Genomic DNA, 47236 nt, shown 5'->3' with positions numbered 1-47236 from the left:
CTAAAGGCGACACTCCAGACACTAGCGCTATGATCCTTTAATTGATTTTTTTCGCGAAAGCCCTGACGTGGATATGGATTATTCTGTCTTTGAGGATTGTTGAGGTTAAACGCTTTGTTATTGTAAACACCTTGCATTAGTGCAGCATTTGCTGGCAGAGAAATCTCTGCATCTGTAATATTTTCCTCCTGGACTGTCTGCCAAGCGGTAACCGCTGTAGCTAACCCTTGTAAAGGTTGTTTAGCCAATAAAAAAGCTTTAGATCCATTGGCCTGAGCCAATATTGTTTGCTCCTGAGCAATTAGAGTTTGTGCTTGTGCCAAGGTTTTCTGCGTATTAGCTTCTTCTTCCCTGGCTTCCGCTAGTGTTCGTTGTTCCGCCTCCGCTAATTGTGCTGCTTCTGCAGCCTGCCTTTGTTGTGCTTCTGCATTTCTGGCTATTTCTGCCCGTTGTGTCGCTTCCTGCGCTTCTGCCCGTCGTTGTTCTGCAATGACAGTTTGTTCTTGTGCTCGCTTAGCCTGCTTCTCTGCTTCCCGTGCTTGTTTGTCAGCTTCTATAGCTTGGTCTTGAGCTAATTGTTCATTATCAAGAGCTACTTTGGCATTATCTTCTGCACGTTTTTTCTCGTCATCGGCTCTAGCTTTTTGTGCTTTAACGTCTTCAAGGGCGGCTTTTTCACTCTTAAGTGCTCGATCAGTCTTCTTCTGTGCGGATACTGCCCATGTCCCAAACGTTAACGCCACTATCGTCACCGCAGCCAAAGTACCAATTAGCGCCCGCGCCCTTTGTAATCGCTTGACCCAATTCACCGGCAAGTGTTCCTTCACCCACCCCTCATCAAACACCTGCCGATAGATCCCATTACTCACATGCAACGACCCTTTCGTCTCATCCCGCCGCACCACCCCCGCCAGCTTCAAATGAGACTTAATCAGCGACTGTTCCTCATCCAGCACCAGCTCCCGCTCTCGCCAAATCTCCCCATACGTCGTCAACACCTCATACACCGACCCATTCCCATCCGGCGTTCGCTGGGTCAACATATCCCGCACAAACAACAGATTATTATCATTCCGCACCCCACCGCGAAAAAACAAATCCTCCACCAGCCGCTCCACCGCCGCCGCACTCCACTGGGTACGGCCACTCTCCACCACCCCCTGACACAGCCGCTGCGTCAAATACGGATGTCCCCCCGTCCATTGCAACACCCACCGCAAAATCTCTTCCGCCCCTTCCCCTTCGACTCCGCTCAGGGCAAGCCCTTTTCCCCCTATTCCCTCTGGGAAGGCTTCGCCAACGGCACCGCTCAGGGCAGGCCTTAACCCTTCCACAAACCCCTGCGCTTCTTCCCAACTAAAATCTGTTAGGTTTACCCTGCGCCCCACATTAAATGGCGTCCGCTGCGGATCGCGAATCAAATCCCCCGGTGATGCCACCCCAATCAACACCACCGACAGCCGCCCCAGCTGTTCCTTCTGCGCCCGCGCCGTATAAAAATACCGAATTGCAATAAAAAAGTCGTCCGTAAAGCCTAAGCTCAGCGTCGTATCAATCTCATCCACAAACAACACAATCCGTCCTTCCACTTCGCTCAGCAAAATCTCTTCAAAAAATCGCGTTAGCCGCTGGGTCACCCCCAGGTGATTATGCTCTTCCCACCAGTCAAAAATATCCGTATCGAGCATTAGGCTCTCGTCAATCTCGGTGAGTATCCCCAAATACCACTGCTCCGGTGTCACCGTCGTCCCAATCTTTGTCAGGTCAATAATCACCGACGTAATCTCTTCCTCCTCCAACCGTTCCGCCGTCTGCACCATCAGGCTCGACTTACCCATCTGCCGGGAGGTGAGCACATAGGCAAACTGTCCCTCACGGCAAAGCTGCAACAGCTCATCATCAGCCTTGCGGGAGAGGTAGATGCCGCCTCCGGCCTGGACAGTGCCACCAGTGGTATAAATCGAACCTGCCATGGTCAAAGCTCCTCACACACCTGATCTTGTATCCAGAACTGCAATTACTTACTCGCCGAAAAGAGAAAACCTAATCCCCTCCTGGGAGGGGCCACGGGGTGGGTTTCCCCTAGCGAATGACTTCGTAACATAGCCAACCTTTCGGAGGTCCCCTAAATCCCCCAATGCTGGGGGACTTTGAGTTTTCATCCTCCCACAAGCCTTGTGAAGAATTCCTTTCTGAAGCCCCCAGAATTGAGGGCTTGGGGGCCTGAACAATGTTTGCCCCATTGCAAATGTTGCCAACTGGTGAATTCCCCAACAGTATCTGAGTAAGGAAAGGTTGCGAATACGCTGCTGTATTTCTTTCATCAACTCAAATGCTCCCCAAAATAATCCGCATATAACTGACATCTCGGAAACACACTCTGCCCATCCCGCGACACTAGCCCTGCCCCATGCAACCGAAAATACATCACCTCGTCATCGCAGGTCTGTTCTCGCAAAATCCTTAAAAATGCTTTCACCAGTTCCTTATTGCCATACATGCGAAACAAATGATACTTAAGATGATCGCCAAAGGGACCATTCTCTTCCCGTGCTTTGGCAAATAATTCCTGGGCCATCATGCGACCACTGGCTATCAAATATAACGCCTTGCGCACCAGGTAGGGGTGCCCATTCACCAGTTTCATTAGCCGCTGTTCTTCTACCGCACTTAGGGGCGCACCGTGGCTGGCATTGAGCTGATGCACCTGTTGGGCATCAAAATCCTGCAGCCGTAGATTCTCTCCCACATTAAACGGCGACTGGTTTAGGTCTGCAATTAGCTGATAGGGCTCCGTGGAGGTTACGAATGTGAGATCAAGCTGCTTCCAGATTTTTCCGGCGGCACTGGGTCTGGCCCGCTGGTTATGCCAGCTGCGCAACATGCTAAAAAAGTCATTGCGAAATGGCGTATCAAAGATGCGCTCCACTTCGTCCATGGCTAGCACCAGGGGCTGGTCCAGATTTTTGAGGATATGCCTACCCACGTAGCGGGTACACCGCTGCGGATTGCCCAGGTTCTTTTTCCAGTAGGTTTCCACTTCGTCGTTCATATCTAGCTCATCGGTGAGCCAAAAGCAAAACTGTTGGTAAAACTCATCCGCATCTTGCAAGGCGGCCCGGTCAAATAGTTGAAAATCTAGAAAGGCAATTTGTTTGCCCGCTTCCACCGAAGCTTCCATAATTCTGTTTAGCAATGAGCTTTTGCCCATTTGCCGAGGGCCTTTGATGGTCATGGTCACCCCCTGCTGCTGGATCACATTTAGGGCAATCTGGTCGCAGTGCCGCTCGATGTAAAAATCCGAGGCGGTGTCCATGGTGCCTTCGGGCAGTTCCAGGTTGGCAGTTTTCACCGGCTGGGCCACCGGCAGCGGCTGGGGAATATCGGGTTTGGGCGGAATTTTTATAATCTCTGCCTTGCGCCGCTCATCAATGGATAGCAACCCACCGGCAATGGCCTGCTCCAGTTCTGCGATCAGCCCTGGTGTATCCGCCTCGCTATCCCACAGCGCCCAGTTAATTGGGTTTAGATATACGCTCAAGGGATGCTGAAACGGTTCGCGATACCCCAACCGCACGGGCAAAATTCTGGGTTTGCCGCCGTTGTCCTCAGCGATTTTATGGGCTAGCTCAAGTTCCTGCAGCACCATTTCGCTATGCACCGACTGGGCCGATAGTAAAACGATCAGCGCATCGGCCTGGCGAATTTCTTTTTCGATTTGTTCCACCCAGCGGGTGCCCACCAGCATTTGCTGGTCGATAAATACCGAGCTGTTTTGCTGGAGCGCTGCATGTAGCTGCAAGGCAATCCCTTCATCGGTGGCCACATTGCGCTTGTAGCTGATAAATACCCGCTTTTTTTGAATGTTGGCTGGGGTTGGGGCCTTTTCCAATGGTGGGCATTGCCCACCCTCCGGGGTTTGCCCCTTCACCTTTACCCCTTCCCCCTTCATCCGTAAAACCGGCGTCTCTTCCTCCGGTATCCCCTCCGCCCCAATGCCCACTAACCCAAACTCAAAGGCATCGCCATAGCTGCGGCCATAGCCCAATCCGTCATAAAACCCCTCGGCAAATTTAATCGATGCCTGGTCGCCAATGGCATCATTCATGCCGATCACATGGTCCACATGCTCCAAAATGGCATCGGCCTGGGCTACGGAATGGCAGGCATTGAGCAAGACGCATTCTACGCCGCCACAGAGGCGAAATAGCCGGGTCAGCGTCGCGGTGCTAATGAGCTTGGCCACACCGTTTTTATCTTCAAAGGCCAGCCCCCGTGACCCTACACCATGGCCTGAGAAGTGAACTATGTGGGGTTTGTGCTGCAAAAGGTGCCGATGTAGATCGCCTGTGCGTACGGCGGGTTCAATAATTAGCTCAAAGTTGGCACGGCCCTCCGAAAGCTTTAGGGCTTCCTTAATCTGACGAATTTCTTCATCCAGACGCAGCTCAGTTGTATCTTTTGGATTGACTGCCAAGATTAGAATTTTTCGGGGACCCATAGGTGAGCTGCAATCACGTATGGACATACTACACAGGCAATTTAATAAATATCGAGTTGTATCAACAAATCATTATTTTTTCCAGTTGGGGTATGGGGCGCGAAATCCGTCCATAATTGAGGTGGGTCCTAATCGCTAGGGCAGCTACGCCGCTTGCTGATCTGATCCTGGCCAGTTACAAGGCCAGCCCCTACAGGGTTTTCCCCTTTTTTCCCCTTTCCTAATTTGCAAAATGCTTGAACTTCACTGCCACACCACATTTTCCGATGGCACCCTTACCCCACAGCAACTAGTCGAGCGGGCGGTGGCAAAAGGTGTCAAGGCGCTGGCCATTACTGACCATGACACGATTTTTGGTTGGCAAGAAGCACGCACAGCCGCCCAACCCCACGGGTTAGAGATTGTGCCGGGCATTGAACTGAGCACCACCTACAATGATCGCTCCATGCACATTCTTGGGTTTTATCCCAATCCTGAAAAACTGCAAACTCCCCTAAATGCGCGCATTGAAGGACGTCATCGGCGGGCCAGGAAAATGGTGGATAGGCTGGCTGAATTGGGCTTTCCCATCGATCTGCCCCCCATGCCTGGCAGCATGGCCCCCGGTCGGCCCCACATTGCCAATGCGCTGGTGGCTGCAGGCCATGTCACATCTGCCCAAGAAGCATTTCAGCGGTTTATTGGCGACCATGGCCCAGCCTATGTGCCCTACGAAAAATTTACTGCTGCGGAGGGGATTGCGCTGCTGCGAAGCTGTGGTGCCGTACCCGTATGGGCCCACCCCTACTTATTCCGAGGCGGCATTGTGGACGAAGTTTTACCTGAGCTGGTGAAGGCGGGGCTGATGGGGGTGGAGGTCTACCACCCTCAGCACAGCTTTAGCGAGGAAGCAGTGCTAGCAGATTTGTGTAAGCAGTATGACCTGTTGATGACCGGTGGCAGTGACTACCACGGTCCCCAGAAGAAACCGAAGCCGGGCAGCGTGGACCTGAATAGTTTGAAACTGCCCTTGGAGTTGTTGGATGTGGTGAAGCAGGCGGCGACGGGGCTGGCAGGGTAAGGGAGGGGCTACAGGAGTGCCTATTTTGAATCGGGCATCCTGAAATTGGCTTTGGTACAAGCAGGCTTTCCCCTTGTTTTTAATTAAACTGTTGCCGTTTCTGCTGCCATCCTGGGATTCCAGCGGGAGCGCGTTTCTTCGATGTGCATATTTTCGCTATTCTTTTTTAGATGGCGAGGGCTGCTTTCGAAGGCGATGGATGAGGGTAGATTGTCTTCTCCATATTCAGCCCGAATAAATGCATTCACTTCCTCGTAGGAAGGTGAAAATGCTGTGTCGGTTGCATCTTCTCTTGAGAGATGCTTTTTCAGGGTGGTGGAGAACATGGCAGTGCCATCGTCAAAGAAACGCTCGGTGGTCTCGCCGTATTGTTTGTAAGGATAAAAGGAGACGGATTCGGGTGCTTGGACAGCTGCCCAGGAAATATAGGCCCAATACTCGCTAAATGTGCCAAAATCATTGGCGGAACGCATCATCAATGATAGCCAGCTTTGGTCGGACTTGTAATATTGCTTGACCTGGGCGGCGAAGGATTGGAGATATTCTTGCTTAAACCACATGTGGTGGGGAACAAAGGTGCCCACTGCATCAGTCAAGGGGGTGACCCCTAAAACAGATTCAATCCAGGTGCCCCATTTATTGACGATGGCTGGATTGCCATAGGCGTTGTGTTGCAGCAGGGCAAAAACATGTTCAGTATTGTTACCTTGCCCACGGATGGCTGGCCAGGTAGCTGCGGGCAGTAGGTCGCTATCCCACACTAAATACCATTCGCTGAGGTCAGGAATACCTTCGAAGGCTCCTAGCTTGAGGAGCTGCTGATAGAACCAACCAGGGTTGTAGAGAGATTTTCCTAGGTTGAGTTCTTCGCAAATTGCTGTTTTTGTGAGCCCAGTGTTGGCTTGGAAGAAGATTTCTTCGTTATGGATGTGTAGGGGGGCTGTTTGCCAATTTTTGGAGACATTTTGCAATGGCTCTACTTCATTTGGCAGGGTGATGATATGGATGGCACGGGGGCTATAGTGAGTTGTTAGTCCTTCTAAAACGGCTCGGGTGTTCCAGCGAGTGCGGAATAGGGGGATAACAATGTCAAATGTTTCTGGTGCCATGGTGGGTGTCTCAAAGCGTGGGGACGATTAGGACTGAAAATGATGCGTAGGGGCACTGCATGCAGTGCCCCTACACGGCTATCAGGAGAGTGTTCTAAACAGGGGAGAGAACCTCTGGGGTTTCGGTGGCGTGGGTTTTGACGGTTTCCATCAGGCTGTGGCCCACAGTGGATGGATCTTCTAGGCCGACATCGCTGCACAGTGGATCAATACCCAGACCTTGCCGTGGGTAGTCTTGGCAAATTTGGCGGTAGGTGTTGATGGCTTCGTTCAGTTCTTCCTGGGACATGGTGTTGAGGTAACCGCACTTACCAATGGCTCCCTTGGGTAGGGGCGCTGCCAAGTTGCCGCCACGTTTCTCAACGATTTTCTCTTGGGAGGCCCAGACGGTTTCCTTGTTCAGCAGAACATCGTTCCAGAGGCTGAGGCCGAAGGAGCTGATGAGCTTCAGAATGCGATGGAATTCCTCGGCTGTGATCCAATTGTCGCGGTAGCTGACGTAGGCGCCAAAGCCCATCCCGATGGCGACGGCGTGACCGTGGAGCAAACCTGCTTCGATTTCGAAGCCAGGAGACCAGGTATGGCCGTAGGCATGGGGACGACATTGGTGCGTTTCGTAGAGGTTGTCGTATTCTGCCTCTACATAGCTCCTAAGGGCGGCACCCAGAATTTTTTGGGAAAGAACGCTAATTTTGGCATTGGGCTCACAGTTGAGAGTGCCAAAACGGGTTTCGATCAGTTCTGGGCCAGCCTGTTCTAGATACTCAAACAGCTCCAAGTTTTTGACGGTTGCCATTTTGATGATTTCGGCAATGCCGTGCCGTAGCCAGCCTTGGCGCAGGGTCTTGAAGAAAGAGCGGTCGGTGAGGGATAGAACAGGGGCGTGGTAAGCGCCAAAGAGATTTTTGTAGCCAAAGCCATCGCAGCAGGTGCGGGGAGATGGACCGGCGTCAATACCGGCCACAATAGACGTGGAAAGCATGACGTAGGGCGTATTGCGGTGGTAGAGCGCGCAGGCAAGACCGCCCGTGTCGGTGAGCACACCCCCGCCGATAATGAGTACGGGCTCATTCCGGCAGACGCCAATCATTTTGAAGTCTCCCAACATCCGTTCTACGGTGTGGATGCCTTTGTCGACTTCCATGGCACGGTAAATTAACTTTTCTAGATGAATACCGTGGTGGTTGAAGTACTGTTCGATTTGTTCGCCGTAGTAGCTTTCGACATTTTGGTCGACTAGGCAAACACAGCGTCCGTGGGCAATGTACATATCCCGCAGAACTGTTTCTTCGGGGTCTAAGCAGTTCTCGACAACACGAATCGATGTGAAGGTACGTGAGGTCATCACGGCTTCGATGATTTGGTCGTCGCCGGTGCTGACTACGTGGGCTTCACTCTCGCGGTAGCTTGAGGTGGGATAGATGGCGTGGGGATTTTCGTCGACAAGGTTCGCTGCCAAGTCTTGGTAGAACTTGCTGTCGGCGCTACGAAGCAGACGCTCTAGCAGTTTGTTTCCGCCCACGTTGGACTGGTGAACTCGGGTTGCAAACTGAGTCCACTCGGTGCCGGCGTCTGGACTGAAGGCGGAAATCACCTCAGCCAGTAAGCCAAAGAAACGACCAATGGAGAAATTGAGACAACTGCGCAAACTACGACAGGCGGATAAACCTGCGATCGCATCTGCTGCTGCAAATTCTTTCCCTAATTCTTCAGAGAAAGCGGGACTGTTCACGAATGCCAGAATCAAGTCTCTGAAAAATGCTCTGCAGCAAACTGCTTCGAGCGAATCATCCAGATTTGTATAGGTTAAGGGTTCACTGTCGTATGCCGAAATGAACGCCTTAACAGCCGAAGTTGTGTTGTTTGCCATTGTTGTTCCGAGAAAAATAGCAACCGCAATATAATAATCTTTACACTAGCAGACAAAATCACAAAAACCGTAACAAAATCACCGAAGAAAAAAAGTTTGTGATTTACCTTGCAGTAGGTAACGTAGGCTACACCGGAAGGGATTGTCCGTGGGTTATGAAGACATGGAGAACAGAATTTTATTTTCTTGTAGAATAAGCGAAAAGCTTTTGTAGTCTATGTCCTGCCTTTGTGTCTTAGGTATATAACCACATCGTTGTGTAGTTAGTCTGTTAGCTAAAAGACGTTTTGGAGAGTCTTCTCAAAATGGCGGCTGTACTTTATGCTGATATGCTTTGGCGTTGCTTCAGGTGACGTTCTAAAGGCCGTAGACTCAAATTTAGTGGTTTGGTGCTGTATGCGCCCTATCTCCCCTTGATTCAGTAAAATGCAACGTTGTCGGTTTGTGGTTTGAAAAGTTGGTGGGGTGAAGCATGAAAGGGTTGGGCGTTACTCGGTTTTTACCTGTGGATCAGGCTGGATGTTTTGTTGAGCATGTCTTAGGTGCAGAACCTCCCAAGGGGCGCGATTTGCAGGTTCACATTAAGGCGGTTTCAGTCAACCCCATCGACTGTAAAATGCGAGCATCCGTGGCAGGGGAACTGTCAGTGCCGAAAATTCTTGGGTGGGATGCATCTGGCGTAGTAACGGCGGTGGGGCCAGATGTTACCTTGTTTCGGCCTGGGGATGAGGTGTATTACGCCGGTAGTATTTCCCGGCCGGGGTGTAACAGTGAATATCACTTGGTGGATGAGCGCATTGTTGGGCGTAAGCCCGGGGGCTTGAGCCATGGGGAAGCGGCGGCGCTGCCATTGACCACAATTACCGCTTGGGAGTCTTTGTTCGAACGGTTGTTGATTCCCTTAGATCCGCAACACAATGCTGGGACCTCTATTTTGATTATTGGCGCGGCTGGCGGCGTGGGTTCCATGGCCATTCAGTTGGCAAAATATGCTGGGCTAACGGTGGTGGCGACAGCCTCTCGGGATGTTTCTAAGCGGTGGTGTTTGCAGTTGGGGGCTGATTTTTGCCTCGATCATCAGCGGCATTTGGTGGCGGAGCTGGATCGGGTTGACCTGGCGGGGGTGAACTATATTCTCTGTCTCAATGATGTGAATTATTACTGGCAGGCAATGGCGGATATAATTCAGCCCCAGGGACGAATTTGTGCGGTTGTTTCGGCGAAAGAACCCCTTGATCTGACTGTTTTAAAGAATAAGAGTGTTGGCTTTGCCTGGGAGTTTATGTTCACCAAGGCCATGTATGAAACGGACGACATGGTTTCCCAGCATGAATTGCTGAATCGGGTGGCTGATTTGGTGGAGCGAGGGATTATAAAAACAACCATGACCGAACAGGGTGGACCCCTGACGGCGGCTAATTTGGCGCGCGCGCACCAACGGGTGGAGTCGGGGCAAATGGTTGGTAAATATGTGCTGTCGGGGTTTGGTGCTTAGCTGGATAAAAATAGACCGCTTTCGGTGCAAATGCCGCTCAGGGGTTTATCCCAGCTATTCTTAGGGATTTTGGGCAGGCGGGCAAATTCAAACACAATGCCAATGGTGGTTTTGCCTTGCCAGCAGGGTTGGGCCAGCATGCGATCGTAGAATCCGCCGCCATAGCCCAGGCGATAGCCGCGCACATCGCAGCCCACGGCGGGCACTAAGATTAAATCGACTTTGTGGGGGTCCACCTGGGGCGATGTGGCATCGGGTTCGGTGATGCCGTAGGTGCCCGATTTGAGCGGCCAACTACAGCTGGGAAACCAGCGATGCCAAATTAGGTCTTTGTCTTGGCATCGGGGTAGCCCCCAGGAACGTTGTTTTGCCAGCAGGGTGCCTAGGTCGGGTTCGTTGCGAAAGCTGCAGTAGGCTAAAACAGTGCGGGCCGATTGAAACCGCGACCACTGGTTGATGTGAGTGCAGATGCGATCGCATTTTTGTTGCCACACCTGGGGCGGCATCGCCTGCCGTGCCTTCAGCAAAGAGCGACGCATCTTCGCCTTTTGGGTCTGAATTTTAGCGATGGAATTGGGGGTGTAGGTGTCCGACATTATGGGCGAATCCCGGCTGAAGTGCAGCCATGGTACATCAGAGGGCGAATTAGGAATTCGGAATTTAGAATTAGGAATTCCTAATTTTCGCGATAATTTGGGAATGCATCATTTTTCAGGGAGCCTGCACCATTACCACTGATTCCATTATTCAGCGTTTGTCCCAGGAGGTGATCAGCCTGATCGCGGCTGGAGAGGTGATTGACTCTCTGTCGGCGGTGGTGCGTGAACTATCGGAAAATGCCCTGGATGCGGGAGCGACGCGCATTACGATTCACCTGTGGCCCGAGATTTGGCGGGTGCGGGTGACGGACAATGGCGCAGGTATCGTGCGAGAAGATTTAGAACAGGCCGCCACCGCCCATAGCACCAGCAAAATTCGTACCTGTGATGATCTGAGTCAGATTCACAGTCTTGGGTTTAGGGGGGAAGCGCTCCATAGTTTGGCCCAGCTATCGGAGTTGGAAATTCGTAGCCGAGGGGCGGACGGTGGCGGCTGGCGGGTGGTTTACGACGCCGAAGGGATGATCCTAGAAATCGAAGAAGTTGCGATCGCTCCGGGCACGGTGGTAACGGCCAACAATCTGTTTGCCCGCTTGCCCAACCGCCGTCAGGTATTGCCATCCGTTCCCCAGCAGCTACGGCAGGTGCAACAAACGGTGCAGCAGTTGGCCCTGTGCCATCCCCAGGTTACCTGGCAGGTAGCCCAGGGAGAAAAAGATTGGTTTACCCTATGGCCGGGGAGCAGTGCAAAATCTGTTTTACCCCAGCTGCTGCGGGATGTGGCCGTCCACGATTTAGAACAAATTAGTCTCGATGCTGATGAGCTAGGCTGCCATGGCCAGTTAGACCTATTAGTGGGTCTGCCGGATCGGTGCCATCGGCGGCGGCCCGATTGGGTGCGGGTGGCCATTAATGGCCGTACGGTGACCGCGCCAATTTTGGTGCAATCGTTAATTTATAACTTTCGCCGCACCCTGCCCCGCGATCGCTACCCGGTGTGTTTTTTACATTTGCAAGTGCCCGCCGTCCAGGTAGATTGGAACCGCAATCCGGCCAAGTCCGAGATTTATTTACAGGATACGGACGCATGGTGCGATCGGATCGCCATTGCCGTGGAAAAAGCACTGCGCTTATCTAACCTGGCTGACGATGCCTATACCCAGCGTACAAAACAACTCTTCAAAACCGCCGAAGCCCCTGAAAAATATGGCGTCCACCGCCAAGACTTACCCAGCCAGTTAAAGGCCGTGGCCCAGGTGCAAGACACCTATATTGTGGCCGAGCATCCTGGCGGGGTGTGTCTGGTGGAGCAGCACATTGCCCACGAGCGGGTGCTTTACGAACGCATTCAAGCAGCCTGGCAGACCGTACCCATCGAACCGGCCATCATTTTAAGCCAGCTCACCAGTCGCCAGGTAGAACAGCTACGGCGCCTGAGTTTAGATATAGATTTATTTGGAGAGAATCTGTGGGCGGTGCGTACGGTGCCGGTGCCCTTAGCAAACCGAGAAGATTGTGCCGAGGCCCTACTGGAGCTAAGCCTGGGGGGGGATGTGGAAAGTGCCATGGTGGCCACCGCCTGTCGCACCGCGATTCGCAATGGCACACCGTTGGAGTTGGCGGCCATGCAAGAACTCTTGGAAGATTGGCAGCGGACCAAGAATCCAAGAACCTGTCCCCATGGTCGGCCGATTTGTTTGACCTTAGAGGAGTCTAGTTTGTCGCGGTATTTTCGGCGGCATTGGGTGATTGGGAAGAGTCATGGGTTGAGGAGTTAGGGGTGGTCTTGTGTTTGCCCGAGGATAACGTGGGTGATTTATCGATATTTATTTTGTTTTTAGATAAGTGGTTCTAGTCGTTGGTCTATGAGTAAGGGATTGCTCAGGGATTTCCTCCCTTTTTGGAAATATCAACGCTATCCCAATCAAGCGTATTGGGTTTCCCCTCCTGATCTGGGGAACTCGACTTCCCCAGGCCCCTCGCACGAGAGGTGGGTGGGGGAATGGCTAGGAGTGGTTGCACTGGGGTGTGGTTGGGTGGATTACGCTGTTCCGCGTTCGCTCCACACCGTAAAAGGGATAGGTTTTCTAATCTTTTTGGCAGTTTGTTGGGTAACTGCGAATCTAAAAATAATCGAAATATTTTTCTGTGGGTCTCGATAACTTTAAGCCTCGATCCCTTAGATCACCCTGTTTAGAATTTTGCGCGACCGAGCGCAAAATTCTAAACCGCTTTACCGACGACCCCTCAACCCAATTTGCCACATTCCCAAACCCTCTAGTCCGCCGGGTCTTAGGGCGGCGGTTTCCGCCCTAACCATGGGGGTTTGGGGAACTCGGAGGGACCCCAAGCAACCGGTTTTGCTCCCTTTCCGATCCGAGAAAACCCAATTCCCCTTGCAAATACCCCCAAACCTTCCCAATTAATTCAGGATCATTGCTATCAAACCACTCAATCGCCCTTTCCTTCCTAAACCAAGTCCTTAGGCGTCTGCATGAAAATAATCTACCTCTTTGAGACATGTTTGAGGTGTGCTGTCCCCCTTACGTTGGCGAAGCCTGCCCTTCGGGCTTAGGGGGACTTACAGGGGGTTATCGACAGTTAGCGCTATCGGTCCAGACCCCTCCGCCTACGGCACCTCCCCTTAAGAAGGGGAGGAGGTCCTACGACATATTCTGTGATGGGGATTTTATTTATGTGCATTCCCCTTAGATCACCCTTTTTAGAATTGTGCGCGACCGAGCGCACAATTCTAAACCGCTTTACCGACGACCCCTCAACCCAATTTGCCACATTCCCAAACCCTCTAGTCCGCCGGGTCTTAGGGCGGCGGTTTCCGCCCTAACCATGGGGGTTTGGGGAACTCGGAGGGACCCCAAGCAACCGGTTTTGCTCCCTCTCCGATCCGAGAAAACCCAATTCCCCTTGCAAATACCCCCAAACCTTCCCAATTAATTCAGGATCATTGCTATCAAACCACTCAATCGCCCTTTCTTTCCTAAACCAAGTCCTTTGCCGCTTCGCAAACTGCTGCGTATGCCTCACCGTCAACATAATCGCCTCAGCTAACGTAATATCCCCAGCCAAATACTGCTTAATCTCCGCATAGCCCAATGTATTTAGTAGCGACAAATCCCCACCGTAACGATTGATCAACCTTTCCACCTCATCCACAAACCCAGCGTCTATCATTTGGTGGGTGCGTCGCTCAATCCGCTGGCGCAGGTCTTCACCGCAGTCTAATCCTATGTAAACCATGGAATAGTTCGGTGGATTTTCCCCCTGCTGGTCTGAAATGGGTTGACCAGTGGCGTAATAAACCTCTAATGCGCGCAGGGTGCGAACAGCATCATTGGGATGGATGCGTTGGGTAGCAGCGGGATCGACCTGTTGTAAAAATGCATAACATTGCGGTTGGCCTAAGGTCCCTAACTGCTGACGCAGGGTTTCCTGGGGAGCAACTTTAGGAATGATTAGCCCCTTTGCGATCGCATTGACGTACAACCCAGTGCCACCGACCAAAAAGGGCATTTGCCCTTGGCCTCGATGAATGTCACAGATCAACCGTTGAGCCTCCCCCTGGTAATCTGCCACCGTCAGAGTTGCTGTCGGTTTACATATATCAATTAAATAATGGGGCACTAAATCTTGGTCCGCTTTGCTCGGTTTAGCGGTGCCAATATCAAATTCTTTATATACTTGCCGCGAATCGGCTCCCAAAATTACCCCGTTTAGTCGTTGAGCCAGCTGTAAAGCTAAGCCAGATTTACCCGATGCCGTGGGGCCAACGACTATAATCAGAGATGGTACATAGGAACTATTTTGGAAACTCTCTATAGCCAACGAAAAACGCCTAAATATTCTGTGTGTAAAATTTTTTGATCCATCCCTAATAAATATGGCTTCTAAAATCCATTCAGAATCCGTTTTAACCCCTTTGTGCTAGAATCCGAGGGCACAATTTCATTTCTAACGCTACTGCGGCTTTGCGACCGTCTTAGGAGATAGGAAAGCATGACAACCAACTATGGTGCTGATCAGATTCAGGTGCTTGAGGGCCTGGAGCCTGTGCGCAAGCGACCGGGGATGTATATCGGTACCACCGGGCCGCGGGGTTTGCACCATTTAGTTTACGAGGTTGTTGACAACTCCGTTGACGAAGCTCTAGCAGGCTATTGTAAGACGATTACCATCGATTTGAATCGAGATGGTTCGGTTACGGTCACCGATGATGGCCGGGGAATTCCCACTGATGTGCATTCTCGCACCGGTAAGTCGGCCCTAGAAACGGTGATGACCGTCCTCCACGCCGGGGGTAAGTTTGGCGGCGGCGGCTACAAGGTATCCGGGGGGCTCCACGGTGTGGGTGTGTCCGTGGTCAATGCCCTATCTGAATGGGTAGAAGTGACCGTCTGGCGGAATAAGAAAGAACATGTGCAGCGCTATGAGCGCGGCGAAGCCCAGGGGGAACTGAAAATAGAAAGCGGAGCGGGCGATCGCACCGGTACTTCTGTCACCTTTCAGCCCGACAACACCATCTTTACTGAAACCGTTGAGTTTGACTACAACACCCTGGCGGGGCGTTTGCGGGAACTGGCCTATTTGAATGCGGGCGTCGATATTACCTTCACCGACCATCGTCTAGAGCTGCTTAAGACCGATGCGCCCAAGATCAACCGCTACTACTATGAAGGCGGTATTCGGGAATACGTTGAATATATTAATAAAGAGAAGCAGCATATCCATCCGGACATTATTTATGTCACCGGTGAGAAAAATGGGGTGCAGGTGGAAGCGGCCCTGCAATGGTCCGTGGATGCCTACTCGGATAACCTGATGGGCTTTGCCAACAACATTCGCACCGTGGATGGCGGCACCCACCTGGAGGGTTTAAAGGCGGTGCTCACCCGCACCATGAATAACTTTGCCCGTAAGCGCAACAAGCGGAAGGACAACGAGTCTAACCTGGCGGGGGAAAATATTCGGGAAGGTCTGACGGCGGTGATTTCGGTGAAGGTGCCGGAGCCTGAATTTGAGGGCCAGACTAAAACCAAGCTGGGGAATACCGAGGTGCGCGGCATTGTGGATTCGCTGATTGGTGAAACCCTGAGCGAGTATCTCGACTTCAACCCCAGTGTGGTGGACTCGATTTTAGAGAAGGCCATCCAATCCTTTAATGCGGCGGAAGCGGCCCGCCGGGCCCGCGATCTGGTGCGACGTAAGTCGGTGCTAGAGTCGTCTACACTGCCGGGTAAGCTGGCGGACTGTAGCTCCCGTGACCCGGCAGAATCGGAAATCTTTATCGTAGAGGGGGATTCTGCGGGGGGTAGTGCCAAGCAAGGTCGCGATCGCAGATTCCAAGCGATTTTGCCCCTGCGAGGCAAGATTCTCAACATTGAGAAAACCGACGATGCCAAGATTTATAAAAACAACGAGGTCCAGTCGTTAATTACGGCCCTGGGTTTAGGCATCAAGGGCGAAGAATTTGACTCAGCCCAGCTGCGCTACCATCGCATTTGTCTGATGACAGACGCGGACGTAGACGGTGCCCACATTCGTACCCTGTTGCTCACATTCTTCTACCGCTACCAGCGATCGCTGATCGATCAAGGCTTTGTGTATATCGCCTGCCCGCCGCTGTACAAACTAGAGCGCGGTAAAAATCACACCTATTGCTATAGCGAGCAGGAACTACAGCGAGGTATCCGCGCCCTGCCCGACAATGCCAAGTACAATGTGCAGCGATTTAAGGGTTTGGGTGAGATGATGCCCCAGCAGCTATGGGATACCACCATGAACCCAGAGACCCGCACCCTGAAAAAGGTCGAAATTGAAGACGCTGCCGAGGCAGAGCGCATATTTACCGTGCTCATGGGTGACCGAGTCGCCCCCCGCCGTGAGTTTATTGAAACCTACGGTCCGAAGCTGAATATGGCAGATTTGGATATTTAGATCAGCTCTAGGTGCCGCTGGCGTTTGTTTCTCTCCATGAGAAACATCGTCGCAAAATATCGTTATGCTAACTATAGGCCCGCTGTTGAAACGATGTCCGTTTCGGCTACGGGCCATATATTTGTACGCAGTGTTAAGGGGCTAATGAGACGACTTTCCTGGATTATTCTGGTGTGTGTGATGCTAGCTGGGGTAACGATTTTTGCCCCTGCTCCGGTGCAAGCGGCTACCTTGAATTTGGCACCAACTGTGGCCCAGACTAACGGCGGTGTATTTCAGAAGCCGGATGATGAGTCACTGCAGGCTACGCTGACCGAACAGCAGTATGCCGTAACCCAGCAAAATGCCACCGAACCGCCCTTTAAAAATGCCTACTGGAATAATAAAAAGCCAGGTATCTATGTGGATGTGGTGTCGGGGGAGCCGCTGTTCTCATCCTTAGACAAGTTTGCCTCCGGTACTGGCTGGCCCTCTTTTTTCCAGCCAATTGAACCGGCGAACATCGTTGAGGTGCAAGACCGTTCGTTCTTTATGGTGCGCACCGAAGTACGCAGCCGTCAGGGGGATTCCCATCTCGGCCATGTGTTTTCAGACGGCCCAGCGCCAACGGGTCTACGCTACTGCATTAATTCGGCGGCGCTACGCTTTATCCCCCTGGCCGATTTAGAAGCGGCGGGCTATGGCCAGTACCTGGCCAGTTTTGATGCGGCTGATTCGTAACCTATCGCCGCCGCCAGGTTTTCACTACTCCAAACTATCCGTTGAAAGTTTCTGTGCCCTAGCCCATGGTTGCCACTGTATTTATTATTGGACTACCAAACATTCAGGGTCCACTTTGCTAAGCATATCTTGGAAGGCCGGGGTGTACTGGCCATTTTCGTCCACAATGCGGCGTAGAACGTATTCGCCTACCCTGGGTACGCCCCCCAGCCAAACATTTTTACGGTCCCACAGTTCTCCATTTTCCGTGCCCTCGTGTTGGCACATGGTGGCATCCACAATCCATCGCGGTACGGGGATGCCAAAGGCGATGGGGATAATTTGCGCATTTTTAAGGGTAGCATCTTCAAACTGGATACTATATCGGAACCCGGCCAGTTGAGCGCCACGCAGCAGGACTAGGCCAAAGAGGTTGCGGTGAAAGGTCCACTGGGCGGGGGCCGTGACCGGCAATGTCAACCGATTCTGTTGTTCATCCCAGTCCAGGTTGTACATGGTGATGCAATCATCGGGCAGGGGGTTGCCATCCATAAAAAATACACCTTTCAACACATGGGGGAGATCGGTGGATTGTTTGGGCTTCATCCAGGTGGCAATGTTTTCAAACTTTTGAGCGACTACGGTCCCGATCATGGTGTTCTCCTTAATTGTGGTTGGGTCAATGCTATCTAGATTGTTGTTGAGTGAATTTTGATGGCCAGGGCACGCTGTGCCCCTATTACTTCTACTACTCCTACTACAGCCATGGTTAAACCTGTTTCGCAAATCCTTGCAGTTCTAGCTCATTGGGGGTAACTGCTGTTACTTTTTCAAAATCCCATTTCACTTCGGTAATTTGTCGCCATTGATATCGGGTAAAGAGATACATGCAAAATACCTTGATGAGTTCAATGGAAAGCGCCTGACCTGGGCAAACGCGCTCATGGTCGTGGCCATTCCAGGACAGTAAATCTGAAAAGTCTCGGTCAACTGAAAAATCGTCGGGATTGATATATCGTTGACTATCTCGGTTGGCGGTAAAGATTGACCCTAGTAGACGTGTTCCCTTTTGAAATGGGCATTTGGTTTCGCCGACGGTGACGTCGCCGGAGCGGGTGGCTAGCTGACTGACGAAACGTACTGGAGGGTATAGGCGGGCGGTTTCTAAAACAACCTTATGCAGTAAAGTGGCCTGGCGTAGATTGTCGCCGCTGGGTGGTTTGGAACCGTCCCACACGGTATTAATCTCTTGGATGACATCATGGCGGAGGGCGTCATTGAGACATAAAACCCCGATGACGGATCCCATGAGGGCACTGGTGCCAGCGGTGCCGGCAATATGGATCATGTCAAATAGCCCGTTGGCGATTTCAGCGGTGGTTAACCCATTCTGTTTCCCGGTTTCTGCATAGGCTGCCCACGTAGGTGCGGCTTGATATTGTTGTACGAGGCTTTTGCGATGCTTGAGAATAGGGCCGGTCTTAAATCTGAGCAGATATTTACTTAGGAATGTGGGGAGGGTGGCGAGGGGCAACCCCTTGATGTACCCACGGGAGCCAGTCACTTCTTCTTCTGAGACATTGAGCCGAAAGACGAGATGGTGCAAAATCTTCACCATAAACCGGGGCAGGTCGTTGCCAATGTGCAAAGTGCCTAGGCGGGTGTGGTCCGTGAGAAAGTCATCTACATAGTTGCCCAGGGCTTCCGCATGGTGCCAGGGGTCGGGCAGTGCCTGATGAAAGATTTTGCGGATGCCTGTGTGGGGTTGGCCATTGGTCCCTAAACTTAGGGGATTTCCCAACATGTAGCTATCCGAAAGAATGCGAATGATGCCGAGGTCGTTCCCCCGAAGTTGAGGTTCCACCTGCATCAGGTCTTTTACCTGATCATGGTCGGTGTGCATGATGGCATGGTCAACGGCAAAGAATGTGTTGCCAATGTGCTCTTTGCGAATGTATAGAAAGTCTCGCCATGCTTTGAGCATGGTAATGCCTTCGCTGTAGTAGGGCTTGAGGCGTAGCAGCCTACCCATTTTGCTATCGTAGCCCACCTTGGCCAAGCGTTTGGAGAGCTTCACCTGACTGTTATGTGACTTGAGTAGCTTGTGTTTTAGTTCAGTGATATCCATTGTTTGTGGGAAGAGAGGGGGCAGGGGGCAAAAAATCAGGGGCGCAGGGATTAAATATTGATACTCTGGGGAATGTTTTTGGGTAATAGATAATCGTAGGGGGGGCGGTTGCGATTGCGTTCGTGGATGGTATCTGTGATCTCGTCTAAACGGTTGCGAAAACGGCCCAGGGGAGCCTGCACATCAGGATTGGTGAAATACCCTGGGCCATATTCGCCCAGTTGGGTGAAATGGGTAGAGCCTAGTAGATGGAGTAGTTTAAGCTGTTCCTGTGCCTGGCTCAGGGGGGGCAACAAACTGAAGTAGTCTTCTTTGGTGGTGTGTTCCCCCAGGTTGTGTAGGGGGGCGTAGCCAGCGGTGGGCATGGCTGGGGCGTAGCTCATGATGTCTTTTTGGGGAAAGTTCACTGCCGCGTGCTGGGCGCTGGCGGTAAAAATAATCAGGGTGATGGCGTCGATTAGGTAGTTCAGCGTTTGGATTTGGCCATTGGTTTCGCCAAACTCCACCACCCGCCCGCCGTCGTGGGAGACAAGCTCTTGGGCCCAGGCTTGCAGGCTACTATCTTGTTGTACGGCGGCATCATTGGGGTAGTAAACCTTGAGGTAGTCGCTCACCCAGGTGTGGATAGCGTCCCAAATGAGGAGGCCGTCGTCGCGGTAGGGGTAGTTGGGTAAGCAGTGGCTATCGTCAACGCCCCGTTGTTGTAGCTGTGTGGGCAGCATGGCGGAGTTAAAGCCATAGCTTTGTACGCCGAGAACGGCGAAGACCCGCGATGAATCGATGGTGCAGGAGAGAATTTTGTTGACGCCGCCCCTCGGTGCGATTAGCTTATCTTGGGCGGCATTGTTGATGGCCAGCATACCTTGGAAGTGGGGCCTGAGGAGCAGGCTGACAGGATGATTGTCGAGGAGTTGGCGGTGGGTTGCGATCGCAAATGGCCCAATAAACAAATGGGTGCGAGCCAAATGGGTAACCGCCTCATGGACATTGGCATCGGCTATCTGTACCAGCGTCTTGGCGCACAGCCAGGCATAGGAATTTGACGTAGGCGTAATCAGGTTATGGTCTTGTGGGTTTTGGCCAGCCTGGATGGCCACAGGCCGCAACCGCCGATCGCCGTTGATGGGTACCGCAAACAACGCAATGGGCGCATAGAGATACTTTTGCCTGCCGGGGAAAGAACCATCGATGGCGGTTGCTAAAATCCCATAGTCTGCAATGTACAGCCGTCCGTCGTTTAATGCTTGTGTGAATGAGTCCTGGTCGCCCATCACCCTCTGGTAATGGGCTTCAGTGATGGGAAAATTTGCCTGGGGGGTCGTTAACCGTTGAATCATCACCGGATTTGGGCCAGCCACCCGCATCGATGCAAACACCTCATCGGTTTCGTAGGTGTAGGCAAACTCCGGTAGATCAATGGTTTGAAACAGCGCCTGAAAGTCTTTTAGATCATCTCCCCTACCTTTCGGAGAATCCACCTTCAGCTTTTGTTGCACATTCGCCGCAAATTCTTGCAAAAATTCACCGCTAACACTTTTAATAATGTCCGTGATTAACTCTTCAAGTTCTTCTGCATTTGTCGATAGCCTGCCGAACAAGATTTTAGGAATAAACTTAGCCCCCTGCCACAGCACCTTCAGGCGAGATAAATGATTTCGTTCTGCTAGGGTTTCCTTAAACGTTTCGATCAGAAAAGCTTTAACATCATCAGCCGCGCCAGCTTTACCACGATCACCCCGATTAACGATGATGGTATTGACTAAAAGCTCAAAGCCCACCTTGGCGACCATCAGCCGCCAGGTAGGCGAAAACTCTTCCTCCTCTGCCAGGGTATCGACCATGGCAATGGGTGGAATATGGGTGTGGTTATATTGATATTCTTGACGCTTTAGTTGGAGGCTTTGATGTAGCTGTCCTGCAGTCATTGGGCTAGATCCATGGGTAGGCAGTGATGTAGGAATATGCAGCTCGCCCTAGAGAAGGCTGGCTAGCCTTTAACCACACAGGTCCTTGCGTAGATTCCGCATTGTGACCGGCACGGCTTTTTATCCACATGGCCTTCGGAATAGCCCCCAGTTTAGAGTGGGCGACCCATTGGATGGGCTGACGTCTAGATGAAAGGGCGCATTGCTATGCGCCCCTACGAAGGGTATTGTGCGGGTTAGCAATGCCCTTTGCCTTGGTGTATTCATCTTGCAATATCGGCTAAACGTCATGCTCTAGCCAAAGTATATTTATACAACCTCGATCGGCTACACAATATTGCAAGATTGCAATAAACGTGGGTGTGCTAGTTGACTAAGTGTTCTATGGTGACCTGCGATTTTAATGGCTGGCTGGCTACTGCGAGCTACTGCGGCCTTTAAAGTTTATTTTGCGGACAATTAAGCCCACCATTGGGGCGATCAGTAACCAAAACCCAGAGACGGGCATGACGATTACCCCCATTGCAACCAGGCTGGAGAGAATAGCGACACAGGGCAGTGGAATGTCTAACTCTAGTTGTTCTAGATAGTCTACAAAGTAGCCTATGAGCAGTAGCAAGAATCCTGAGTAAAGGAACCAGAATGCCGATGAGCGATTTGGGTTGCCGGTGAGGGCGATTGTGTTAAATACTCTGTCTTTAATGAGAAGGTTGAGAGCAGATCGATACAGGATACAACCAATGATGGAATGTGCGATCGCAATAAAAATCAGCGTTTTACCAATCCAAACTTTCACGAGAGCGCCAACTATGAAACCATTACAAGGATAAGGCCGAATGCTGATCGTTGCTTAGATAAGTCCGATACAATCACAATAGGAATAACGTTGGTTGGGCCATGGTTATGATTTCGACTCAGATTAGTGAGTTAGACCTAGATCATTTGGAGGGGCAGCTGACCCAACTCGTTGTCTTACCTAACATCAGCTGGCAAACCTATCGTGCCATGTTGGTGGATATGGGCGATCATCGGTCAACTCGCATTAGTTATAACCAAGGGACTTTAACGCTCAAAATGCCATCTAAGCTGCATGAGATTATTAATCGGTTGTTGGCACGTATTGTTACCACACTGACGGAAGAACTGGGGTTGGATGTGGTGAATGTAGGTTCCACGACGTTAGAGCGAGAAGACTTAGAGAAAGGGGCTGAACCAGATACTGGATTTTATATTCAGAATGCTGCGGAGTTAGAAGGGTTAGATCCTGATATCCCAGCTGATTTACCCCCAGATTTAGTGATTGAGGTAGATATTACCAGTCCTTCAACTCGGCGGTTAGAGATTTATAAAGCCCTGGGTATTGCTGAGGTTTGGCGCTATACGAAACGTAATGGCCTCGTGATTTATCAGTTGAAAAATGGAAACCATGTAGAATCAGATAACAGTTTTGCGTTTCCCTTAGTATCAGCGACGCGGCTAAATGAATTTTTGACACAACGACAGTCACAAAGTGAAAATCAGGTAATTCGTGCAGTGAGACTTTGGGCACAAACGATGGTCCAAGATTCTGTTTAATGGCCTTTACCCTGTAAGAATCAATAGTTTTTTCAGGTCAACGGTTAGAGCTGGAAATGCTAGGGGCTGAACTTTGTCGGAAGCTTTAAATATTTGTTCTGTCTGATAACAGTTGTCTTGAAGTTGGCGATAAATAATCACCTGGTTGTTTTGCAGATTAATAATCCAGTATTCGGGGATGCTTGCTTGAGCGTACAGCTCAGATTTATATTGGCGATCTTTTTGCAGTGTGGAGTCGGCGACTTCAATGATGAAATAAATGTCACTGGGACCAGGGGGACGATCTCTATATAAGGTGGCGTCGATTTTGACGATGGCAAAATCAGGTTCTGGTTCGGAGTGGGGCGGTAGGGTGACGGGTAGTTGCACACGCACCTTTGCTTTACTTGCGAAAGGGTTTTTAGATAATCGCCGCCTTCGTCGGTGGTGGCTGCATGGGGCGGTTGCAGGGGAACCCTTTCGATAATCTGTCCGTTGATCAGTTCTACTGGGGTCTCTGGTGTGATGATGCCAGAGGAAAGGATTTGGTGGTATTCGTCAACGGTCCAGCGTTTGGGGGATAGACCAGTGGGGGGAGTTGCGTGTATGGAAGTCTGTGTCATGGCTAAATCTTCCCCGGACCTATAGGTCAATCATAATCATTATGGACTTGGGTATGAGCTTTGTTTGACTTTGGTCATGAAGGGATTATGGAGAAAGATTCAATTTGCCTACAATCAGCGTGACTTAGACGGCTTACTCACGGAATATCCTATGGTTGGTCATTACCTAACTTCTCTAATAAAACCTTAGCCATTTCAATTTTAGCGTTCTGTAGAGACTCTGCTGCATTAACCGTTGAAGACCTGTCACTCTGAGGGGCTTCCGCAATGCTATCTAGCATTTGCATTGCCATTCCAACAAAGTTCATTCTTTCTAAAATTGCTGCATACTTGTCCGCTTGAGCGATACTTGATTTGTAAACAAACAAGAATGTTGCACCAATAAACTCTGTGATAATGCCAGATATGCCTCCGATAGCAGCGATAATCCAGTTTTCACTGGGATTTTGATAGCCTAGTGCAACACCATAAAGAATCAGCAAAAAACCAAAGCTCATCACGATGACACTAAGCCAGAATATCCAACGTATTTGACCGAGGTTTCGCCTAAAGTAATTCTCAAGTGTAATTTGAGCCATATCCCACACAGGTTTGGCTTTATTGGGTTCTTCTTTGTGTTTCTGTTGAGCTAAGATATATGCTTGTTCTTCTAATTTTGCTCCTGTTTGTTCTGTTTTGAAATATAGGAGAAGACCCAGAAGAATTAATGCGTAGGGTAAGATGAGAAAAATATCGGTAAAAAAGGTCCGAAAACTTGATTGGAAAATACCCAGGTTGATTCAATTTGACGCCGGATAACAATAAGTAAAGTACTTATGCTAATTATTAGTAACCCGAACAGTCTTCGTTGCCTAAATGTTCGAAGTGCGGATTTTTCTGTATGACTATCTTTGGTCATATTTTTGTTGTGATTAATTGCTTGAATTCAATCAAGAAAATCGTCTGAAGCTTTTATTCTTGATAGCTCAAAGGACTACTGTGGCTAGTGCGGTTGCACTCTAAGAAAAATAACCTATTGGGATAAGTTCATTCGTTTATGTAAAGTGGCCAGTAAGCCATGTTTGGGCCTTAGGGTAATTGATGGCAATGCCTCAACCGGTTGCTCAGACATCAGCCGTAGCTGATACTGCTGTGCCAGAGTCGCTAAAAGTAACGTCGCCTCCATTTGTGCAAAGCCCTTGCCAATACAGATCCGTGGCCCCTCACCAAAGGGAATATACACCCCCTTCGGGAGCTGCTTTTCCAAATTGTTTTCCCAGCGCTCCGGCTTAAAGGCTAAGGGTTGCTCAAAGTATTGCTCACTGCGCTGCATCACCCAAGGGCTAATCAACACAATACATTTTTCAGGAATCTCACACCCATCCAAAACATAATCCCGATCCGCAGAACGCGCAATCAGCACAACCGGTGGATAGAGCCGCATGGATTCTTTCAACACATTTTGCGTAAAGGTTAGATGGGCAATGTCGGCCATGGTGGGAGATCGCCCCTGCAACACCCTATCCAGTTCCTCGTGTAGTTTAGCCTCCGCGTCTGGGTTCTGCGCCAGCAACATCCACGTCCAGGCCAAGGCATTCGCCGTGGTCTCATGGCCTGCTAAGACCAGTGTGGCCAGCTCATCCCGCAGTTGCCGGTCGCTCATCTGGCTGCCATCCTCATCCTTCACCTGCAACAGCATAGACAGCAAATCGCCCGTATCTTCCTGGCTAGATCGCCGCTGCTGGATTAATTCATAAATAAACGCATCCATTTCCCGAAGGGCAGAAAAGTATCGACGTGTCAGGGGAAATGGAAAGTTGTTGGGTAGTAAAAAACCTTGCTTTTGCTGTTGGGAAAACCATTCCATACTGAGGTCCAGCGCATGGGAAATGGCTTGTGCCGCTTGCCCTTCGATGTCGATACCTAGGAGAGTTTGCATCACCACATCCAGGGTAAGGTGCATCATATCTTCATGCACATCGCGGGTAGCGCCATCCTGCCACTCGGTCAGCAGTTTTTCTGTTGCCTTTACCATCAGGTCGCTATAGGCAACAATGCGCTGTTGGTGAAAAATTGGCTGGGTTAACTGCCGCTGCCTGGCCCAAAAGTCTCCATCGCTGCCCAATAGCCCCCTACCCACCAGGGTGCGAATCGATTCCCAGCCGGGAGTCCCTTTGGTAAAGACCGTGCGTTCCCGTAGGACTTCCAGGATTAAACTAGGGTCGGCAATAAAACAGGCTTGGGAAAAGCCTAACCGTAGGGGGATAATGCCGTCATATTGTTGTTGGCAGTCGCACAGAAACTGTAGGGGGTCTTTGGAAAAGTAGCTGGAGTGCCCCAATAGAAAATTAGCTTTGGGCGACGGTAGCTGATTGAGCGGGCGAATGGTTTCTAGCATGGGTGGCCCCTAGCTGTGCACAGTGTTTGTAGCATAAGTAATGCTGGAATATTTGGAAAGCCCTGGTGTCCGTCGTGGGTCTTGATTGTCTGGCCTTGGTGCTGAGATGCAAGGCTGCTGCGACTGTGTGTGGGCTTTAGGCTTTGATAATATACTGTCCTCGAATGCGTGCCTGAATCTCGCCATTGCGAATCAGATCTTCCAGCATTGTATAAAGAACAAGATCCTCTGACGGGTCGATCTGTGCTTTGTGGCAGAGGATTTTAAGGGGAATTTCTTCGTATATTTCGAATGCGTCCTGGATGGCGACTTTTAGCATGGCTTTGACGTCGCTGGTGGTTTTTTCAATGGGGGAATAGTGTTCTTTCTTTGCTGTTTTGAGTAGGTGGCCAACAATATCGGCGCGATCTTCTGGCAGGCCTGCTGAGTCCATGACCACAACGCTGCCCTGCCCGTAGCTCACATTGACGGCGACGTGGTTCTGGGAAAAGAGTGTGGGCATGTTGATCAGGGGACTATGTTCGAGGCCTGCGTGGTGGCTAAATACAAAATTAGCCATGGGCTTTTTGTTGGGTAAGTTTACCTGGGCCGTGGTGCCCCGTTGATATGCGACTGGATAGGCTTCTGTGTAACGAAAGGATATCAGTTTCTTGGGGGTGACTTGTTTGAGGCTGAGCCCGAGACGTTGCAAACAGTTTTTGCTGCCTAGATGGGAGGGAAGATCTAAGCAAATTAAGATAACGGCTGTGCCGCCTTGGTCAAGGTGGCTGAGAAAATGTTCTAGCTGTTCGTCATCAAATGTTGGGTTTAGGGCGAATAGGGTATCGATGTCGCGGGTTGATTCTGGGGTGATGTTTTTGATTAAGTGAGAATGATAAGGAATATTCAGGTAGCTGAGCATACGGTCAATGACCTGATTGTCGAACCGCAATGAGCAAAATCCTAGGTTAAACGTGCGCTCTGAATTCATAATGGTTTCGGTATAGGGTCGGTCATATTTTGGGGCGGCACCCACTTGCTAGGCGCAGGTACCGCCAATGGGGTCAAGCCGCTTTTTCAAAAAAGAGTAAATGCTGTTGGGGCAGGCGATCATCGGTTTTGACCCAGGTTAAGCCCACGGCGGCCATTTCTTTTTTGACTTGTTTCTGGCTCATTTTGTGCAGCCGCTTGATCATAATGAGTGGATTCTCGGCTCGGTATTCTGCTAAGACGACACGACCACCGGGCTTTAGGGCGTCTACGACCCCGGTCATTACTTCCCAGGGGGCCTCAAATTCGTGGTAAGCATCGACCATCAGCGCTAGGTCTACGTTTGCGGTGGGCAAGTGGGGATTATCTTCTGTGGCCTGAATGGGCGTCACATTGGTGATGTTTTGTTCGGTTTTTTCTGCCGTTAATAGCTGGATCATTTCTGGTTGTAGATCCACCGCTAGCACCTGACCGTCGGGCACTTTGCGGGCCATGCGAAAACTCATGTAGCCGGTGCCTGCGCCGATGTCGGCTACGGTATCGGTGGGGTTGAGGCCAAGGGCATCTATGGCCATGTCGGGGCGTTCTTCGGCTTCGCGGCTGGGTCGCTCTAGCCAGTAGGCTCCTTGGTGGCCCATGACCTGGGAGATTTCGCGCCCCATGTAGACTTTGCCGATGCCGTCGCCGCTGGGCTGTTTGTAGCTGTAGTTGCCGTTGGTGGTGGCGACATCAGCCTGGCTGCAGCCGAGGGTGAAGACGAGGAGTAGGAGTGGGAGGAGACGGCGGAGTGGGTTGGGTCGCATGGATCGCAGCAAAAAAGCAAAAAAAAGGGGCCAAGCGCTAGCTTAGCTCCCTTATTTTAATTGCAGAGGAATTGACTAAAGGGTTTGGGGCTACTTCTTTTTCTTGGCCGCCGCTGCCGCTGCTCTTTTTTCTTCTAGGTTGAACAGTACCTGTAGCGTTTCCATGGCTTGCTTCCGGGATTCTGCATCTTCCTGGGCCCGTAGCTGGGTCATGGGGTCGTGGAGAATCTTGTTTACGATGCCGCGGGATAGGGCTTCTACGACACTGCGGTGCTTATCGGAGAAGTCTGCACCGAGACGAGATAGGGCTTTTTCTAGCTCCTGCTCGCGGATGGCTTCTACCTTAGTGCGTAGGCTGCTGATGGTGGCTACGGTGTCTAGGGACTTCCACCATTTGACGAACTGCTTGAGTTCTTGCTCTAGGATGCCTTCGGCTTCTTGGGCCATTTGGCGACGGCTTTCTTGGTTCTTGGCCACCACTTCCTTGAGGTCATCTACGGTGTAGGACTTCACACCGTCTAGCTCATCAACGTTTTTGTGCACGTTACGGGGCACGGAGATGTCGAACAGGCTAAGGGGACGACCGGCCAGGCAAGGCTCCACGTTGTCTTTGTGCAGTACGGGCTCTTCGGAGGAGGTGCAGGTGAAGACGATGTCGGCCTTGGTGACGGCGGCATCCATTTTTTCCATGGTGCCGGTTTTGATGTCTACGTGGCTATATTCTGCGGCTAGGTCGTCGGCTCGCTGGATGCTGCGGTTTAGTAACGTAATGTTAACGGCCCGCTTAGAAACGAGGTGCTTGACTAGCAGGCGACCCATTTTGCCGGCACCAATGATGGTGATGTGGCAGTTGGTAAAGTCGGCTACCTTCATCTGGGCTAGCTCGGCGGCGGCGGAACTGACGGAGACGGCACCGGTACCAATGCTGGTTTCGGTGCGTACCCGTTTACCGGTTTTAATGGCATCCTTAAAGAGGCGGCTAAGAATGCGGCCAACGCCTTTGTACTTTTGGCTTTTTGCCAGGGAGTGTTTTACCTGGGCCAAAATTTGGCCTTCGCCTAGGACCAGACTGTCTAGACCGGAGGAAACGCGTAGGAGGTGCATGATGGCATCTTGCTGCACCAGGATGAATAGGTGGGGACGCAGCTCTTCTACGGGGAGGTCGCTGTACTCAGCTAAAAACTGGGTGACTTCACGAATTCCGTTCTCGGTGTCGCTGATGACTACGTGGAGCTCGAGGCGGTTGCAGGTGCTGAGGATAGAGACTTCCTTGACGTGGGGATAGCTGGTAAGTCTTGCGATCGCACCCTCAATCTTTGGTGTGGGGATGCTGAGCTTTTCCCGAACCTCGACCGGTGCAGTCTTATGGCTAAGACCAATAACGGCAATATTCATTCTTCCTCCCAAAAAAATCCTTTCTTAAAAGCCCGACATGCCGGACGATCGCATTATTGATTGGCTTTAACAGTGATGGAGTCAGCATTCTAGCGATACCGCGCCAGTTGCCGCTCCCTATTGAAACTTAGAGAAAAACCTATCCCAACTCAAGGTTTCTCAACAAAAGTCCATCAAACGGTGCCAACCGTTACCAAATGACACATATACACAAGAACACCCTGGCCATTTGTCAACAGCCAGAGTGTTCTTTGCAGAAGATATTTCTGAATAATCCCCTCCTTGGAGGGGTGCCGAAGGCGGGGTGGGTTTCCCCTCCTTGGAGGGGTGCCGAAGGCGGGGTGGGTTAGCCGATACAGCCTCATAGGTGTCGAAACCCACCCCACTGCCCCTCCCAGGAGGGGACCTAGTTCGTTGCCTACCCCACTGCCCCTCCCAGGAGGGGACCCTTGAGTCTAAAGGTTACTTCAAGGAAACGTAGCTGGGGTTGCCTTTCATGTGGATAGTATCCACAAAGCGGGCAGTCTTGGACTGGTTGGAGATAACCAAAGACTGGGTCCGAGCGCCGCCCTTGAAGAAGCGAACGCCGTTCATAAGTAGGCCAGGAGTGATGCCACAGCCAGCGAATAGAACAGTTTCGCCACAGGCTAGCTCTTCAGCGGTGTAAACCTTGTCGGGATCGGTGATACCCATGGAGGTTAGACGCTCTAGGTTAGCTTCCTTGCTCTCACCGATAAGGCCAGTTTTTACGATGGCGGGATCGTAGATTAGCTGACCCTGGAAGTGACCGCCCAAGCAGCGCATGGCAGCAGCGGAAATGACACCCTCGGGTGCTGCACCAATACCCATGAGGGCGTGGGTGTTAGTCCCGGAGAAGCCACAGGAAATAGCAGCGGATACGTCACCGTCGCTGATTAGACGAACGCGGGCACCGGCATCACGGATTTCCTTGATCAGGTCGTTGTGGCGCTCACGCTTCATAACCACAACGACAAGCTCGTCGATGGCGCGGTCTAGGCAATCAGCCAAGATCTTTAGGTTCTCAGTGGCAGACTTGTTGATGTCTACCTTGCCTTTTGCCGCCGGGGGAGCAGCCAGCTTCTTCATGTAGAAGTCAGGTGCTTCAAAGAGGCCGCCTTTTTCGGAGATAGCCAATACAGCCATGGAACCGGGCTGACCATAGGCGCAAAGGTTAGTACCTTCACAGGGGTCAACGGCGATGTCGATTTCGATTAGCTCTTCGGGGTTGCAAACCTTTTCGGCATCGGGCTGGGTGCAAATACCCACTTCTTCACCGATGTAAAGCATGGGAGCGTCGTCGCGCTCACCTTCGCCGATGACGATTTTGCCGCGCATGTGAATCTTGTTCATGCGCTCACGCATGGCTTCTACAGCCACTTCGTCAGCAATGTCCTTCTCGCCCTTACCCATCCAGCGAGCAGATGCGATCGCAGCCTGCTCAACGACTTCAATAATTTCTAATCCGAGGGTACTTTCCACTGCGTATTTCCTCCAAACTGCCTGCTGTTACCAAGACGATGCCGCTGCTTTTCTGGAGATAGCTCTGGGGAGCACTGCCAAATCCCATGGCCGCTGCCCAGAATTATCTTCAAAAATTAGTAGCGGTATTAAGATTATTTGAGCGCCTTTGATAGCTTCAGAATATCAGACCAAGGGGGCAACTTTCTTGCTGTGTAAAATACGCGGTGCGGTGGATTCAGCGTAGATACACCCAATGGAAACGAGGTATTAGCCGCTCAGCGATCCCCCGGTAAGATGCCTAAAGCCTTGTGGCGCCAGAGCTTAGGAGTAAGCATTTGTACTTACCATGGGAGCAGTTCGGCGGGGGCATTTGCAGCTTTGGCCCAAGGTTCAGATAAAGATATAGATGGTATTGGTATGAATTATTGAGTTGGGGGGCATGCTGGAAAACTAGCTGACGATGATAGTCTATTGAAGCTGGCGGATCAGGCAGTACGTATATGGAATGGCACGTTACCGACGCACAGAGCTTACGCATTATCGATCAAGAGATTGGTCAGCATACGTTTGCTCCAGCCGAATATGAGATTGTGCGTCGCGTCATCTACGCTACCGCCGACTATGACTATAAGGATCTAATTCAATTTTCTGACCAGGCCCTGCCCTCTGGCGCGGCGGCGTTGGCCGCACGCACCACCATTGTGGTCGATGGCCCCATGGCCCAAGCAGGCATTACGCCTCGGCTCCAGGCCACCTTTGCCAATCCGGTGTATGGCGCCATGGATGCCATTACTCGACCGCAGCAAGAACAGTCGAAGGCGGCCTGGGGCATGGAAACCCTAGCCAGGCGCTACCCGGAAGCTATTTTTGTGATCGGTCACTCCCAGCCAGCCCTAGATAATTTAGTGGAGCTGATCGAAACCGATGTGATTCGCCCCGCCTTGGTGATTGCCACCCCCGCTGGCTTTTTGGAAGCGGAGGTGACCAAGTCTCGCCTGAAGGATAGCCTCATGCCCAGCATCTGCATCAGCGGCCGCAAGGGCAGCACCGTGGTGGCGGTGGCCATTGTTAATGGTCTGATTGATTTAGCCTGGAAGGCCTACGGTGGCAAACAGCGGGGCATGGCAGGCTAAAGGGGCGATCAAGGTAAAGCGGAATTGGAATCTGACTGCCAAATTCCGACTTCAACCCTAGCCGACCAACACTTCCATCCGTTCTGATAGGACGGCATAAAACGGATCGCTGCTGGCCATGCCCATCATTTGGAGCAATGGGTTCATGGCGGGGCCTTGGTTGGCGACGACGGTTGGCTGGCTAAAGCCCTTGACCGATTCGAAGTAGCGTTTTACCAGGGCAATGTGGCTGGCGTCGCTGCTGTCGCGCCAGGCTGCGATCGCTTTTTGGTAAAACATGCGATTGGAAAAGCTAACAATGGCGATGCCGCCGGGTTTGAGCACCCGATACATTTCGGCAAACACCTGTTCGGGATATTGCAGGTACTGTACCGACACGGTATTGAGCACCGCGTCAAAGGTGCGGTCCTCAAAGGGCAGGGTGTGGTTTTCGTTCAGGTTTTGTACAAAGTAGCTATCTAGCCTAGGATTTTTAGCCAGCTCCTCCGCGTTCAAGCCGTGGCCCTCCACCCGTGCAAACTCCATGTCTGGGGGCAGATGGGAGACCCAGCTACTCATCAAATCTAGGATGCAGCTATTGGGCTGCAGTTTTTCTTGATAGAGCTCAGTTAGCTGTTCAATGAAGCGCTCATCGACGTGGGTGACAAAGCGGGGGGCTGAGTAAAACAGAGAATCGTTAGCTTCGTCTAGTTTCTGACGCTGACTCGCGGCAAGCATAGGGATATGAAATAGAAGGTGGACGCCTATAGGATCTTAAAGCGAAAGCAGGCGTTCTGCCGTAGGGGGCCCTAAAGGGTTGCTAGTTTGTTGTGGTAACGATGGTGGTGTAGGCAACAGAACGATTGTGCTTGCCGCTGATGGCAGGGGAACCGATCGGAGGGTGATGCCATCTTCTCGTCGAGGCGCGTACAATGGCGCGATGTTCTGCATGGGCTCATGGGGCCTGTGGTTACGCTTAAAATCCTCAGCTAGTTGGCCAGAATGCTGCGTTACACTCTATGAGTTTTTGTAAAAACCCATTAAGGCCAAGGATCTGATGATTGCTGATGGGCATTGTGACCTAGCATTTTCCATGAGGATGGTGCGTTTGAGCATTGGCGTCTGCTGTCTTTACGTTGTTCCGGGGATTAGCAACCTCCCCATTTAATTTATGGATTCTATGGCGCTTCTGCTGTTTATTTTTGTCATTGGTCTGGCCACCTTGGTGATGGCCTCTGACTTTTTCACAGATGCTGCTGAAAAACTAGGCTTGGCCATGGGGTTGCCCCCCTTTATCGTGGGGGTGACCATTGTCTCCATGGGCACATCTCTGCCGGAGTTACTGTCGTCGCTGTTTGGCATTGCCCAAGGGGCGTCGGAGGTGGTGGCAAGCAACGTGATCGGCTCTAACATTGCCAATATTTGCCTGGTGGTGGGCACTGCCGCCATCATGAGCACCAAGCTCCTGCGGGTGATGTACAACCTGATCAGTGTGGATTTGCCCCTGTTTGTGGGGTCGGCATTTTTGTTTGCGCTGATGGGGACCTCCGACCAGCAGTTCTCCCGGGGCGAAGCGCTTATTTTGGTGCTGGGCTATGTCATTTATCTGCTGTATATCCTTAGGAGTAGTCAGGATGCGGAGCCCGAAGAGGGGGCGGCTTCTGGGGCGGCTTCTGGGGGGGCGTCTTCTTCAGGCGCTCCTGGGGATGGCCAAATCTGGCGGCATCTGTTGATTTTGGTGGTTAGCGGGCTCTTTATTTTTCTGGGGGCCAATTACACCATCGATTCCCTGATTAAGATTTCGGATCGGTTAAATGTGGGGCGTGACCTGATTGCCATTAGTGCGGTGGCCATTGGTACATCTTTGCCAGAACTGATGGTGACCATCAACGCAGCCCGGAAAAATAAGGCAGAAATTGCCGTGGGTAATGTTGTTGGTTCGAATATTTTCAATATTTTTGTGGTGATGGGCATCCCTGGTTTGATTCGCCCTTTGCCGGTGTCGGATTCGCTGTTGGCCCACAGTGTGCCCACACTGCTGGCGGCATCGCTATTGATGTTTTTTATTGTGCAAGATAACAAGATTACGATCTGGGAGGGGTGGTTGTTTTTGCTGCTCTATGCTTGGTTTATGGGGACAATTTTTGGGTTCTTGTAGGGTGGGCCTACCCACCGTCCGGCTGTGATTAAAGAGTAAGCAGGGATCTGCCATGGTGACGGTTCGTGAACAAACTGGTGAAAAGAAATCTGCCGCTGTCCATTGGCAGCCCTGGGTGCTGGCTGCGATCGCACTGTTTTTCAGTGTTGATATCGTCACCTACTTTGCGGCGGAGGGGCTGTGGTTCCAGTCGGTCGATTATCTAGAGGCATTTTGGCTGCGGTTGCGCACCCAAATGGGCCTGGGTGCGATCTCGTTTGTCGGCAGCTTTGTATTTGCCGGTTGGAATCTGTGGCTGGCGCGGCGTCTTGAATTCGAAGCCTATTGCATTGTGCCCAGTGATGAAAATCGCCGCCGGGGGATGGGGCTGCGGCGACTGTTGCCCCTAGCCTTGGGTCTGGCGCTGCTGCTGGCCATCTTAGTGTTTTACCATGGTCAGCTGGCCCTCACTCGATGGCATTCCATCGGGGTAGACCCGTTGCCGCCGTTGCCCCTGTGGCTGAATGTGGATACGGGCTGGCGGGTGGCCCAGCAGGTGGTGGTCACCCAGCCGTGGCAGGGGCTACTGTTGCTGGTGGCCATGGTGGGTTTTGTGGTGTATCCCCATGTGGGCAGTGCGCTCTCCAGCCTGCTGATCAGCCTAAGCTTTGGTTTGGTGCTTTCGTCCCAATGGTCACGGGTGTTGCCAGCCCTCAACCCCACCAGCTTTGGCCAAACCGACCCGGTGTTCAACCAAGACATCAGCTTTTTTATCTTTCGCCTGCCGGTGCTAGAGCTGATCGAGTTTTGGCTGTCTGGCCTGTTTTGGTTTACCCTGGCGGCGGTTTTCCTGGTGTATCTATTGGCGGGGCAAAGCCTCAGCCAGGGACGATTTCTCGGCTTTTCTGCCCCCCAGCAGCGGCACCTCTATATTTTGGCCGGGGTGTTGTTGCTCACCACCAGCCTGGGCCACTGGCTCAATGGCTATGAGCTACTGTACTCCCAGCAGGGTGTGACCTACGGCGCCAGCTACACCGATGTGAATGTTAGTTTGCCAGTGCAAATCGCCCTGAGTGTCATCACCGCAGTGCTAGCCCTGGTGGCCTTTGGCCGATCGCTCTTTGGCTTTAGTCGCCATCGCTCTCGCCAGCGATTGCCGTCCTTTATTATTCTCATTGTTATTTATCTCACCGTGGCCCTGCTGGGGGAAGGGGTGGCCCCTTGGGTGGTGCAGCGCCTAGTGGTGCAACCCAACGAATTTCAGCGCGAGCGGCCCTACATTGAACGAGCCATCGCCTTTACCCGAGATGCCTTTAATCTGACCGATATTCAAGAAGAGAGTTTTGATCCCCAAAGCACCCTCACCACTGCCAAGCTCAAAGAGAACGACTTGACGGTGCGCAATATTCGCATTTGGGATACCCGACCCCTGCTGGAGAGTAACCGCCAGCTGCAGCAGATTCGGCTTTACTACGAATTTGTCGATGCCGATGTGGATCGCTACACCCTGACCCAGGCGGATGGCACCACCGAACGACGCCAGGTGCTGATATCGGCGCGGGAACTCAACTATGAGCAGCTAGAGGATACCGCCAAGACCTGGGTAAATAAACACCTCAGCTACACCCACGGCTATGGCTTTACCATGAGCCCGGTGAATACGGCGGCGGTGGGGGGGCTGCCCGACTATTTTATTAAAGACATTGCCCACCAACCGAGCAATAAGGATGTGGCCCGCAGTATCCCTGTGGGGCGGCCCCGCATTTACTTTGGGGAACTGACCGATAACTATGTGATGACCGGTACTCGGGTGCCCGAGTTGGACTACCCCAGCGAGAACGACAATGTTTACACTTCCTATGGGGGAGACGGGGGCATAGGCATCGGTAGTCTGTGGCGGCGATTATTATTTTCGAAACATTTGACCGATTGGCAAATGCTATTTACGGGAGATTTTACCGCCGATACGAAATTGTTGTTCCGTCGGAATATCAAAGAGCGGGTAAAGGAGATTGCGCCCTTTCTACAGTTTGACAGTGACCCCTACCTGGTGGTGGCCGATGCCAATGCCCAGGCCGCATCCGATTCATCGAACCCGGTGGACCCAGAGGGCAGCTACCTATATTGGATGATCGACGCCTATACCACTAGCGATCGCTACCCCTATTCCGACCCCGGCGGTCAGAGCTTCAACTACATTCGCAACTCGGTCAAAGTTGTTGTGGATGCCTACCATGGGGCTGTGTCGTTCTATATCGCCGACCCCACCGATCCGATTATTCAAACCTGGGCCCAGCTGTTTCCCAAGATGTTGCAGCCCCTAGATGCCATGCCGCCCGCCCTAGTGGCCCACATTCGCTATCCCGAAGACTATTCCCTGGTGCAGTCGAACCAGCTGCTGGTCTATCACATGACCGATCCACGTATTTTTTATAATCGGGAAGATACCTGGCGGGCCCCCAATGAGATCTATGCCAACGAATCCCAAGTGGTGGAACCCTACTACTTGATTATGAAACTGCCGAAGGAAGACGAAGAAGAGTTTGTGCTGTTGCGGCCCTTTACCCCGGCCCAGCGCAATAACCTCATCGCCTGGCTAGCGGCGCGCTCGGACGGCAACCAATATGGTCGCATTTTGCTCTATCGATTTCCTAAGCAGCAGTTGGTATACGGTCCCGAGCAAATTGAAGCTCGCATTAACCAAGATCCAGAAATTTCCCAGCGGATTTCCCTGTGGAATACCCAAGGATCACGGGCCAACCAGGGCAATTTGTTGGTGATACCCATTGAGGATTCCTTGTTGTATGTGGAACCGTTGTATTTAGAAGCCGAACAAAATCGACTGCCAATTTTAGCGCGGGTAATTGTGGCGTATCAAAATCGCATTGCCATGGCAGAAACGTTGAATCAATCGCTGCAGGCGATTTTTAGCCCGCCAAGGTCGTCGGATAGGGATACGATTTTACGAGATTTGGAAGAGGATCTTTTGAACTAGGGGACAGAAATTCAATAAACTCCAATTTCTTGAATTGCAATTTTCCGTGGTTCTTAACTAATGGCCATAGGGAGTATGGAAATTGTTAATTTCTCTGTCCTAGGGGGCTGTCAAACCTTCGATCCCTACAGTCTAGATACCTGGGGTGCGACAAAATGTTCAAGAAATAGGACAAAAATGCGATCTCACAGGCCGATTCATTACAAAACATTACATGCAAGCCTAGGGGGAAATTCTTAGCCCGTACGGCATCAGGCTTTGGGGATCGTCGATTTACGCTGTTTCGGTTGCATCCTGGGGGCACCTACAGTAACCATATTCTTAGGACGTTTTTGCGGTTTGCCCGTTCCTTGGAAAAATCCTGATGAATTCACTGGTCATCCTAAATTTAGGCAAAGGTAACTGTTATGACGGGCTGCCCCACATTACGGCTCGTTTGGTGCGGCAGCATGAGGCTGCATCCCAGATGCAATATACCGGTAGCCTGCCCAGTGTGCCGGAGATTCCTAAGCTCTATAACCATTGGCAACAACTGTATAAAGCGCTGCATAAAGCCTTGAGAAAACGGCTCTCAACCAGGTCATCCATTGAATTTGATGACACAGTGCCCACCAATGTATCGGAGGAAGAGTTTCGCTATCTGGGGGAACAGTTGCAAAAGCATATCAACAAGTGGCTCAATTCTTCCGGGTTTCGCACCATTGACCAACAGCTGAGAACTCAGTTAGATCCTAAGGAAACCATTCGATTTATTATCGAAACAGAAGATCCGTTTCTGCAAAAATTACCCTGGCATCTGTGGTGTTTTTTCGAACATTATCAAAAGGCTGAAATTGCCATTAGTGCCAAAAATTATCAACAAGTCCCTGCGGTGCCCAACAGCCGAGTCAGTCGGCAAATGAGAATTTTGGTGGTACTGGGGCACAGTGATGGTATTGATGTGCAATTAGACCGGGGGCTACTGGAAGATTCTGCTGCGGAAACCTTGGTGCTGAATGAGCCGAGGCGGTCTGTATTGGAGAAGCACCTGCGAGATAAGGTGGGTTGGGATATCTTCTTTTTTGCCGGACACAGCACTAGCCAGGCCATCGACACCATGGGAGAAGTGCGGGATCAGCTTTCGTTAAATTCCTGTGAAAATCTGTCGATTTCAGAAGTGAAGTATGCCTTTAAAGATGCCATTGATAAAGGGTTAAAACTGGCAATTTTTAATTCCTGCGATGGTTTGGGGTTGGCCAGACAGCTGGTGGATTTGAATTTACCCCAGCTGATTGCGATGCGAGAGCCTGTCTTAGATCAGGTGGCCCATGCCTTTCTGAAACATTTTTTGCAAGATTTTGCCCGTGGTGGCCCCTTTTACGCATCGGTGCGCTATGCGCGCGAACGTCTTCAGGGTATGGAAACTGACTATCCAGGGGCTAGCTGGTTACCAATCATTTATCAAAATCCGACGGAGGGATCGTTTGTTTGGCGCACCTTACAGCCGCCGATACCCGTTGCTCCGCAACGGCGCATTAGCGATCGCAAAATAACAGCGGTGAACCTGCGTAATTTGCTGCTGCCAGTAATGTTGGCGATGGTGCTGATGGTCACTGGTTTGCGCAGTTTGGGGTGGCTACAGTCGGCGGAGCTAGGTTCCTACGACGCTCTAGTGAGATCGCGCCCCGTTGGGGCAGATATTAGCGAAATTGACGATCGGTTATTGGTGGTAGAAATTACCGCTGAAGATACGGACAAGTATACCTATCCCATCCACGACGACCGGCTGGCTGAGGCGTTGACTAAGCTGCGGCAGCATGATCCCGTGGCCATTGGCGTAGATTTGCATCGCTATCAGGCCAATGGGGAGGGGCGAGAGCAGCTGTTACAACAATTTGAAGAGTTCCCCGATTTAATTACGGTGTGTTCCTTTGGGTTTGGCGATCGCGAACTGTTGAGCCATCCGCCGGAGTTTTCCCTTGAGCAGGCCCAAAACCAGGTGGGCTTTAGCGATTTGGAAACCGATGCACTGTTTCAGCCGGGGAAGTCGGTGGTGCGGCGTCAGCTGTTATCATACGATGTCAACTTAGCCGAAGAGTCATCGGACTGTGTCACATCCTATAGTTTTGGCTTAAACTTGGCTCTGCGGTATTTGTTGACTCACGGGGTGCAGCCGTTGCGGGCCAACGGTAGTAATTGGTTGCTAGGAGACGTTGAATTTAAGCGGTTATCGGCCCAGACCGGGGCATATCAAGCCCTAGACGGCCAGATTAACCAGATGTTGTTGAACTATCGGTTTAGGCCGAAACCTGCTATCCGTGCCAGTTTAGAGGACGTGTTGGCCGAGAAAGTGGCCGACAACGAAATCCGTGACCGCATTGTCTTAATTGGGGTGGTGGATCCCTTTGGTGGAGATCTGCGCCATACCCCCTTTGGTGAACTGCCCGGGGTGTGGATCCATACCCATGCGGTCAGTAACATTCTGAGTGCTGTGTTGGACCAGCGTAGTTTGCTATGGGTGTTGCCCCAGTGGGGACGTTTCCAGTGGGGTGATCTGCTGTGGCTATGGTTGTGGGCCGGGGTGGGGGGTCTCTTGGTCTGGTGGGTAAAATCGCTACCGCTACTGGCTCTGAGTTTGCTTGTAGCATGCTGGGGTTTACGGCAGCTTTGTCTATTTATTTTGATTCAGGGAGGATGGGTGCCTTTGATTCCGGCGCTGCTAGCATTGGTAGGAACCGCTGTTATTTTATTAGCTCGCAAGCATGGTTTCCTTCCACTGGAATCACTATCTGAGCAGTTGAACATAAAACGTCATCGATAGAGAGGACAAAAGAAATGCGATCGCAAAACACACTAGCCTACATCAGTTTTTCGTTAGCAATTCTCCTGAGCCAGCTGGGCTTTACTGCCAGTGTCTCAGCGATTCCTAACCCCATCGACAACGGCGGTAGGCGTGACCGTAGGACAGCTCAGCTGCCGACCGCTCCGACCAATCCGCCGCCGACCAATGGTGAACGCACACCCGGCGGCGGTTTGGGCGAGGACGTCTGCCCGGTTACACCCCAGCCATTAACGGCCATTACCCCCGAGCCTGTCCATGGCAAAACTCTAGCGGCGCGCCCGACACTGTGGTTCTATATGCCATACACGATGGGAGATATAGAAAAGGGGGAATTTTCCATCCTTACCGCAGATGAGCTGGACCGGGTCTACAAGGCAGAATTTACCCTGCCCGACCAGCCTGGGTTGGTAAGTGTCACCATGCCAGAAGCTGCCATGGTGAGCCTGGATGCAGACCAACGCTATCGTTGGTATCTGAAGGTGAACTGTGTGGCTGAAAATACGACGAAGAACAATCTGAACATTAACGGTTGGATAGATCGGATGGCCTCTACGCCAGAGCTAGAACAGCAGGTGGCCGACAGCTCCCCGGAGATCTGGTACGACACCGTGCACCAACTGGCGGATTGCCTCAGCACAACCCAGTGTGAGACCAGGTCGCAAATCTGGGCCGAGCTGTTGGAGTCGGTGGATTTGACCCAGTTTACCCAGACACCCATGGTGGGGCCGTTGGTGTTGACGGATAGTTAGAGCCAGTTGCCCACCAGCACATAGGTGCCCCAGATGTGGGGCCTGGTTTCTCCTGTTGCGATTAACGCTAGCTGGGCATTGCGTAGGGCCTGGGCACGGGTAATGTTTGGTTTCTTTAGCTCTTTGTAAAATGAGATCATTAGCTCCGTGTTGGGCACGTCCTCGGCTTCCCATAGGGTGGAGACCGTGCTACGTGCCCCTGCCCGCACTGCGATGCCCGCTAGACCCAACACAGCACGACTGTCGCCGGTGGCGGTGTCGCATGCGCTGAGTACGAGCAGTTCGATGGGGGTGGCTGCCTGGCTGCTGCCCAACTGGATTAGGTCCCCCAGTTCGCTACCGCGAATCAGTTCCTGATGGCCGACGATAAAGGTTTCTTGGGGATCGGAGCTAAAGACGCCGTGGGTTTTGATGTGGATGCCCGAGAATCTTCCAGAACTCAGTTGCTCTTGGAGCGTCATGCCGCTAAAGGCTTGGTTGACCATGGGGGGCTGGGGGCCAAATAGGTCGCTAATGACGTCCAACTCGTCATTCAGTTTGACGATGGGGGCAAAGCTACGCCCTTCGATTTCTTGAGGGGTGCCCACACCGCCGGTAAACACCCTGAGGTTGTCGGATAATTTCTCGGGTTTGAATAGGTCGAGCTCTGGGGCAACTGCGATCGCATATTTCTCCACCAGATACTGCTGCCCATCGAACAACACCGCCATGGGAATATTGCGCAGGGGACCATCCAGCACAAACACCAGGGTTTCAATATTTTGCCGTTTTAGCTCCGCCTCGATGGGCTCCATCAATAGTTTATGCAGCCGTTTTGCCGCCTGTCGCACCTCCGGCGTCCGATCCGGCTGGTTCAGGTCCTCCCGCAGTTGCTCCACAAAGGCAGTCATTTCATTCTGATCAATGTCAGAGAACGTAAACATTTTCTCGCCTTGAATTTGCGAGATTAGGCCCAACCGATTTTCCAAAATAATGGGATGCAAAACGGCGGTATTATCAGCTACTTCAAATTCAGTAATGTTTGTCGTGGCCGTCAGGTCGCAGCGCAGAAAGTTTTCTAGCTCGCTGAGCTGTAGCCGATCGAGCTGCTGCACCGTCAAATCCAATGTGGCGTTATCCAGATTGGCCGCATCTTCGCTTAACAACAGCTCCACCATTTCCCGGTAGACTGGCTCCACATTGTCTCGAAACGAAAACTGCACCTCCGTATCGATAAACAACAGGTTACGACGAATTTCTTGAATCGTACTCACCGCATTCCGATAAGACTGGATCGCCGCTTCCCGCTGGTTTTGTTTGTTAAACAAACGACCCTGCTGCCACTCCCACCGGTAGCGACCGTCCGCATAGGCCATCGCTTCCGTGAGCCGCAGTGCCTTTTCAGTCCATGCCTGCGCCTTGGGATAGTCTTGTTCCAGTTCATAGAGTCGGCCCCGTTCGCCAATGCTATAGGATTCCGCAATCGGGTCTGCGATCGCTTGGGACTGTTGCAGCGCATGGTCAATAATTGGGCCAATGGCGTTAGAGCTAGGGAACTGGCCAAGCGCAATGGTTTGAGTAGTTCCGTTAGAGCCATTTACGCCAACGGAGACACCATTCAAAGCCCCCAATCTTGGGGGCTTGGGGGCCTCTTCTAAGGTGCCTGCCGGAGAATAATCTGTTGTTTTTACGCTAACAGGGACACGATTCAAAGCCCCCAGTATTGGGGGTTTGGGGGCCTCTTCCAAGGTGCCTGCCGGAGAATAATCTACTCTCCCTAAAGACTTCCCAAAAGTATCCTGATCAACAGACTCATATTGTTCTTCTGATGCCCCTTGGTCCGACTGTCGTGTCAGCGATCGTAAAGTTGCTAGCGTTGTCGAGGGCTCCCTAAATCCCCCAATACTAGGGGCCTTTGAGTGGAGGATTCCACCATTGCGCGAGTGTTCGAAGACCCCTCCGTTGGTTCCCCTTATCAAGGGGAACCGCTGTGTGGCAGACGCATGATCAGTAGATTGTTCGCGGTTTTTTTTCTCTGCCAACAGTTGCATCAAACTGTTGGCAAAATTTAGCTGAGCATAAATGTTTGTGCGGCTAGCCGATAACCCCTCTAATGTCGGCCACACAGCTGGCCAAAGTTCATTGGCCTCGCCCCATTGTTCCATATCGATTAGCAAACTGAGGCGATTGAAATTAGCCTGGAGCTGGGTGGCCGCATCGGCGCTGGTGGCTAATTCTTGATAGATTGCCAGGGCACTTTCTCGTAATTTTTGCGCCCCTTTGGTTTTGCCAATGGCCTGTTGTTTATTCCCTAGGGCTAGGTCGGTATTGGCCAGGTCTAGCCGCACCGGGCTAGCCATAGCGCCCAGCCGTTGTGCTTCAATAATGTCGAGACTTGCTTGTAGATTTTCTTTGGCCTGTGGGAGATTGCCAAACTGGCGTTGGGCATTGCCCAGTTGCCACAGTCCGGTGGCTTGCACCGCTGGCGCTAGGGTGGAATCTTGCAATAGGGGGACAATCTCTCGTTGCAAAATCTCTTTAGATTGCACGTGCTGGCCTAGGGTTTGCAGAGCTTTGGCCTGGTTGATCAAACTCAGTAGGATGCCACGGGTGTTGTTGGTCTGGCGATAGGCGGCAGTGGCTTCGCTCCAGGTGCTCAGGGCTGTGGCTATGTCGCCGGTAGCCCAGTGGAGACGACCTTGGGTATTCAGGGCTTTGGCCAGGGTTTCGGTATAGATGGGGGTGTCGCTGGGCGATTGGAGGAGCGCTAAGCTTTGAGCAATGGTGTTGGTGGCCTCGGTCCATTGGCTCAGGTGTTGGTGCGCCAGGGATAGGTTGCTGAGCAGCAGGGCCTGGGTGAGGGGATCGGGGGTGATTTGCAGGGCTTGGTTCCAGCTGGTGATGGCGTCGGTGTATTGGCCAGCCTGGTAGTGGCGGATGCCGGTTTGGAGTAGGGGGCTTGGGGCTTGGGAGATCAAAGCATCTGGCCCCCTAACCCCCAGCTCTGGGCGCTTTGAGGCTTGTTGCTGCCAATTGGCCAAGCTTTGTTCGGCCATGGGGCCATGGGTGGCGAAGGCGGGGCCGTTGATGGTGAGTAGAAAACCTAGAAGTGCTGAGAGCAGTAATTTTAGGTGACGGGGCGAAAACTGAGCCATATCAAGATGCCCCTCCGGTGAAGGTGTGCTGGCAGGCGCTGTGGTAAGTAGTCTCTGGGATGAGTTCTACTTGGCCCTGGGTGTTTTTGCGCCAGTTGGTGGCTTCGGTAAGGATGGTGTTGGTTGGCTGGGCGATGGTTTGGCCGGGGGGCAAGATGTCTTCTTGGATGCCGTTATTGCTGAGGAGATCGTAGGGGCTTGGTCGGGTGCCGCCGTTGCCGGAGGCGACGAATTCGCCGTTGATGTCGCCCCCGGCTTGGCAGCCTTGGCTGATTTTGGATTCGCCTGGGGTGGGGGCCAGTCGTAGGGTGCCTTCGTCGGGGTCTACTTGCAGGGTGGTGATGATGACTTCTCCGTTGATGCCGGTGCCGGAGGTGGCATTGATGTCGTTGATGTTGTTGCCCCTGGGGTCGGGCGTAGTGGTGGCGGCGATGTTGAATAGGGTGTTGGCTTGGATGGTGATAAAGCCACCGTTGCCTGCTTGGGCGCTGGCTAGGATGTCGTTGCCTTTAGAGCCGGGGGATAGGGCGATGATAAATGGGGAAGCGATATTGACGTTGCCGCCGTTGGCAGCGTTGGTGGCGGCGGCGGAGATTAGGCTGTCGTTGCGGAGGACTAGGGCGTTGCCGATGTCGAGGTTGATGTTGCCTTCTTCGCCTGCGGCGACGGCGGCGAGGATGTTGCCGTTGTTGAGGCTGATCAGGTCGCTGATGATGTTGAGGGTGCCACTGTTGCCGGTGCCGGTGCCGCTGACGGTGATTTCGGCTCCGTCTTGTACGGCAAGGCGTTCGTTGATTTGCAGGATGATATCACCGGCTGAGCTGGCACCAGTAGAGCTGGCAGATATACTGGCTTCGCTAGTGGTGTTTAGGCGATCTGCTGTGATATTTATGGTGCCGCCCGAACCGGTGGCAACTTCATTGGCGCTTGCAGAGATGCTAGAGGAATCTTGAAGAATAAGTTCTACTGCATTAATTGTTATATTGCTAGCATTCCTCTCTCCCAGTGTTTCACTAGTAATCACACTGTCACCGCCTAATGTCACTAAACCAGTGGCGTTAATGGCAATAATACCAATGGTTTGAGTATCTGTTGCCTCGCCGTCTGTAAGGGTGTCGAGCCTGGAACTATTATCTAAAGTCAGGGTATTGGTTTCAATATCGATTGTACCTACATCCCCTACATCTCCAAAGCCACCGAAAAAACCTTGCGCTGAGCTAAAAATATTACTCTCATCCAGCAAAACAGTTTCTGCCTGGACTTTTATATTGCCTGCATCGCCAGGCCCAAACGTTACAGTATTTAATGCACTAGTGGCATCCAGAGATAAAAAGTCTGTGATGATGGTAATACTACCTCCATCTCCAGCAGCACCAGTTACGCTGCTAATACTGCTATTTGACAATTGAAGGGAGCTATTGGCATTGATAAGTATATTGCCTGCATTGTCTTGGGTAAATGTGTCACTAGGAATACCTGAGCTATTGGTCAGTGAGACGTTATTACCATTAATGGTTACATTTCCGGCTCTACCTCCAAATATGCTTGATGTATTTAATGTGCCATTATCAATCAAGATGTCTGCTAATGCTGTATCTGGCTCATAGCTGAGGCTGAAATTATTCCTGTTAATTAGTAAATCGACAGTTCCTGTTCCCTGTATTCCTCCTAATTCGATTTGTCCACTGGGAGCTGTTAAAACTCCACCGGACAAGAAAAAATTTTCTGAGGCTTCTATCAAAACATCACCACCAAGTAATATCAGACTTTTTTCATCTTGCACGCTTAATCCCACTGGGAAAAAAAACAGAGGATCTAAGCCAGCAGATTGACTGATAATTGGTTGAGTTGTTGTCTGGCTGAATATAAAAGCAGATGGATCAACGGTTAGAGTGGCAAGATTGTTATCAGGGTTTTGAGTATCGAAGATACCTTGATTGCCAAACTGAATTGCATCTGCTGTCGTTACCATAAACGAACCACTGATGTCTAAGCTACTGTTGGGGCCAAAAAAAATCCCATTTGGGTTAAGTAAAAATAAATTGGCTTCGCTGGTGCCATTGGTTCGTAAAATGCCATCAATTGCGGAACGATTGGCCCCAGTAACTCGGGTGAAAATGTTTTGAATAGTGGGGTCGTGATTAAAAATAACGGTCCCATTAGTAGGCACTGAAAACTCAGTAAAACTGTGAAATAGGTTGGTTCCCGTTCGGTCAGTGGTTCCGCCACTTATGGTGCAGAATGTGACGCAGGAGCCTGGATTGGGCGTTGTCGTTGAGCCATCTGGAGTGACCTCTTGGCCATAGGCTTTAGTGCGTAGGAAGCACAAAAGGATAGCCTGACTGACAAGCCAGACTCTTAAACCGTTTAGTGGGGGGGGCACAACGATACTCCAGTCTTTGGATAAGAAGGGTAATTTCTATTAGGATACATCCTGAGATCTTTCCGGAGAAGTATAAGTGCATATAGCATTAAATGCATCAGAAGCCGCTGACGATGTCGGCCGATTCTGATGCATAAACCACGGAACTTTCTCATCCGTGTTTAGATTAATTATTGTTAGCTTTTGAAAAGACCCGGTCGTTAATGAAGGCGCTGTCTTTGATAGTAGACTCCACCCGCTGACGCGATGCTCTATTTTGCCTAAACAACTTTATATCTTGATTGGAATAAACCGTAACTAGTGTAATTTTTGTACACTTTCAATTGTCCTTGTGGTGTGGTGTTCGGTGGAATAACTACATTCCCCATGGAGGCAAAATGTTCTTGATTATTGACAATGAAATAGAGATACAGCTTACCGCCCGTTGAAAACGACATGGATTGGGCACCGCCACCTGGAAATGTGAATCTAGGTCCTTTAGGGATTGAGTACTGACCACCAATAGGTTGACCGAAAAATTTGTATTGCACCTGTACTGTGTTGGGACAGCTGGGACTTGGAATGATATCAACGTCGACAAGAATAAGCTTAGCCATGGTGGTGAATGTTCTCTGAGTTAAGTGGTGACTGTTTGATATTTTCAGGAAAGAACTTCCTGCTCTAGAGAGCAAAAGCTTCACTTTTCAGCGTTTCTCTGCTCTCAATGACGATTTCTTACCCTCATCATGCGTTGCTTCGCCTAACTTCGAGTAGTACCCCGTCGGGTACTCTTTGCTACCGGCTGCATTTATCTTTGTAGGTAATAAGCCGGATGTGGTGTAAAAAAGCTTGATCAATCTCTGCGAAGTGATTCGTTGTAATGCTTTCAGTGTCTGGGTTGGTGGGATTTGTTTCTCTAAAATCTTCTGTCCTAACTCTAAAACTTCGGTCACATTCTTCGCCTAGCTAGTTATCCTCATCCTCGCTGCATAGTTTTTGTGGGATGTTGCATGTTAATTGAGGTATTTTAGGGTGACTGGTGATTGCTCATCCTCAGTATGGGGGTATTCATAAAATGCTGCGAGGATGATTGCTGGGATGGCAGGATTTTTGGGCTTGCGAAATTTCTGGAATTGCTGAATGTCTGGGATTGCTGAATGTCTGGGATTGCGATCGCAAATGCCCTCAATTCCCAGTCAACCACGTCCTCAGCTTCTCCAAACTCGTCACCTCAAACAGTTCATCTCCCAAAGCGTCTAACCGCTCCAGCGAAAGCAGATCAATCCGCGCAGTCACATCTCCAGGCATCGCGCCGGCACTGGTCGGCTAACAGGACATACTGGATAAGCCTTGGCTCGTAAGCAATTCCATCATCGTGAACGGAC

34 protein-coding genes are annotated in these 47236 nt (G+C 51.5%); 11 read left to right on the top strand and 23 right to left on the bottom strand.

Features of this window, described 5'->3' with window-relative positions; genetic code table 11:
* Positions 1 to 1973 (bottom strand): AAA-like domain-containing protein (locus tag IXB28_RS07615; protein ID WP_215617976.1); only part of this gene is annotated, 1973 nt, incomplete at its 3' end.
* 350 nt (positions 1974 to 2323) lie between these two features.
* Complete coding sequence (locus tag IXB28_RS07610; protein ID WP_246559686.1) at positions 2324 to 4501, bottom strand: AAA-like domain-containing protein; 2178 nt, start codon at positions 4499 to 4501, stop codon at positions 2324 to 2326.
* Between the two features lie 232 nt (positions 4502 to 4733).
* Here IXB28_RS07610 and IXB28_RS07605 point away from each other — a divergent pair, with 232 nt between their 5' ends.
* The gene (locus IXB28_RS07605) at positions 4734 to 5561 is read left to right on the top strand and encodes a PHP domain-containing protein (protein WP_215617974.1); all 828 of its coding nucleotides are present in this window, start codon (positions 4734 to 4736) and stop codon (positions 5559 to 5561) included.
* Between the two features lie 83 nt (positions 5562 to 5644).
* On the opposite strand, the gene IXB28_RS07600 is transcribed toward IXB28_RS07605, so the two are convergent.
* Both IXB28_RS07600 and IXB28_RS07595 read right to left on the bottom strand, forming a co-directional pair.
* Positions 5645 to 6670, bottom strand: a complete 1026-nt coding sequence (locus IXB28_RS07600) for a DUF6492 family protein (RefSeq protein ID WP_215617973.1) — start codon at positions 6668 to 6670, stop codon at positions 5645 to 5647.
* Positions 6671 to 6764: 94 nt separating this feature from the next.
* Positions 6765 to 8540: a sedoheptulose 7-phosphate cyclase gene (locus tag IXB28_RS07595; protein WP_215617972.1), complete on the bottom strand. Its 1776-nt coding sequence runs from the start codon at positions 8538 to 8540 to the stop codon at positions 6765 to 6767.
* Positions 8541 to 9012: 472 nt separating this feature from the next.
* On the opposite strand from IXB28_RS07595, the gene IXB28_RS07590 reads away from it, so the two are divergent.
* A complete protein-coding gene (locus IXB28_RS07590; RefSeq protein WP_215617971.1) occupies positions 9013 to 10035 on the top strand; it encodes a zinc-binding alcohol dehydrogenase family protein in 1023 nt (340 codons plus the stop codon).
* Here IXB28_RS07590 and IXB28_RS07585 read toward each other — a convergent pair.
* A complete protein-coding gene (locus IXB28_RS07585) occupies positions 10032 to 10631 on the bottom strand; it encodes a 5-formyltetrahydrofolate cyclo-ligase (RefSeq protein WP_215617970.1) in 600 nt (199 codons plus the stop codon). The two genes, IXB28_RS07590 and IXB28_RS07585, sit on opposite strands and share 4 nt — an antisense overlap.
* Positions 10632 to 10762: 131 nt before the next feature.
* Here IXB28_RS07585 and mutL point away from each other — a divergent pair, with 131 nt between their 5' ends.
* Positions 10763 to 12412, top strand: a complete 1650-nt coding sequence (mutL, locus tag IXB28_RS07580) for a DNA mismatch repair endonuclease MutL (RefSeq protein ID WP_215618105.1) — start codon at positions 10763 to 10765, stop codon at positions 12410 to 12412.
* Between the two features lie 1063 nt (positions 12413 to 13475).
* Here the strand turns inward: mutL and miaA are convergent.
* Positions 13476 to 14477, bottom strand: coding sequence for a tRNA (adenosine(37)-N6)-dimethylallyltransferase MiaA (miaA, locus tag IXB28_RS07575; RefSeq protein ID WP_216862989.1), 1002 nt, complete (start codon positions 14475 to 14477; stop codon positions 13476 to 13478).
* Between the two features lie 171 nt (positions 14478 to 14648).
* On the opposite strand from miaA, the gene gyrB reads away from it, so the two are divergent.
* Together gyrB and msrB are read left to right on the top strand one after the other, a co-directional pair.
* Positions 14649 to 16586 (top strand): DNA topoisomerase (ATP-hydrolyzing) subunit B, encoded by a 1938-nt coding sequence (gyrB, locus tag IXB28_RS07570; RefSeq protein ID WP_215617969.1) that lies wholly within the window; start codon positions 14649 to 14651, stop codon positions 16584 to 16586.
* A gap of 144 nt (positions 16587 to 16730) precedes the next feature.
* Positions 16731 to 17306, top strand: coding sequence for a peptide-methionine (R)-S-oxide reductase MsrB (gene msrB, locus IXB28_RS07565; protein WP_215617968.1), 576 nt, complete (start codon positions 16731 to 16733; stop codon positions 17304 to 17306).
* 84 nt (positions 17307 to 17390) lie between these two features.
* Here msrB and IXB28_RS07560 read toward each other — a convergent pair whose 3' ends face one another.
* The 4 genes from IXB28_RS07560 to IXB28_RS07545 all read right to left on the bottom strand — a co-directional run bounded on the left by IXB28_RS07560 (position 17391) and on the right by IXB28_RS07545 (position 22134).
* Positions 17391 to 17939, bottom strand: coding sequence for a hypothetical protein (locus tag IXB28_RS07560; RefSeq protein WP_215617967.1), 549 nt, complete (start codon positions 17937 to 17939; stop codon positions 17391 to 17393).
* Between the two features lie 115 nt (positions 17940 to 18054).
* Entirely contained in the window at positions 18055 to 19413 is a 1359-nt protein-coding gene (locus IXB28_RS07555; RefSeq protein WP_215617966.1) for a cytochrome P450, read from the bottom strand.
* 50 nt (positions 19414 to 19463) lie between these two features.
* The gene (locus IXB28_RS07550; protein WP_215617965.1) at positions 19464 to 21338 is read right to left on the bottom strand and encodes a lipoxygenase family protein; all 1875 of its coding nucleotides are present in this window, start codon (positions 21336 to 21338) and stop codon (positions 19464 to 19466) included.
* Between the two features lie 415 nt (positions 21339 to 21753).
* On the bottom strand, positions 21754 to 22134 hold the full coding sequence (locus IXB28_RS07545) for a DUF6463 family protein (protein WP_215617964.1): 381 nt from the start codon (positions 22132 to 22134) through the stop codon (positions 21754 to 21756).
* A gap of 101 nt (positions 22135 to 22235) precedes the next feature.
* On the opposite strand from IXB28_RS07545, the gene IXB28_RS07540 reads away from it, so the two are divergent.
* Entirely contained in the window at positions 22236 to 22913 is a 678-nt protein-coding gene (locus IXB28_RS07540; protein WP_215617963.1) for a Uma2 family endonuclease, read from the top strand.
* 6 nt (positions 22914 to 22919) lie between these two features.
* Here IXB28_RS07540 and IXB28_RS07535 read toward each other — a convergent pair whose 3' ends face one another.
* From IXB28_RS07535 to glpX, 7 genes are all read right to left on the bottom strand, one after another.
* Positions 22920 to 23282, bottom strand: coding sequence for a Uma2 family endonuclease (locus IXB28_RS07535; RefSeq protein WP_215617962.1), 363 nt, complete (start codon positions 23280 to 23282; stop codon positions 22920 to 22922).
* A 382-nt stretch (positions 23283 to 23664) separates the two neighbouring features.
* A complete protein-coding gene (locus tag IXB28_RS07530) occupies positions 23665 to 24093 on the bottom strand; it encodes a TRADD-N-associated membrane domain-containing protein (protein WP_215617961.1) in 429 nt (142 codons plus the stop codon).
* 434 nt (positions 24094 to 24527) lie between these two features.
* Positions 24528 to 25892, bottom strand: a complete 1365-nt coding sequence (locus IXB28_RS07525; RefSeq protein ID WP_215617960.1) for a cytochrome P450 — start codon at positions 25890 to 25892, stop codon at positions 24528 to 24530.
* Positions 25893 to 26028: 136 nt separating this feature from the next.
* Positions 26029 to 26907 carry a hypothetical protein gene (locus IXB28_RS07520; RefSeq protein WP_215617959.1) on the bottom strand — a complete coding sequence of 293 codons (879 nt, stop codon included), beginning with the start codon at positions 26905 to 26907 and terminating at the stop codon, positions 26029 to 26031.
* A 28-nt stretch (positions 26908 to 26935) separates the two neighbouring features.
* Positions 26936 to 27664 carry a class I SAM-dependent methyltransferase gene (locus IXB28_RS07515; RefSeq protein ID WP_215617958.1) on the bottom strand — a complete coding sequence of 243 codons (729 nt, stop codon included), beginning with the start codon at positions 27662 to 27664 and terminating at the stop codon, positions 26936 to 26938.
* Between the two features lie 90 nt (positions 27665 to 27754).
* Positions 27755 to 29059 (bottom strand): glutamyl-tRNA reductase, encoded by a 1305-nt coding sequence (locus IXB28_RS07510; RefSeq protein WP_215617957.1) that lies wholly within the window; start codon positions 29057 to 29059, stop codon positions 27755 to 27757.
* A gap of 462 nt (positions 29060 to 29521) precedes the next feature.
* Positions 29522 to 30559 carry a class II fructose-bisphosphatase gene (gene glpX / locus IXB28_RS07505; RefSeq protein ID WP_215617956.1) on the bottom strand — a complete coding sequence of 346 codons (1038 nt, stop codon included), beginning with the start codon at positions 30557 to 30559 and terminating at the stop codon, positions 29522 to 29524.
* A 482-nt stretch (positions 30560 to 31041) separates the two neighbouring features.
* Here glpX and IXB28_RS07500 point away from each other — a divergent pair, with 482 nt between their 5' ends.
* Positions 31042 to 31674 carry a precorrin-8X methylmutase gene (locus IXB28_RS07500; RefSeq protein WP_215617955.1) on the top strand — a complete coding sequence of 211 codons (633 nt, stop codon included), beginning with the start codon at positions 31042 to 31044 and terminating at the stop codon, positions 31672 to 31674.
* 57 nt (positions 31675 to 31731) lie between these two features.
* On the opposite strand, the gene IXB28_RS07495 is transcribed toward IXB28_RS07500, so the two are convergent.
* On the bottom strand, positions 31732 to 32391 hold the full coding sequence (locus IXB28_RS07495; protein ID WP_215617954.1) for a class I SAM-dependent methyltransferase: 660 nt from the start codon (positions 32389 to 32391) through the stop codon (positions 31732 to 31734).
* 433 nt (positions 32392 to 32824) lie between these two features.
* On the opposite strand from IXB28_RS07495, the gene IXB28_RS07490 reads away from it, so the two are divergent.
* The 4 genes from IXB28_RS07490 to IXB28_RS07475 all read left to right on the top strand — a co-directional run bounded on the left by IXB28_RS07490 (position 32825) and on the right by IXB28_RS07475 (position 40355).
* Complete coding sequence (locus tag IXB28_RS07490; RefSeq protein WP_215617953.1) at positions 32825 to 33811, top strand: calcium/sodium antiporter; 987 nt, start codon at positions 32825 to 32827, stop codon at positions 33809 to 33811.
* Positions 33812 to 33863: 52 nt separating this feature from the next.
* The gene (locus IXB28_RS07485) at positions 33864 to 36785 is read left to right on the top strand and encodes a UPF0182 family protein (RefSeq protein ID WP_215617952.1); all 2922 of its coding nucleotides are present in this window, start codon (positions 33864 to 33866) and stop codon (positions 36783 to 36785) included.
* A gap of 364 nt (positions 36786 to 37149) precedes the next feature.
* Complete coding sequence (locus tag IXB28_RS07480) at positions 37150 to 39585, top strand: CHASE2 domain-containing protein (protein WP_215617951.1); 2436 nt, start codon at positions 37150 to 37152, stop codon at positions 39583 to 39585.
* A gap of 14 nt (positions 39586 to 39599) precedes the next feature.
* Positions 39600 to 40355 (top strand): DUF928 domain-containing protein, encoded by a 756-nt coding sequence (locus tag IXB28_RS07475; protein ID WP_215617950.1) that lies wholly within the window; start codon positions 39600 to 39602, stop codon positions 40353 to 40355.
* Here the strand turns inward: IXB28_RS07475 and IXB28_RS07470 are convergent.
* From IXB28_RS07470 to IXB28_RS17020, 5 genes are all read right to left on the bottom strand, one after another.
* Positions 40352 to 43489 (bottom strand): CHAT domain-containing protein, encoded by a 3138-nt coding sequence (locus IXB28_RS07470; RefSeq protein ID WP_215617949.1) that lies wholly within the window; start codon positions 43487 to 43489, stop codon positions 40352 to 40354. The two genes, IXB28_RS07475 and IXB28_RS07470, sit on opposite strands and share 4 nt — an antisense overlap.
* Position 43490: 1 nt before the next feature.
* Complete coding sequence (locus tag IXB28_RS07465; protein WP_215617948.1) at positions 43491 to 45872, bottom strand: two-partner secretion domain-containing protein; 2382 nt, start codon at positions 45870 to 45872, stop codon at positions 43491 to 43493.
* Positions 45873 to 46132: 260 nt separating this feature from the next.
* Positions 46133 to 46468, bottom strand: coding sequence for a hypothetical protein (locus IXB28_RS07460; protein ID WP_215617947.1), 336 nt, complete (start codon positions 46466 to 46468; stop codon positions 46133 to 46135).
* A gap of 87 nt (positions 46469 to 46555) precedes the next feature.
* Positions 46556 to 46804 carry a hypothetical protein gene (locus tag IXB28_RS07455; RefSeq protein ID WP_215617946.1) on the bottom strand — a complete coding sequence of 83 codons (249 nt, stop codon included), beginning with the start codon at positions 46802 to 46804 and terminating at the stop codon, positions 46556 to 46558.
* 232 nt (positions 46805 to 47036) lie between these two features.
* Positions 47037 to 47159, bottom strand: coding sequence for a DUF4351 domain-containing protein (locus IXB28_RS17020; protein ID WP_407659180.1), 123 nt, complete (start codon positions 47157 to 47159; stop codon positions 47037 to 47039).
* Between the last annotated feature and the right edge of the window lie 77 nt (positions 47160 to 47236).

Origin of the sequence: Leptothoe kymatousa TAU-MAC 1615, assembly GCF_018739865.1 — a bacterium.
Taxonomy (GTDB): domain Bacteria; phylum Cyanobacteriota; class Cyanobacteriia; order Phormidesmidales; family Phormidesmidaceae; genus Leptothoe; species Leptothoe kymatousa.
This window is presented reverse-complemented; position numbering and strand designations above follow the sequence as displayed.

Bases quoted from the DNA above. Each gene is read 5' to 3' on its own strand.
- IXB28_RS07610 (WP_246559686.1), bottom strand. From the start codon at position 4,501: ATGGGTCCCCGAAAAATTCTAATCTTGGCAGTCAATCCAAAAGATACA.
- IXB28_RS07605 (WP_215617974.1), top strand. From the start codon at position 4,734: ATGCTTGAACTTCACTGCCACACCACATTTTCCGATGGCACCCTTACC.
- IXB28_RS07600 (WP_215617973.1), bottom strand. From the start codon at position 6,670: ATGGCACCAGAAACATTTGACATTGTTATCCCCCTATTCCGCACTCGC.
- IXB28_RS07595 (WP_215617972.1), bottom strand. From the start codon at position 8,540: ATGGCAAACAACACAACTTCGGCTGTTAAGGCGTTCATTTCGGCATAC.
- IXB28_RS07590 (WP_215617971.1), top strand. From the start codon at position 9,013: ATGAAAGGGTTGGGCGTTACTCGGTTTTTACCTGTGGATCAGGCTGGA.
- IXB28_RS07585 (WP_215617970.1), bottom strand. From the start codon at position 10,631: ATGTCGGACACCTACACCCCCAATTCCATCGCTAAAATTCAGACCCAA.
- gyrB (WP_215617969.1), top strand. From the start codon at position 14,649: ATGACAACCAACTATGGTGCTGATCAGATTCAGGTGCTTGAGGGCCTG.
- msrB (WP_215617968.1), top strand. From the start codon at position 16,731: ATGAGACGACTTTCCTGGATTATTCTGGTGTGTGTGATGCTAGCTGGG.
- IXB28_RS07560 (WP_215617967.1), bottom strand. From the start codon at position 17,939: ATGATCGGGACCGTAGTCGCTCAAAAGTTTGAAAACATTGCCACCTGG.
- IXB28_RS07555 (WP_215617966.1), bottom strand. From the start codon at position 19,413: ATGGATATCACTGAACTAAAACACAAGCTACTCAAGTCACATAACAGT.
- IXB28_RS07550 (WP_215617965.1), bottom strand. From the start codon at position 21,338: ATGACTGCAGGACAGCTACATCAAAGCCTCCAACTAAAGCGTCAAGAA.
- IXB28_RS07540 (WP_215617963.1), top strand. From the start codon at position 22,236: ATGGTTATGATTTCGACTCAGATTAGTGAGTTAGACCTAGATCATTTG.
- IXB28_RS07530 (WP_215617961.1), bottom strand. From the start codon at position 24,093: ATGGCTCAAATTACACTTGAGAATTACTTTAGGCGAAACCTCGGTCAA.
- IXB28_RS07525 (WP_215617960.1), bottom strand. From the start codon at position 25,892: ATGCTAGAAACCATTCGCCCGCTCAATCAGCTACCGTCGCCCAAAGCT.
- IXB28_RS07515 (WP_215617958.1), bottom strand. From the start codon at position 27,664: ATGCGACCCAACCCACTCCGCCGTCTCCTCCCACTCCTACTCCTCGTC.
- IXB28_RS07510 (WP_215617957.1), bottom strand. From the start codon at position 29,059: ATGAATATTGCCGTTATTGGTCTTAGCCATAAGACTGCACCGGTCGAG.
- IXB28_RS07500 (WP_215617955.1), top strand. From the start codon at position 31,042: ATGGAATGGCACGTTACCGACGCACAGAGCTTACGCATTATCGATCAA.
- IXB28_RS07495 (WP_215617954.1), bottom strand. From the start codon at position 32,391: ATGCTTGCCGCGAGTCAGCGTCAGAAACTAGACGAAGCTAACGATTCT.
- IXB28_RS07490 (WP_215617953.1), top strand. From the start codon at position 32,825: ATGGATTCTATGGCGCTTCTGCTGTTTATTTTTGTCATTGGTCTGGCC.
- IXB28_RS07485 (WP_215617952.1), top strand. From the start codon at position 33,864: ATGGTGACGGTTCGTGAACAAACTGGTGAAAAGAAATCTGCCGCTGTC.
- IXB28_RS07480 (WP_215617951.1), top strand. From the start codon at position 37,150: ATGAATTCACTGGTCATCCTAAATTTAGGCAAAGGTAACTGTTATGAC.
- IXB28_RS07475 (WP_215617950.1), top strand. From the start codon at position 39,600: ATGCGATCGCAAAACACACTAGCCTACATCAGTTTTTCGTTAGCAATT.
- IXB28_RS07470 (WP_215617949.1), bottom strand. From the start codon at position 43,489: ATGGCTCAGTTTTCGCCCCGTCACCTAAAATTACTGCTCTCAGCACTT.
- IXB28_RS07460 (WP_215617947.1), bottom strand. From the start codon at position 46,468: ATGGCTAAGCTTATTCTTGTCGACGTTGATATCATTCCAAGTCCCAGC.
- IXB28_RS17020 (WP_407659180.1), bottom strand. From the start codon at position 47,159: ATGCCTGGAGATGTGACTGCGCGGATTGATCTGCTTTCGCTGGAGCGG.